General features: G+C 66.0%; 47 protein-coding genes (2 of these 47 cut by a window edge). 21 read left to right on the top strand and 26 right to left on the bottom strand.

From position 1 onward, the window contains the following. The 3 genes from ileS to ERC79_RS01900 all read left to right on the top strand — a co-directional run. Window positions 1–2996 carry the 3' portion of an isoleucine--tRNA ligase gene (gene ileS, locus ERC79_RS01910; protein WP_131575253.1) on the top strand. It extends 286 nt beyond the left edge of the window, so 2996 of the gene's 3282 nt are visible here — the last part of the coding sequence; its start codon lies beyond the left edge, outside the window; its stop codon occupies window positions 2994–2996. Window positions 2997–3065: 69 nt separating this feature from the next. After that, on the top strand, window positions 3066–4418 hold the full coding sequence (locus ERC79_RS01905; protein ID WP_131575251.1) for a DNA polymerase IV: 1353 nt from the start codon (window positions 3066–3068) through the stop codon (window positions 4416–4418). Between the two features lie 129 nt (window positions 4419–4547). Continuing rightward, complete coding sequence (locus ERC79_RS01900; RefSeq protein ID WP_242676720.1) at window positions 4548–5024, top strand: hypothetical protein; 477 nt, start codon at window positions 4548–4550, stop codon at window positions 5022–5024. A gap of 85 nt (window positions 5025–5109) precedes the next feature. Here the strand turns inward: ERC79_RS01900 and ERC79_RS01895 are convergent, their stop codons facing one another. Both ERC79_RS01895 and ERC79_RS01890 read right to left on the bottom strand, forming a co-directional pair. Continuing rightward, window positions 5110–5865 carry a hypothetical protein gene (locus ERC79_RS01895; protein ID WP_131575247.1) on the bottom strand — a complete coding sequence of 252 codons (756 nt, stop codon included), beginning with the start codon at window positions 5863–5865 and terminating at the stop codon, window positions 5110–5112. Next, window positions 5853–6806, bottom strand: coding sequence for a hypothetical protein (locus tag ERC79_RS01890; protein WP_131575245.1), 954 nt, complete (start codon window positions 6804–6806; stop codon window positions 5853–5855). The genes ERC79_RS01895 and ERC79_RS01890 overlap by 13 nt, the downstream gene beginning before the upstream one ends. Window positions 6807–6985: 179 nt before the next feature. Here ERC79_RS01890 and lspA point away from each other — a divergent pair, with 179 nt between their 5' ends. The 4 genes from lspA to ERC79_RS01870 are packed head-to-tail and all read left to right on the top strand — an operon-like array spanning window position 6986 to window position 9668. Next, entirely contained in the window at window positions 6986–7474 is a 489-nt protein-coding gene (gene lspA, locus ERC79_RS01885; protein WP_242676830.1) for a signal peptidase II, read from the top strand. Continuing rightward, entirely contained in the window at window positions 7471–8397 is a 927-nt protein-coding gene (locus ERC79_RS01880; protein ID WP_131575241.1) for an RluA family pseudouridine synthase, read from the top strand. The genes lspA and ERC79_RS01880 overlap by 4 nt, the downstream gene beginning before the upstream one ends. Window position 8398: 1 nt before the next feature. Next, entirely contained in the window at window positions 8399–9073 is a 675-nt protein-coding gene (locus ERC79_RS01875; protein WP_131575240.1) for a hypothetical protein, read from the top strand. A 13-nt stretch (window positions 9074–9086) separates the two neighbouring features. Further along, on the top strand, window positions 9087–9668 hold the full coding sequence (locus tag ERC79_RS01870) for a chorismate mutase (protein ID WP_131575238.1): 582 nt from the start codon (window positions 9087–9089) through the stop codon (window positions 9666–9668). Here the strand turns inward: ERC79_RS01870 and ERC79_RS01865 are convergent. Continuing rightward, window positions 9657–10961 carry a glycosyltransferase 87 family protein gene (locus tag ERC79_RS01865; RefSeq protein ID WP_131575236.1) on the bottom strand — a complete coding sequence of 435 codons (1305 nt, stop codon included), beginning with the start codon at window positions 10959–10961 and terminating at the stop codon, window positions 9657–9659. The genes ERC79_RS01870 and ERC79_RS01865 overlap by 12 nt on opposite strands. Window positions 10962–11133: 172 nt before the next feature. Here ERC79_RS01865 and ERC79_RS01860 point away from each other — a divergent pair, with 172 nt between their 5' ends. Beyond that, the gene (locus ERC79_RS01860) at window positions 11134–11649 is read left to right on the top strand and encodes a GtrA family protein (protein WP_131575234.1); all 516 of its coding nucleotides are present in this window, start codon (window positions 11134–11136) and stop codon (window positions 11647–11649) included. A 54-nt stretch (window positions 11650–11703) separates the two neighbouring features. Here the strand turns inward: ERC79_RS01860 and ERC79_RS01855 are convergent, their stop codons facing one another. After that, a complete protein-coding gene (locus ERC79_RS01855; RefSeq protein WP_207390407.1) occupies window positions 11704–12063 on the bottom strand; it encodes a VOC family protein in 360 nt (119 codons plus the stop codon). A gap of 652 nt (window positions 12064–12715) precedes the next feature. On the opposite strand from ERC79_RS01855, the gene ERC79_RS01845 reads away from it, so the two are divergent. Beyond that, a complete protein-coding gene (locus ERC79_RS01845; protein WP_242676719.1) occupies window positions 12716–13249 on the top strand; it encodes a hypothetical protein in 534 nt (177 codons plus the stop codon). A gap of 315 nt (window positions 13250–13564) precedes the next feature. Here ERC79_RS01845 and ERC79_RS01835 read toward each other — a convergent pair whose 3' ends face one another. The 5 genes from ERC79_RS01835 to ERC79_RS01820 all read right to left on the bottom strand — a co-directional run bounded on the left by ERC79_RS01835 (window position 13565) and on the right by ERC79_RS01820 (window position 16267). Then, the gene (locus tag ERC79_RS01835) at window positions 13565–13843 is read right to left on the bottom strand and encodes a hypothetical protein (RefSeq protein WP_131575230.1); all 279 of its coding nucleotides are present in this window, start codon (window positions 13841–13843) and stop codon (window positions 13565–13567) included. A gap of 12 nt (window positions 13844–13855) precedes the next feature. Continuing rightward, complete coding sequence (locus tag ERC79_RS01830; protein WP_165497030.1) at window positions 13856–14425, bottom strand: 2OG-Fe(II) oxygenase; 570 nt, start codon at window positions 14423–14425, stop codon at window positions 13856–13858. Window positions 14426–14469: 44 nt separating this feature from the next. Further along, window positions 14470–15354 (bottom strand): GlcNAc-transferase family protein, encoded by an 885-nt coding sequence (locus ERC79_RS01825; protein WP_165497029.1) that lies wholly within the window; start codon window positions 15352–15354, stop codon window positions 14470–14472. Further along, entirely contained in the window at window positions 15348–15563 is a 216-nt protein-coding gene (locus ERC79_RS22900; RefSeq protein ID WP_165497028.1) for a hypothetical protein, read from the bottom strand. The genes ERC79_RS01825 and ERC79_RS22900 overlap by 7 nt, the downstream gene beginning before the upstream one ends. Window positions 15564–15868: 305 nt before the next feature. After that, window positions 15869–16267, bottom strand: a complete 399-nt coding sequence (locus ERC79_RS01820; protein WP_131575224.1) for an SdpI family protein — start codon at window positions 16265–16267, stop codon at window positions 15869–15871. 212 nt (window positions 16268–16479) lie between these two features. Between ERC79_RS01820 and ftsW the strand changes: the two genes are divergently transcribed. Both ftsW and ERC79_RS01810 read left to right on the top strand, forming a co-directional pair. Then, window positions 16480–17874, top strand: a complete 1395-nt coding sequence (gene ftsW / locus ERC79_RS01815) for a putative lipid II flippase FtsW (protein WP_242676718.1) — start codon at window positions 16480–16482, stop codon at window positions 17872–17874. A gap of 265 nt (window positions 17875–18139) precedes the next feature. Next, complete coding sequence (locus tag ERC79_RS01810) at window positions 18140–18670, top strand: GNAT family protein (RefSeq protein WP_165497027.1); 531 nt, start codon at window positions 18140–18142, stop codon at window positions 18668–18670. 121 nt (window positions 18671–18791) lie between these two features. Here ERC79_RS01810 and ERC79_RS01805 read toward each other — a convergent pair whose 3' ends face one another. From ERC79_RS01805 to ERC79_RS01790, 4 genes are all read right to left on the bottom strand, one after another. After that, window positions 18792–20516, bottom strand: a complete 1725-nt coding sequence (locus ERC79_RS01805) for an adenosylcobalamin-dependent ribonucleoside-diphosphate reductase (protein WP_242676717.1) — start codon at window positions 20514–20516, stop codon at window positions 18792–18794. Window positions 20517–20524: 8 nt separating this feature from the next. Further along, on the bottom strand, window positions 20525–20863 hold the full coding sequence (locus tag ERC79_RS01800; protein ID WP_131575216.1) for a hypothetical protein: 339 nt from the start codon (window positions 20861–20863) through the stop codon (window positions 20525–20527). A gap of 53 nt (window positions 20864–20916) precedes the next feature. After that, window positions 20917–22968 carry an erythromycin esterase family protein gene (locus ERC79_RS01795; RefSeq protein ID WP_131575214.1) on the bottom strand — a complete coding sequence of 684 codons (2052 nt, stop codon included), beginning with the start codon at window positions 22966–22968 and terminating at the stop codon, window positions 20917–20919. A gap of 287 nt (window positions 22969–23255) precedes the next feature. Beyond that, window positions 23256–24437, bottom strand: a complete 1182-nt coding sequence (locus tag ERC79_RS01790; RefSeq protein ID WP_131575212.1) for a Cmx/CmrA family chloramphenicol efflux MFS transporter — start codon at window positions 24435–24437, stop codon at window positions 23256–23258. A 442-nt stretch (window positions 24438–24879) separates the two neighbouring features. Between ERC79_RS01790 and rarD the strand changes: the two genes are divergently transcribed. Continuing rightward, window positions 24880–25806, top strand: a complete 927-nt coding sequence (gene rarD / locus ERC79_RS01785; protein ID WP_131575210.1) for an EamA family transporter RarD — start codon at window positions 24880–24882, stop codon at window positions 25804–25806. A gap of 111 nt (window positions 25807–25917) precedes the next feature. Further along, window positions 25918–29454: a DNA polymerase III subunit alpha gene (dnaE, locus tag ERC79_RS01780; RefSeq protein WP_131575208.1), complete on the top strand. Its 3537-nt coding sequence runs from the start codon at window positions 25918–25920 to the stop codon at window positions 29452–29454. Window positions 29455–29528: 74 nt separating this feature from the next. Here dnaE and ERC79_RS01775 read toward each other — a convergent pair whose 3' ends face one another. From ERC79_RS01775 to ERC79_RS01765, 3 genes are all read right to left on the bottom strand, one after another. Further along, on the bottom strand, window positions 29529–30569 hold the full coding sequence (locus ERC79_RS01775; RefSeq protein ID WP_131575206.1) for a hypothetical protein: 1041 nt from the start codon (window positions 30567–30569) through the stop codon (window positions 29529–29531). Between the two features lie 14 nt (window positions 30570–30583). Further along, window positions 30584–31519, bottom strand: coding sequence for an ABC transporter ATP-binding protein (locus ERC79_RS01770; protein ID WP_131575204.1), 936 nt, complete (start codon window positions 31517–31519; stop codon window positions 30584–30586). Between the two features lie 64 nt (window positions 31520–31583). Next, window positions 31584–31817, bottom strand: coding sequence for a hypothetical protein (locus tag ERC79_RS01765; protein ID WP_131575202.1), 234 nt, complete (start codon window positions 31815–31817; stop codon window positions 31584–31586). Window positions 31818–31973: 156 nt separating this feature from the next. Between ERC79_RS01765 and ERC79_RS01760 the strand changes: the two genes are divergently transcribed. Both ERC79_RS01760 and ilvA read left to right on the top strand, forming a co-directional pair. Further along, window positions 31974–32408, top strand: a complete 435-nt coding sequence (locus tag ERC79_RS01760) for a nitroreductase family deazaflavin-dependent oxidoreductase (RefSeq protein WP_131575200.1) — start codon at window positions 31974–31976, stop codon at window positions 32406–32408. 135 nt (window positions 32409–32543) lie between these two features. Further along, the gene (gene ilvA, locus ERC79_RS01755; RefSeq protein ID WP_131575198.1) at window positions 32544–33896 is read left to right on the top strand and encodes a threonine ammonia-lyase IlvA; all 1353 of its coding nucleotides are present in this window, start codon (window positions 32544–32546) and stop codon (window positions 33894–33896) included. Here the strand turns inward: ilvA and ERC79_RS01750 are convergent. After that, a complete protein-coding gene (locus ERC79_RS01750) occupies window positions 33889–34440 on the bottom strand; it encodes a TetR/AcrR family transcriptional regulator (protein ID WP_131575196.1) in 552 nt (183 codons plus the stop codon). The genes ilvA and ERC79_RS01750 overlap by 8 nt on opposite strands. A 125-nt stretch (window positions 34441–34565) precedes the next feature. On the opposite strand from ERC79_RS01750, the gene ERC79_RS01745 reads away from it, so the two are divergent. The 5 genes from ERC79_RS01745 to ERC79_RS22890 all read left to right on the top strand — a co-directional run bounded on the left by ERC79_RS01745 (window position 34566) and on the right by ERC79_RS22890 (window position 43422). After that, window positions 34566–36080 (top strand): MFS transporter, encoded by a 1515-nt coding sequence (locus ERC79_RS01745; RefSeq protein ID WP_131575194.1) that lies wholly within the window; start codon window positions 34566–34568, stop codon window positions 36078–36080. A gap of 1640 nt (window positions 36081–37720) precedes the next feature. Beyond that, window positions 37721–42127, top strand: a complete 4407-nt coding sequence (locus ERC79_RS01740) for a DUF5979 domain-containing protein (RefSeq protein WP_242676716.1) — start codon at window positions 37721–37723, stop codon at window positions 42125–42127. Between the two features lie 160 nt (window positions 42128–42287). After that, entirely contained in the window at window positions 42288–42431 is a 144-nt protein-coding gene (locus ERC79_RS22895) for a hypothetical protein (RefSeq protein WP_165497026.1), read from the top strand. Window positions 42432–42462: 31 nt separating this feature from the next. Then, the gene (locus ERC79_RS01735; protein WP_131575192.1) at window positions 42463–43266 is read left to right on the top strand and encodes a class E sortase; all 804 of its coding nucleotides are present in this window, start codon (window positions 42463–42465) and stop codon (window positions 43264–43266) included. A gap of 3 nt (window positions 43267–43269) precedes the next feature. Continuing rightward, complete coding sequence (locus tag ERC79_RS22890) at window positions 43270–43422, top strand: hypothetical protein (RefSeq protein ID WP_165497025.1); 153 nt, start codon at window positions 43270–43272, stop codon at window positions 43420–43422. Window positions 43423–43595: 173 nt separating this feature from the next. Here ERC79_RS22890 and treZ read toward each other — a convergent pair whose 3' ends face one another. The 8 genes from treZ to ERC79_RS01700 all read right to left on the bottom strand — a co-directional run bounded on the left by treZ (window position 43596) and on the right by ERC79_RS01700 (window position 54234). After that, entirely contained in the window at window positions 43596–45326 is a 1731-nt protein-coding gene (gene treZ, locus ERC79_RS01730) for a malto-oligosyltrehalose trehalohydrolase (protein ID WP_131575190.1), read from the bottom strand. Between the two features lie 110 nt (window positions 45327–45436). Further along, a complete protein-coding gene (locus ERC79_RS22885) occupies window positions 45437–45589 on the bottom strand; it encodes a hypothetical protein (RefSeq protein WP_165497024.1) in 153 nt (50 codons plus the stop codon). Between the two features lie 248 nt (window positions 45590–45837). Further along, window positions 45838–47208, bottom strand: a complete 1371-nt coding sequence (locus tag ERC79_RS01725) for an NAD(P)/FAD-dependent oxidoreductase (RefSeq protein ID WP_131575188.1) — start codon at window positions 47206–47208, stop codon at window positions 45838–45840. Window positions 47209–47338: 130 nt separating this feature from the next. Next, window positions 47339–48907, bottom strand: coding sequence for an APC family permease (locus tag ERC79_RS01720; RefSeq protein ID WP_131575186.1), 1569 nt, complete (start codon window positions 48905–48907; stop codon window positions 47339–47341). 54 nt (window positions 48908–48961) lie between these two features. Next, complete coding sequence (locus ERC79_RS01715) at window positions 48962–49843, bottom strand: universal stress protein (protein ID WP_131575184.1); 882 nt, start codon at window positions 49841–49843, stop codon at window positions 48962–48964. A 59-nt stretch (window positions 49844–49902) separates the two neighbouring features. Beyond that, window positions 49903–51360, bottom strand: a complete 1458-nt coding sequence (locus tag ERC79_RS01710) for an NAD-dependent succinate-semialdehyde dehydrogenase (protein WP_131575182.1) — start codon at window positions 51358–51360, stop codon at window positions 49903–49905. Window positions 51361–51405: 45 nt separating this feature from the next. Then, window positions 51406–52752: a 4-aminobutyrate--2-oxoglutarate transaminase gene (gene gabT, locus ERC79_RS01705; RefSeq protein WP_131575180.1), complete on the bottom strand. Its 1347-nt coding sequence runs from the start codon at window positions 52750–52752 to the stop codon at window positions 51406–51408. A 51-nt stretch (window positions 52753–52803) separates the two neighbouring features. Next, complete coding sequence (locus ERC79_RS01700) at window positions 52804–54234, bottom strand: aminobutyraldehyde dehydrogenase (RefSeq protein ID WP_131575178.1); 1431 nt, start codon at window positions 54232–54234, stop codon at window positions 52804–52806. Window positions 54235–54422: 188 nt separating this feature from the next. Here ERC79_RS01700 and ERC79_RS01695 point away from each other — a divergent pair, with 188 nt between their 5' ends. Beyond that, entirely contained in the window at window positions 54423–55949 is a 1527-nt protein-coding gene (locus ERC79_RS01695) for a PucR family transcriptional regulator (RefSeq protein ID WP_131575176.1), read from the top strand. Here ERC79_RS01695 and ERC79_RS01690 read toward each other — a convergent pair. After that, a protein-coding gene (locus ERC79_RS01690; RefSeq protein WP_242676715.1) for an NAD-glutamate dehydrogenase domain-containing protein crosses the window boundary here: on the bottom strand, window positions 55930–57671 show its 3' portion. It continues 1468 nt past the right edge of the window; only the last 1742 of its 3210 coding nucleotides appear in the window; its start codon lies off the right edge, out of view; the stop codon is at window positions 55930–55932. The two genes, ERC79_RS01695 and ERC79_RS01690, sit on opposite strands and share 20 nt — an antisense overlap.

The raw sequence follows: 57671 nt of genomic DNA, 5'->3' as shown, positions 1-57671 counted from the left end.
GCAAGAAGGTGGACCGCAGGTTCGGCTGGGACTGCCACGGCCTGCCCGCGGAGCTCGAGGCGGAGAAGCAGCTCGGCATCAAGGACAAGTCGCAGATCGACGCGATGGGCCTCGCCGAGTTCAACGCCTACTGCAAGCAGTCGGTTCTCCGGTACACCGACGAGTGGCGCGACTACGTGACTCGACAGGCTCGGTGGGTCGACTTCGACAACGATTACAAGACGCTGGATCTGGACTTCATGGAGTCCGTGATGTGGGCGTTCAAGGAGCTCCACGACAAGGGCCTGATCTATCAGGGCTTCCGGGTGCTCCCGTACAGCTGGTACGAGCAGACACCGCTGTCGAACCAGGAGACCCGCCTCGACGACGCCTACAAGATGCGTCAGGACCCGGCGGTCACGGTCGATATGGTCCTGACGGCAGAGGGGTCCCCGCTGGACGGCGCGAACGCGCTGATCTGGACCACGACGCCGTGGACGCTGCCGTCGAACCTCGCGATTGCGGTGCACCCCGACGTCGATTACGTGCAGGTGCGGGCGGCGAGCGGAGCGACGGGAGATGGATCCGGCGCGGACGGTAAGCGCTATGTCCTCGCCGCGGCACGCGTCGGCCACTATGCCCGCGAGCTCGGCGAATCACCCGAGGTTCTCGGCGAGTACAAGGGCGCCGAGCTGATCGGACTCACCTACACGCCGCCCTTCGACTTCTTCCACGGTCCCGGCAAGGGGCACGAGAACGCGCACCGCGTGCTGTCGGCCGACTACGTCACCACCGACTCCGGTACCGGAATCGTCCACCTCGCACCGGCTTTCGGTGAGGAGGACATGGACTGTGCGACTGCGAACGGCATCGAGATCGTGCAGCCGCTGGACGCGGGCGGCAAGTTCACGTCGATGGTGCCGCCGTACGAAGGCCTACAAGTTTTCGATGCAAACCCGGTCATCATCAAGGATCTCAAGGCCGCCGGAAAGCTGCTGCGGCACGAGACGATCGAGCACTCCTACCCGCACAGTTGGCGATCGGGCCAGCCGCTGATCTACATGGCGGTGCCCTCGTGGTTCGTCGCGGTCACCAAGTTCCGCGACCGCATGGTCGAGCTCAACCAGGAGATCACCTGGGTGCCCGAGCACATCAAGGACGGCCAGTTCGGCAAGTGGCTCGAGGGTGCCCGCGACTGGAACATCAGCCGAAACCGCTACTGGGGCAGCCCGATCCCGGTGTGGATCTCGGACGACCCGTCCTACCCGCGGGTGGACGTCTACGGTTCCCTCGATCAGCTCGAGGCGGACTTCGGTGTGCGCCCGACGGATCTGCACCGGCCGATGATCGACGAGCTGGTCCGGCCGAACCCGGACGACCCGACCGGCAAGTCGATGATGCGCCGCGTTCCCGAGGTGCTCGACTGCTGGTTCGAGTCGGGCTCGATGCCGTATGCACAGGTGCACTACCCGTTCGAGAACCGGGATTGGTTCATCGGGAAGAGTGGTGCGACGGCGGATGACGCCGCGCACTTCCCGGGCGACTTCATCGTCGAGTACAACGGGCAGACCCGCGGCTGGTTCTACACGCTGCATGTGCTGGCGACGGCGCTGTTCGACCGTCCGGCGTTCAAGACCGTTGCGGCGCACGGCATCGTCCTCGGTGACGACGGCCAGAAGATGAGCAAGTCGAAGGGCAACTACCCGGACGTCAAGGAGGTGTTCGACCGCGACGGCTCGGACGCCATGCGCTGGTTCCTGATGTCGTCGCCGATCCTGCGCGGCGGCAACCTGATCGTCACCGAGCAGGGCATCCGGGAAGGCGTGCGTCAGGCGCTGCTGCCGTTGTGGAACGCATGGAGTTTCCTGCAGCTGTACGCGTCCAAGCCCGGCCAGTGGCGGACCGACTCGCCGAACGTGCTCGACAAGTACATCCTGGCGAAGCTCGCGGCGACGCGGGACGCGATCACCGAGGACCTCGAAGTCACCGATATCGCGGGTGCCTGCGACGAATTGCGCACCTTCTGCGACGCACTCACCAACTGGTATGTGCGTCGTTCGCGCAGCCGCTTCTGGGACGAGGACCGGGACGCGATCGACACGCTGCACACCGTGCTCGAGGTCGTCACCCGCCTGGCGGCGCCGCTGCTGCCGATGGCGACCGAGGTGATCTGGCGCGGTCTCACCGGTGGTCGTTCGGTACACCTGACGGACTGGCCGTCGGCGTCCGAGCTGCCGGCCGACGCCGACCTGGTCGAGGCGATGGACGACGTCCGTGGTGTCTGCTCGACGGTGCTGGGTCTGCGCAAGGCGCAGAACCTCCGGGTGCGGCTGCCGTTGCCCGAGGTCACCGTCGCGGCGCCCGACGCCGAGCGGTTGCGCCCGTATCTGGGTCTGATCGCGGACGAGGTGAACGTCAAGAAGGTCGACATCACGGCGGACATCGACGTACACGGACGCTTCGAATTGGTCGTCAACGCGCGTGCCGCCGGTCCGCGCCTGGGCAAGGATGTTCAGACGGTCATCAAGGCGGTGAAGGCGGGCGACTGGACAGAGAAGGACGGCGTGGTCACAGTGTGGCCGGGTCGCTCCGCAGGCTCCGCTCCCGCCGAACCTTCGGGTCGCTCCGCAGGCTCCGCTCCCGCCGGCATCGAGCTGCTGCCGTCCGAGTACACCCAGCGACTGGTCGCTGCCGAGCCCGAGTCGACAGCCGCCCTGCCGGGCGGTGCGGGACTCGTCGTCCTCGACTCGCAGGTGACCGAGGAGCTCGAGGCCGAGGGATGGGCCAAGGACCGCATCCGCGAGCTGCAGGACGCGCGCCGTGCCGCAGGTCTCGATGTCTCCGATCGGATTTCGGTGAAGCTGCAGGTTCCGGCCGAGCAGTTGGACTGGGCGATACGGCACCGGGACCTGATCGCGGGCGAGATCCTCGCGACCACGCTCGAGCTCGGCGAAGTCGGCGGCGACGCGGTCGTCGATCTGGGCGAGGGTGTGCGTGCCACGGTCTCGAAGGCCTGAGCCGGCAGGAGAATCTGCCCCGGGGGGACGACGGCGCCCGCTGTCGTCCCCCCGGCGTAGTTTGCAGCCATGGACTCCACCGTCCCCGATCCCACGCGTAGCCGCCGGTGGGTCCTGCACCTCGACATGGACGCGTTCTTCGCGTCTGTCGAGCAGCTGACCCGCCCGACGCTACGCGGCCGCCCGGTGCTGGTCGGAGGGCTCGGGGGCAGGGGAGTGGTCGCCGGGGCGAGCTACGAGGCGCGGGTGTTCGGCGCCCGATCGGCGATGCCGATGCATCAGGCGCGTCGCCTGGTGGGCGCGTCGGCCGTCGTGCTGCCGCCCCGCGGTGCGCTGTACGACCAGGTCAGCCGCCATGTCTTCGAGGCTGTGCGGTCGCGGGTTCCGGTTCTCGAACAGCTCTCGCTCGACGAGGCGTTCGGCGAGCCGGCCGAACTCGTGGGGGCGGGCGCGGCGGAGGTCGAGCGCTACTGCGAGGGCCTGCGCGCACTCGTGCTCGCCGAGACCGGTCTGGTCGCGTCGATCGGCGCCGGTGCCGGCAAACAGGTCGCCAAGATCGCCTCGGGTCTGGCGAAGCCCGACGGGATCACCGTCGTCTCGCCCGACGTCCAGCAGGAACTGATGGAGTCGTTGCCGGTGCGGAAACTGTGGGGTATCGGTCCGGTCGCGGAGGAGAAGCTCAAGCGGCTCGGTATCGACACTGTCGGTGCACTGGCTGCGCTGCCCGAGGCGGAGGTGGCCTCGGTGCTGGGCAGCACGATCGGTCCGGGTCTCCAACGTCAGGCCCGTGGCATCGACGATCGGCCCGTCGCCGAGCGCGCCGATGCGAAGCAGGTGAGCGCGGAGACGACCTTCGCGGCGGACATCGTGACGCTCGCCGGTCTGCGGAGGGCAGTCGAGGCGAGCGCCGCCGCCGCGCACAGGCGACTCGACCAGGACGGTCGCGCAGCCCGAACGGTGGTGCTCAAACTACGTAAATCAGACATGAGCATCGTCACTCGTTCACTCACCCTGCCCTATGCGACGACCGATCGGCAGACGCTGACCGCGACGGCTCAACGGCAGGTCATCGATCCCCTCGAACTCGGGCCGATCCGCTTGGTCGGTGTCGGCTACGGCGGTCTGTCCAGGGTGCGTCAGGGCTCGTTGTTTCCCGAGCTCGATCAGGGTGAGAACTTGTCGGAAGGTGTGGGGGAACAGCCGGATTCGAATCCGCCGGAGCCGTTGGACGACAGTCCGCGGTGGCGTCCGGGGCTCGACGTCGCCCACGCCGAGTATGGTCATGGATGGGTCCAGGGAGCGGGCCACGGGGTGGTGACGGTGCGGTTCGAGACGCGAAGCAGTGGGCCGGGGTTTTCGCGCACGTTCGCGGACAGCGAATCGGGCCTGGTCGTTGCGGATCCGATCGAGAGTCTCAAATGAGGTCGACTCCGCCACCGGTAGGCTTGCTGTGAACCGGCGTCATAGCTGGGATAGTCGACGACATCCTGACTGAACCATGAATGATGTTCGACCGAGAATGAAAAGGACAAGCACTTGAAGCTTCGGAAGATGACAATCGCCGGCGTGGCGATCGCCGCCGCACTGACCATGTCTGCTTGCTCGGACAACGGCTCCGACGAGCCCAAGACCACCACTGCCAAGGCCACCACCAGCACCACGGTGACTGCCCCCGAGGCCGCGGCGCCCACGGTGGCTGAGCTCAACGCGATGCTGGCGAAGGCGTTCGACGAGAGCATCCCGCTCGACCAGAAGGTGCAGCTGGTGCAGGGCTCCGAGGCCGATCCGGAGCTGATCAATCAGGTCGCGGCAGCCGCCAAGGCGAACAACGCCGGTATCGAGGTTCTCGATATCACCCCGACCGGCGACGGCATTGTCACTGCGGGTGTCAATCTGACCGTCAACGGTCAGACCCAGCCGGCCACCGTGAACTTCGTCGAGGAGAGCGGCGTCTGGAAGATGTCGAAGGAAAACGCCTGCATGATCGTCTCGATGGCTCAGCTCACCTCGCCTGCCTGCCCCGCGTAACGCGTTCCGACACAATGATGCCGGCGTCACCCGTAGTGGTGGCGCCGGCATCGTCGTGTCGTCAGGCTCTGGCCCGCAGTTGCCGTCAGGTGCCGGCCGCGCTGCGGATTCGCTCGGTTGCCGTACGGGCCAGCCCATTCAGCACCACGCTGTCGGCTGGATCCGGACCCGTCGTGACCACCTGCACCACGGTCGACCCGACCACCGCGAGCACCGCGTCGGACACCAGGGTGAAGCCCTCGCTGGTAGTGGTCACCCGGACCGAGGCCGACGCGTCGCCCACCGGGGGCTGCTGCAGGGGCTCGAGCCGATACTGCACCGGCGTTCCGTCGGCGTCGGCCCCGCGGTAGGCCCTGCACTCGCGGAACGTGGCCTGCACGACTGCGAACGCATCGGCGGCTCCGGTTCCGGGGTAACTGGCGGCGTCGACGTCGATGCTGGTGAAACCAGGTCCGGCGAAGTTGCCCTCGGCATCGGTCACGGCGCTGGGGAACTGCCGGGCCACGATGTCGAGGACGTTCGCGCATCGGGCCGGGTCGGTGCCGGGTCGATCGGCGGCGCCGTCGTCCGGTGCCGGGTCGAGCCCCAGATCCGCCACCGGGTCCGGCAGTGGTGCGAAGCCTGGCGGTAGATCAGCTGCGGTGAGCAGCGCGGCCCGCAGCGCGTCGGGGTCGGTGATCGGGCCGGCCGTCGGTGGATTCGGCGCGGTCGCTGCCGCTCCCAGATCGGCCGACGTGGTCGGGGCCGGCTCATCGCCTGATCCGCCGCACGCGGTGAGCGTGACCCCGCCGGCGACGATTGCGGCGGCAATCGCGGACCGGCGTCGTGTCAATTCGCCCACTCGACTCGTTCCCCGGTGGTCTGACGCAGCCGCATGGTGCTTGCCGGATCGCTGAACAACTGTGTGCCGTCGACCGTGATCGACCCGCCGACGGGCAGCGGCAAGGACGGGTCGATGATCACGCTTCCCGCGCCCTGCAGTGTGTAGGACTCGACGTCGAGGGTTCCCGCGCCGTTCGGCAACTCGAATACCGGCGATTTGGGGGTTTGCTCGATGCGGACGTCGATGGTCAGCCGGTCGCCGTCGCGCGCTGTCAGGGTGGCGGTGGTCACCTGATCCAGCGCGACTGCGCTCATCACCTGCTGGCGTATCTTCCACACTGCGCCGACCCCGATCGGCTGATCGGGAAACGCGACGGTGCGGTATACGGCCTGGTAGAAGGCCTGCTCGATCATCGAGCGAGCCTTGTTCTGGGCGTCTGGGTCCGGGCGCAGTCGCAGCGCCGTCACGGCTCCGGAGGTGCTGATGGTGAAACCGGCGTGCGATCCAGTGGCGGGCTCGAGTAGGCCGGTGATTGCGTCGTCCGGGGTGGTGAGGTCGCCGAGCGTGAGGTCGATCGTCGTACTCGGGACGGTGTTCGATACGGCCTGGGTGACGAGCACGGTCAGTGGCATCGTCATCGTCGGCGTCGAGAAGTCCTGTGCTGGTTGGTCGTCGATCTGTTGCAGGACTGTGGCGGTGGTCACCAGCTGGGCCTGTTGTCGGGTGCCCTGTGCCGGGCGCGACTCGATCAGGGCGCGTGGTTCGGCGCCCGCCTCGACGATCTCGGTGGTCGCGGCGGTGACCGGGACAGTCACCTCGTCGGACGCGGCACCGACCGCGTCCGGACTCGCCGGGGCGGCATCGCCGCCGCTGCTGCACCCGGTGACTAGGGCGCTGAGGGTGAGGGTCGCCGCGAAGAGCGCGGTTCCCGGACGGATGAACTTCGACGGCAGTGGCACACCACCAGGTTAGTGTGCGCGGGTGGGATGACCGGTCCGTCTCCCGAGTAAGGGATGATGGCGGAGTGAGCGACGACCGCACCGACAGCGACGACTGCACTGTGGAAGGTAAGCCGATCCCCGATCCACCCATTCCGGAACCCGACACCCCCGTCGGGTCGCCGTCGGGTCCACGGCGCATGCGCATGCTGGTCACGATCGCGGCGGTGGTCCTCGCCCTGGACCTGCTGACCAAGGTCCTCGCGGTGGCATTCATCGATCCGAGGGACCCGATTCGGATCGTCGGTGACACGGTGACGCTGACGCTGATCCGCAATCCGGGTGCCGCCTTCTCCATGGCGACCGGGATGACGTGGCTGCTGACGTTGGTCGCGGTCGGTGTCGTCATCGGTGTGGTCAGGATCGGTCGAACTCTCAGTTCGCCGTGGTGGGCGCTGGGCCTCGGCCTGGTACTCGGTGGTGCGCTCGGTAACCTGATCGATCGGATCTTCCGTTCGCCCGGTCCGCTCCAGGGCCACGTGGTGGACTTCGTCTCGGTCGGATGGTGGCCGGTGTTCAACGTCGCCGACTCGTCGATCGTGTGTGGTGCGGTGCTTCTCGTCGCGCTGACGCTGTTCGGTGTCGAGCCGAGTGGTGTCCGGGCTTCGCGAAAGGGGGACGCGGCATGAGGGAGACGCGTTCGATGCCGGTTCCCGACGGGCTCGACGGGATGCGGGTGGACGCCGGGCTGGCGCGCCTGCTGGGGCTTTCGCGGACCGCGGTAGCCGCGCTCACCGAGGAGGGCGCCGTTCAGCTCGACGGCAGCGCCGTAGGCAAGTCCGACCGGCTTTCGGCGGGCTCCTGGCTCGAGGTGGAACTGCCCGAGCCTGCGCGGGAGCTGACGATCGAGGCCGAGCCGGTCGAGGGGTTGGAGATCCTGTACGCCGACGACGACATCGTCGCGGTCGACAAGCCGGTCGGCGTTGCGGCCCACGCGAGTGTCGGCTGGACCGGTCCGACGGTGATCGGTGGTCTCGCGGCGGCCGGATTCCGGATCTCGACTTCCGGCGCTCACGAGCGGCAGGGCATCGTGCACCGGCTGGACGTCGGGACCTCCGGCGTCATGGTGGTCGCGACGTCCGAGCGGGCCTACACGGTGCTCAAGCGGGCGTTCAAAGAGCGCACCATCGACAAGCGCTACCACGCGCTGGTGCAGGGGCATCCAGATCCGAGCAGCGGCACCATCGATGCGCCGATCGGCCGGCATCGCAGCAACGACTGGAAGTTCGCGGTCACGGCGGACGGTAAGCCGAGCATCACCCATTACGACACGGTCGAGGCGTTCCAGGCGGCGAGCCTGCTCGACGTCCACCTCGAGACGGGCCGCACTCATCAGATCCGGGTGCACTTCTCGGCGCTGCGCCACCCGTGCTGCGGTGATCTCACCTATGGCGCGGATCCGCGTCTGGCCGAGCGGCTGGGCCTCGAGCGTCAGTGGTTGCATGCGCGCTCGCTGGGCTTCGCACACCCCGCCGACGGGCATTGGGTCGAGATCGCCAGTGAGTACCCGAAGGACCTGCAACACGCGCTCGGAGTCCTGCGGGGAACCTGAGATGAGTTCGCGTGCGTGGCCCGTGGTCGTGGCGGGCGCGGTTCTGGCCGTGGTCGTCGTCGGGCTGGGCGTGCTCAATCCGGTGCGGCCGGCCCGGATCTCGACCGACCGGCTCGGACCGGACTCGGGTGAACAGGTCGCCGACTATCTCGGCCGCGCCCGGGCCTCGCTCGACGACATCTCGCTCGAGGAGCCGGACCGTGGGGAGCAACACTGGGCCTTGGTATCGCTGGACGCCCCGATGACGGCGTCCGGCCTGCTCGAGACGGTCGGTGAACTTCGGATCTCGCAGGTGTTGTTCCAGGTTCCGATCGATCGAGTGCAGACGCCGATCGCGGCCGTTCCCGTCGCGGCGAATCCGGCGGCGGTTCTGCGTGCCCCGGCGGTGGCATCGGCCCGGCTGGCGACGAGCGGTGGCATCGGTAACCGACAGTTGCAGATCGCGGCGTATTCGGCGGCGCGCCTGTCCGAGGGCTGTGCTTGTGTGGTCGGGGCAGCGGTGCGCGGGACCCTCGAGCAGCTGACCGGACTGACCGCCCAGCCGACGGTTCGGGCCGTCGAAGCTCTGCCGGCGGACGCGGTGTCGGGCGCTTTCGCCGTCAGCCCGTTGCTGCCGGAGCACACGACAGTTGTCGCGCCCGGTCCCGATGACGGCCCGGTGCCGCCGCTGCGGTGACACAATCGCCGTCATGTCCACGAAACTCGTTGTTGCGGTGACGGTGATAGCGCTCGCCTCCGTGGCGCCGGCGGCGGCCGACGCCGAAACGGCGCGTGCAGCGGGCGGGCTCGAGCCTCTCGTGTCGGCGATCTCGCTGCGGCTGTCCACCGCCGATCAGGTGGCGTCCGCCAAGTGGGGGACCGGCAAGCCGATCGACGACCCGGACCGTGAGGGGCAGGTCTACCGCGCCGCGCTGTCGGCGGCCCGGGACGAACAGCTCGATCCTGCACGCGTCGAGCAGATCTTCCGTACACAGATCGATGCGAACAAGGCCGTTCAGCGCGGCCTTTTCCTCTTCTGGCAGACCGTGCCTCCGGCGGCGCCCGTGCAGCGGCCGGATCTGGCGGCGGTCCGGCCGCTGCTCGACTCGCTCAACGTCGAGATCGTTTCTCAGATCGGGGAACAGCGGGTAACGCTGGCCGCCGCCGACTGCGTGCCCGCGCTGGCGTCGGCCGCGGTGAGGGCTGCTACGGCGCAACGCCTCGACGGCCTGCATTCGGTGGCACTCGTGCACGCGGTGAGTGCGCTGTGCGGCCCGGTGTCAGCCCGCTGATCGGCAGTCGTCGGCTCTCTCACGGAGGGCGACGTCGAGCCGCTGATCTCGGGCCGTTCGATGGGCGATGACGGCGGCGCCCCCGAGGACCACCGCATAGGTCAGGAGATAGAGGTTGACGAGCACATCCCACGGCATCCAGATGGGCGGGAAGAGGTACAGCCCGACTACCGCCACGTCGGGGAAATGGTACGTCCATGACCCCGCAACCAGGAAGAGCGCGGCGGCACCGAGCCACCACCAGGGGTTCGTCAGTGCCCGGTGGACGAGGAAGACCAGTAGCGGCACGAACCACACCCAGTGGTGGCTCCACGTGAACGGCGAGATCACTGCCGCACTCATGCCGGCGACCGTGACCGCGAGGAGGACCTCGCCGACGCGGTGGAGCCGGACCACCACCCACATACTCGCGGCGGCGACGATCGCGGCAGTCAGTAGCCACAGCCAGGTCGGCGCAGGCTCGCCGATGAGGCGGGCGATCACGCCTCGCAACGACTGGTTCGCGGGATGCAGATCGTCCGCGATCCGACTGGAGTTGAAGAATGTCTCGGTCCAGTACTGCCGAGAATCGTCGGGCAGCACAAGCCAGCTCACGCCGACCGTCGCCGCAATCGTTCCGGCCGCGACCGCCGCTGCCCGCCACTGACGCAACGCGAGATAGAACAAGACGAAGTACCCCGGCGTCAGCTTGATGCCTGCTGCGATACCGACTCCGACTCCCTTCAGGCGACTTCCCTCGCCGCGTGAGGTATCCCACAGGATCAATGCCATCAGCACCAGATTGATCTGACCGTAGAACAGCGTCGTGCGAACCGGCTCGAGGAAGATGCACACGATGGTCAGCAGGGACGAGACGCTCAGCACGTATGGGGTGATCCGGTAGCCGAGCATCCGCCAGCAGAAGGCGATGATCGCCGCCAGCAGAACGATGTTGACGGCCAACCAGATGTACTTGTCAGTCCCGCCCGGCAGCAGTCCGAAGGGCAGGAAGGTCAGCGTCGAGAACGGGGTGTACGTGTAGAGCAGACCATGGACGAACGGTTCGGTGTAGAGCGGTAACTCCTCCATCACGTGCCGGGCGCCATCGCGATAGACGTCGAGGTCGGCGCCGCCTTCCAACAGCCCGAGCCTGGGCGTCCGCAGGCCCACGATCGTCACGAACAGCGCTGCAGACGCCGCTGCCCACGACACGAAGAGCACGAAGCTCGGCCATCGGAATGGGAGCTCCCGGGTCTTCTTTCCGTCGTAGCCACCGGAAACCCGCGGCACCTCATCTGCGGCAGTGTCACGCATATCTGGACAGGCCCTCCCCGGACGTCGCCCTGCCCCAATGCAAGAACGATGCAGGACAAAAGTAGCCGACCGTTCGATTCTCAGAAACCCGGGCAGTCGATACCCGGTCGGCGTGGTGGTTGGGTGTCTTCATATGCGGTCTGGGTAACCTGTCTCGGTGTTCCTTACTCGGATGGTTGCAGCGAGAGTGCCGCGTCGGATGCTGTCGGTCTTCGTGCGCAACGCGGAACTGCTGAAGTTCCTGACCGTTGGAGCGATTGCATTCGTCACCACATCGGTGCTGTTCTTCGGTTTGAAGTGGACGGTACTGGATGGCAAGCCGGTGACCGCGAATGTTGTGGCAGTGTTGGTGGCAACCGTGCTCTCGTACGTGCTCAACCGCGAGTGGGCGTTCACCGCGCGAGGCGGTCGCGAGCGCCGACACGAGGCGGCCCTGTTCTTCTTGGTTGCCGGTGTGGGCATGGCGATCAACCAGCTGCCGTTGGCGGTATCGCGGTATGTGCTCGATCTGCAGACCCCGCATGTGTCCCCGCTCGTTGAGAACGTTGCCGACTTCATCAGTGCGATGATCATCGGCACCCTGATCGCGACCGTGTTCCGCTGGTGGGCGATGCGCAAGTTCGTCTTCCCGCAGCTGGTGGTGCCGGAGATCGAGAACGACATACGCGTGCAGGAGAACCAGCGGTAACGACAACGCCGGACACAGTGGGACAGGGCGTCGATGCTGGGCCGGATGCAGGTATCAGCCCTCGGTGAGGTCTTGGGCGAAGGTCACCTTGTTGCCGTCGGGGTCCGCAATGACAAGGGTCTTCACGACGTCCGGGTACTCCTCGACCGCGCCGATGTCTACCCCGGCGCTCGTGCACAGGTCAATCTGCGCGTCCAGATCATCGACGCCGACAACCACATTGGTGCGCCCGGCGGTGTCCGGATCGACGGTGACCTGGATCCATGCGTTCTCTGCAATCTGCCATTCGGCTATGCCGTCCATCGGTTCGACATCGGCAGGTCGGCCGAGCCACGTGGCGTACCACGCCGTCGCGGTCGAGAAGTCCTTGACGGGGAGTACGGCGATGACGCTGTTCATCGTCGAGCTGGCCATTGTCTCTCACCTTGTCCTTCGTGCTGTTCGGGTGCTGGCTACCTGGCTGGTTCGGGGTTGGGCTGGTAGTCGGGAGTGTAGGCGTGGGCAACGACAGCACCGGCCTCGGCGACTCGTGACGAGGCCGAACGCACCCGCGAGCGATTCGAAATCCGCAACGGCCACCGCGCTGCCGTGCCCTCGCACCGCGCTGGCCAACACGCCTAGGGCGTGTCTCCTGTTTCGTGAGGGATCTCAGCCAGATGGGGACCGCTGAGAGAACTACGCCCGCGCGGTAAGTCAGGGCGAGCTCGTCGCAGCGTGTGGCGATGCAGCTCACCTTGTCGCGGTGGTCGCTGAACCAGCCCTCCTCGCCGAACCTGAGCCCCTGGTCAGGTACTGGATCACACCGAGGAGAATGCCGATCACGACCACGAAACACTGTCCGGAGACGGTTCCGTCTTTCGGCTTCCTGGCAATCGGAGCACGCTCCCGCTACGGCGTGAGGTTCGTCCGACCAGTGGCGACGAGAATCGGCCAGGTCAACCTGGGAAACCGTATGGGGCATCGGGGTGTTCACGATGCCGACCTGCCGTCGATCGGAGGTGCGCCGCTGCATCCACGCTGTGCGCATCCGCCGCGATGAGCACGCATATCGTGCGATGCTGCGGTAATGAGAACTTCGCAGCGAATTGCTTCCGCCGCGGCGGCCGGGCTCATGGGCGCCGCCATGGCAGTTGCGGCGCCGGGCGTGGCCAGTGCCGCCGATCCTTGCCAGCTCGGGTGGTCGAACGTAGGTCCGCGAACGTGCGCGATGACAGATGTCGGAATGGCGCCGGTGTGGACCCTTGGAAACGGCGTCTGTGCCGGCATGCTGAGTGTCTCCGGGAATGCGTTCGACGGCCCACTGTGGGAGTACTCTTCCGCTCCGGGAGCTGTCCACTCCGTCGAGCTGCGTATCTCGCAGGGCTTCTCACCGCTGGGGGAGTGGGCGTCGACGACCCTGGCTTGCGACGTGACTGCGATCATCGACTGGCAGAACCTCGACACCGGTCGGAGCGGCACAATCAGCCGCTACGTTCCCGCGGCCAATACGAGTACGCACCCGATGCTCGTGAATGTCGAAACTGGCCCGGGACGAGTTCGGCTCACCATGCGCACCGACCACCCGAGCATTCCGGTCACGACAGACGTGATCGTCCCCTGACGTAGCCGGCACGCGGCGAGGGTCTTCCTGCATCACTTGTGACGGGGCAGGCTTCCGAGAGATGCTCAGGACTCGGGATCAGTTCGAGCTGCACTGTCACTCCGGCGTTGCAGTAGCGGCGCATCGTGTTGGTGATCGCGGCGACCGAGATCGGCACGTCAGCGGGGGAAGGCGGCTCGTAGAATCTTTTCGGTGCAGGCGTTCGCGATCTGGTCGCGCAGTTGCCCCCCGGATCGCGTTGATGCCACGGGTGCTGGATCGACGAGCTCCATCGTCCGTACGAGTCAGTCGGGCGTCTCGCGTGTGGGCAGGCAGTCAGTCCTCGAGCTGGCGGCTGATCTTGTCGACCTGTCGTTGGAGCGAGATGACCGCCTTCAGGATGTCCTCGAGTTCCGGTCCGGCCTCCAAGCTCGTCGGCCCTACCGGACCAACGCCGCCGGGCTTCACACCAGCGTCGCCATCCCCGACCAGATCGAACGCCCATTTCCGGACGATCTCGACGAGCACCTCTGGGTGGGCTTCGAGGTCAAGGGTCGGTCCATGGGCCTTGATGACTTGTTGGATCACTCGGTCCTCTATCTTCGACATCGCCACGTAATCCGCCTTTCATTCGTTGAGGGTTGTTCTCGTCGGCGCTTCACGCACCCACGTCGCCAGGATCGTTTTGACCTGTCGGGCGGGGCACGCGATGTGTCGCATCTTTGGATCGATCGAGCCGTCGGGCAAGAGATTTGGCCAGGCCAGCAGCCGGCCTGTGACCGGTTGGAACCGCTGCCGGAGGGCGGGGAAGTAGGTACTTCCCCCTGACGGCGAGTCGCTGAGATAGATGAGGACCGAGATTGCGCGCTCACCCCACTGGTCACTTTCGAAGAAGCCGCTGTCGTGGTGTTCGTCGAACCGCTCACCGGCTCGATACCGCGACATCTGCCAGGGTTCGAAGTGGTCGACGCGCACGTCGAGGTCGGCCGCCAGCTGTCGCTCGACAGCGCGCAGAAACTTGCGTGAGTTCTCGCTCAGCCAGGTCTCGTCTGTGGTAGAGCTGGTGCGGCTGATCGAGTGCCCAGAAACCAGACGGCTCTGCTGGTCGAGGCGGATGACTGGGCTATCCCACCAGTACGTGTACCGGAGTTCGTTGCTGATGTCGGCACACTCTTCCGTGCTGAGGAAATCGTCCACGCAGGTGACGGTGCTGCTACGGAGGGTGACTGTGGTCCCCATCATCAAACCACCAGACATAGATTGACGTGGGCCTCGAACGCCGACACTTCAGCCGAGGAGATGTCGCGTTCCCCTCTGAACCAATGACGAAGTGCGGTAAGGGAACGGGCATGACGCTCGGCGTGCCCCGTGTGGTCTGCCCAGTGCGTCACGCGGCTGTTTCTGTCATAGGCGTGCCAGCCAATCACCCTGTACGGGTGGAACAGCCGATACATGGCGGCGAACGCCCGTACGGTGGTCAGCACCTCATCGCCGAAGAAGTACACCGTGGGGTCGAACTGCACCTCGTCGTTGAAGCATCCGTCGGCGAGGAGGAAGTGCAGGGACGCGAAGTCGGCGGGTACAGGCTCGGTGAGCATCTCAGAATCGCGGATCACCGCGCCCTTCAACCGGGTAAGGACCCCCTCGTCACGCGCGAAAGGGTAGAGCCGTTGTGGCCGGGTGGATCGGAACAGGTCGCTGCGCGGACTGTAAGCCGGCAGGTAGCCGGTGAGCATTGGCTTCAGTGTCCCGGCTGCCCGCAGTTGTTCCAGCATTCTCAGCGCCAGGTCGTCCCAGCCGGCGACGAACCGGTGGTGGGAGTCGAGCAAGAGAGTGTAACGCTCGCCCTCCCACGCCTTCTGCAATCTCTGGCGTGCCCAGTTGCAGCCCTCGCTGGTCGCTGCGGGAACTCTGTCGACCTCGAGCCGCGGCAGGCTGAGGACGTCGTCCGGCAGAACCTCGTCCTCTGCCCGCTGCCACATGACGCGGACCCTGAGTCGGGAGGGCTGGGCCGCCTGCGCGTACAGGTCCCGCAGGGTCGGGACCAGCTCGAGATCACGGTACGCAGGGACCTGAACGTAGAGGTCCGGCTTGTCGGACCCCGAGGTACGGTCGACGGTCAGCACGATGTCGTCGGGTCGGTATCGAAGGTCGCGCCAATTGGGCCGAAGCCGTTGTCCTCCGTCTGGAGGTTCCAGCCGCCGACGCCGGTGCCGTTGGGCGTCATCACCGGTGCGTTGAAGGTGCTGCCCGACATGAGCAAACCTACGCCCCACGGGCTGGACACCAGCAGCTCGGCCCGCCTGTCACCGTCGAAATCATCGGTGTGATTCATGGGAACCCCTACTCCCTGCCGGCGCCTTCTCGGCAGCCGCATGTCACATCCACAGATACGCGACGATCGAGTGGGCCGCTGGTCAAGACTGGTCTGTCCATCATCCGCCCAGACCTATCCAGAGTCACTGTTCGTTAGATATGGGAAGGAGCTGCACCTCGAATCCGCCGTCTCGACCGGCTGAACTGCGCCGATACCCCGCCCCGCGTGAGGCGGCTGGGGCTGTCTGCCCTGTTGGCGCCAGGCCGTTCGCGTACCAGCGTCAGTGAGGCTGGGGTGACGGCCTAGTCGACGTCGACCAGGGATCAGGATCCGAAGGAGTTGCCGGGGTAACGCTCCAAGGCCTTCGCTGCGGCGTTGCCCTTGAACCCCGCATAGATCAGGACAATGAACGCCGTCGCACATACGACCACTGCAGCAACAGCCGACACCACAGACCCGAAACCTGTCACGACGCCGAGGCCGATCTGAAGGCACAGCCCTGCAACGGCTGTCCACACAGTACGGTGCAGGATCGGCTGCGCAACCCGATGAGCCAGCTGCCACCCTTCGGGGCTCGACTGCGTTGCTTTCGTCCGAATACCCACAACGGGATTCGGTTCGTCTCCGACGAGGTGCGGCATGAGCCCAGCAACACCCGCGGCAATGAGCGTCGTCGATGTCATCGTGATCGTCAGCTCCAGCAATTCGGATGCGCCCGCCAACCCAGCCCCCCTGTCGGAAACTTCGACACACCAGACATTACCGACACCCGCGGGGAGTCGAGGGGGCGCCTGGCTGCCGGTGAACCGAGGGGGAAAGCGGTGGAGAGATGAGAGTATGAGCAGTTATGGGGGTAGACGCTGATTTTCGTAGTGATGGCCGGCAATCGAGACCGCGATCACGAGGCACCGGGGAGGGGACCCGGGGCGAGTCTGTGCCGATTTCGACCGGCGCCGTTCGGACGGTCCCGGCCGCGCCGGGCATGCGGCTCGAGGTGTGGATGTCGAGGCCTCTGTTCGACTTCCATCTGATACTCGGCGTGACCGCCTTGCTGGTTGCGATCGGCCTGACAATGGTGTTGTCATCGTCCAGCGTTGTGTCCTTCGTGTCGTCCGGGTCTCCCTACGCGCGCTTCATCCCTCAGTGCATCTATGCGGCGCTGGGAGTGATCGTATTCATCGCTATCGTGCGCGTCCGGACATCGACCATCCGCGCCGCCGCCCCCTGGCTACTCGGATTGTCGCTGGCGATGCTGGTTCTGGTCCTCATACCGGGTATCGGCGTCGAGCAGATGGGTGCGCGCAGCTGGTTCGTGATCGGACCGCTCTCGTTCCAGCCGTCAGAGCTGGCCAAAGTGGCGTTGGTTGTCTGGTGCGCGCATCTCATTGCAGCACACGCCTCTTCGAGGGGAGGGGTAGGCACTGCGCTCAAACCGTTGGCCGTGATCGGGGTGTTGGTTCTCGCGCTCGTGGTCCTCCAGCGTGATCTCGGCACCATGATCACGATCGGCACCATCTTGATGGCGGTGCTCTGGTTCGGGAAGTTCCAGGCGCCATATGTCGCGGCAATTACCCTGACCGGCATAGTAGTTTCGGTGATCCTCGGTCTCACCGCAGGCTATCGCTCGGACCGCATCAAAGCGTTCATGAACCCCGACCTCGACCCACTCGGCCTGAACTACCAGAGTACGCAGGCGAAGTACGCGCTCGCGAACGGCGGACTCTTCGGGAAAGGGCTCGGTCAGTCCGATGCGAAGTGGAGCTATCTTCCTCAGTCGCATAACGACTTCATCTTCGCGGTCATCGGAGAAGAACTCGGCTTGATCGGCGCGGGGATGATCCTCGCCCTGTTCGGCATTGTGCTTCTGGTCGGGCTTCGGATCGCGGACCGATCGGCGGATCCATTCCTACGCATGCTGTCCGCGACAGCAACGACATGGATTGTGCTGCAGGCCTTCATCAACGTGGCCTACGTCGTCGGCCTCATTCCGGTGACCGGGCTGCAACTGCCGCTCATATCCGCAGGCGGCACATCCATGCTCACGACGATGATGATGTTCGGCGTCATCGCCCACGTTGCCCTCCGTGAGCCCGAGGCGCTGTCTTCCCTGAGTTCCGGTGGCAGTAGCTGGCTCACAAGGGTATTCGGAAGCCCAGCAGTGGAGTCGCCACCGACGGCCCGGAGCCGAGATCGCACAGTTCCAACCAGGAGGCAGAAGTCTGCGCAGGCGCAAGACCGTGAGCCCCGGCGCCGAGAACCGTCGGATCCCGGGCGGCCGGCCTACGACCCGGGAGTGGCAGCGCGCCGGCAGCGCAGAAGCCAACGATGACGATGGCACACGGGGAATCGGCGGGAAGGCAGTCTGCGAACTCGACACCACCTTGGAATTCTCTACTGGGATACGCCAGTCGAGCGCCTCACCAGACTCATCAGCACGGCCGCATGAACTCCAGTGCTGGTGGTCGTTGGAACAGTCCGCCATCCGAAGCGGCGCGATGGATGGCCAAACTCGATCTCCGTTGCGGCGCACAGGGCAGCGGCCGGGGGTCGTCATATACGCTGAGCGTCGTGTCATTCGAACTTGTGATCACGTGATGTCGGCGCAGGTCGATTCTTTGATCGGTCATCGCGTGGCTCTTCGGCGCGCCACAGCTGAAGATGCGCCACGGTTCCGCGAGATCATGGCGACCCCTGAAGTTGACCGCTGGTGGGCGGGAGGGTGGCCCTCTCTGGAGGATGACCTCGCCGGCGCTGAGCACACGAGCTTCGCGATCGAAGCCGATGGAACCGTCGTCGGAATGATCCAATGGTACGAAGAAACCTCACCGACGGTGAGGTACGCAGGACTCGACATGTTCCTGCATCCCGACCATCACCGCCGGGGGTACGGGAGCGATGCCATCCGAACCCTGATCGTCTGGCTGTTCGACGACGTCGGCCACCATCGCATCATCATCGATCCCGCGCTCGAGAACCGTGCCGCGATTGCCTGTTATGAATCAGTCGGATTTCGCGCCGTCGGCACCATGCGACAGTACGAGACCATCTCAGGCGGCGGTCGCCGAGATGCACTGTTCATGGAACTTGTAGCTCCGGATTTTGTTCGTGGGCCCTCACTGACCTAGACGAGAGGTGTGGTTGGACGGCTGCAGTGCTTCGGTCCGGGGCTGGACTACTCCGCTAGCTGGGGGTAGAACTTCCGGCGCCCGACCAAGCGCGGCCGACTACTCTGGACGGCTCGGTCCACTAGGAGCAGGACGCACAGGCCACGTGATCGTCCCGCGGTCGCCCAGTTGCATCGCCGACGCTCCCGGTCCGGAACACCGTGATGCCCTTGGCGCCCGCCCGCCACGCGTCGAGGAACACCTCCCGCACCACCGCGACGGAGGCCGTCTCCGGCAGAAGCACTGTCTTCGACACCGCGGCGTCCACATGCCGTTGGACCGCGGTCTGCATGCGGACGTGCCACTCCGGGGCGACCTCGACAGCCGTGGGGAAGATGGCCCGAATATCGGCCGGCACCTGGGGATTCGACCGCACGGAACCGGTCTCGAGGACCGCGGCGACGACGTCGTCACGGTAGCATCCGCGGTCGCGGGCGGCGGAGGTGAACGCGCGCTCGATCTCGACCACCTCGCGCCCGAGGATCCGTCGTCGCCCGCCGATCGTCGTGAACGGTTCGAGGCCGGCGCTCGTTCCCGCGAGCAGTGAGATGCTTCCGGTGGGAGCGACCGAGGTGACCTGGAGGTTCCGCCGGTTCCGGGTGGCGGAGTCGGACACCTGCGTCGCCGCCGGGTAGGTGCCGCGCGTGGTGGCCAGTTCGGCGGAGGCGTCGTGCGCGGTCCGGCCGATGTGTCGGGCGATATCCTCCGTCAGGCGCACCGCCCGAGTGCTGTCGTACGGGATTCCCAGCACGGCAAGCACTTCGGCCAGACCCATGAACCCGAGGCCGATCTTCCGGGTGCGTCTGGCAGCGCGGTCCAGTTCGTCGAACGGATAACGGCTCATGTCGATGACGTCGTCGAGGAACCGGACACCGACCCGAACGGTATCGGTGATGCGCTGCCAGTCGATTCGGTGCCCGCGCACGCACGCGGCGAGATTCACCGACCCCAAATTGCAGGACTCGTACGGTAGCAACGGCACTTCGCCGCACGGGTTGGTCGCCTCGATCCGATCAGAGAGCGGGTGCGCCCGATTGATGGTGTCGAGGAACAGCATCCCGGGGTCGCCGCAGTGGTGCGCGGCCTCGCAGATTGCGTCGAAAATCTCGGACGCCGGGATCCGGTCGACGATGGCACCGGTCCGCGGATTGATCAGGGTTTGGGACCCACCGGCCTCGACGGATCGCAGGAATGCGTCGGTGACGCCCACCGACAATGCGAAGTGCGGCAGGGCTCCGGGCGTCGAGGCTTTGGATGCGATGAACTCGAGGATATCCGGATGGGACACGTCGAGCGCGCCCATACACGCTCCCCGGCGCCGGCCGCTTCGTTCGACGACGTCGACCGCGGTGTCGAACAGCCTCAGGAACGACACGGGGCCGCTGGCCGTGCCGTCGGTGCTGTCCACGCGGTCGCCTGCCGGTCTCAAGTGCCCGAAGGTGAATCCGGTACCGGCGCCGGCCTGGTGCAGCAGCGCGGTCTGCGTCAGCGTTGTGAAGATCGACGACAACGAATCCTCTACCGGCAGAACGAAACAACCGGAAAGAACGCCGACGCGTGTGCCGGCGTTCATCAGTGTCGGTGAGTTCGGTAGGAAGGCCAGTTGTCGCATGACCGTCGAGAACTGTCGTGCCCAGTACTTCGACGAGCCCGGGCGATACCGATCTTCGGCCCGCGCTACGAATGCCCCGACCTCGTCGAACAAGTCCGTGACTGTTCCGGTGACTCCACCGTCGGAGTCGCGGCGCAGGTATCGACCCTCGAGCATTGCACACGCTGACGCGGTCAACTCTGGGACGTCGCTCATGGAAGCGCTCATCGGGCGCCGGCCTGCGGTCGACCGATCGGCCGAGCGAGTCGATCGACCGTGCTACGTGGCGGCCACCACCACGGCGTGATCCGGCGGACCTGCACGCCGTTGTGAACCGCAACCACCGAGTGCGTCACCTCCGGCACTGCCGATGACGCCACGAACACCACGGGCGCCAACCCGCCGACCGCACGGTAGAGGGCTGTCGACAGTCCGCCGTAGTCGGCCCGTAGGACCGAACCGTCCAGTAGGGCGCTGGTCAACCCCAGCGTCACCAGTAGCGACCGATTGAGGTACAGCCGTTCCCCGAATGCCCGGCCGATCGGTAACGGCCACTTCGACATTGGTCTCCTCATTCGGCGTCGGCTCTGTGGCGCCCACGTTCCTGAACTGTGCTTCACAGTGCTGTGGGATAGGTTTCCGGTCGTTCGCCGTCAACCCACACGCTCGAGTATTCGAGAGGTTCGAGCGCGCGTGTGTCGTCGATGTGAATGACGGCGTCGAACTGGTCGGCCAGTCGTGTGTGAAAGTAGTGGCTGCGCCGTTCGGTTTCAGGAAGATAGATGACACCGATCGCTCGCTCCAACCGTGCGATCCGAAGGGCGTCGGCCACAGCGTCGTCATCCGTGGTGCGAATGAGGAACGATTCCTTTCCGACCTCGTGGAAGAGTTCCTCGACGCTGCCGGAAAGCGCGGGGCGAACGACCTTGCGTTCGGCGATGCCTCCCCATTTACTTGCGGCAGTGACCGTTCCGTGATGCGTGGTGAGGCCGATGAGTCGGCACCGCTCTGGATGTCGTTCACGGACCAGGTACCCGAGGGTGAGTTCTCCGTGGGCACCCGCTTCGGTGGCGTGCGCGTCACCGACGTGGGAATTGTGGGCCCACACCACCACTCGGGACGAGTTGTCGCCGTGGCGGTCGAGATGGGCGATCAGAGCGTCGAGGGTATCGGCCATATGCAGGTCGCGGAGGTTCCACGACGATACGTGCCCACGGAACATCGCTCGGTAGTACTCCTCAGCATTGCGGACACTCCAGGCATTGCGTTCGGCATAGAACTGTTCATCCTCGACGGTCATCCCGTCTTCTCTTATGTAGTCGATGGAATGACGCTGCAACTCCATCAACTGGTCGACGACCTCCGTCTCACAGGATTCCCCTGCCCCGAAGGCGGCTGCGAACCCGTATGCCTGACCGTCAGTTCTCGGGACCCGATCGAAGCATGCGTATCGTCTACGCGCCCTATCGGCCGCCTGTGGGTCCACCCGATCCAGGTACTCGATGACTTCATGCATCGACCGGTGCAGGCTGTACAGGTCGAGTCCGTAGAATCCGGCGGTGGAACCCGCCGCGGTGCAGCGGGCGTTGTGTTCCCTGAGCCAGGACACGAAGTCGAGCATGACCGTGTTCCGCCACATCCAGGCCGGGAAACGCTCGAAACCACGTAGCGACTCCTCTGCGGAGGTGTCCGTCCCCTGATGCTGGACGTACCGGTTGACACGGTAGGCATCAGGCCAATCAGCCTCTGCCGCTACCGCAGTGAAGCCCATCTCCTCGACCAGAGTGCGAGTGATTTCCGCACGCGCAGCGTAGAACTCGTGCGTTCCATGTGAGCTTTCCCCGATCAAGACGATCCGCGCATCGCCCACGAGGTCGCGGAGATCGTCGCGGTGAGGTATTCCAGCGGCGGTGTTTCTGCTGGCGCGGCTGACCGTCTCTGTCGTGTGGACAAACTGCTGTGCCCTGGTGGTAGTTGCACTGTGCCCGGCGGGCGATGTGCGCAGCAGGGTCCGCACTTCGTCGTCCGTAACCTGCCGGAAGTCCCAGAACGACTCCCCGACCGCGCGGAACGGGAAGGGCATGGTCGCACAGACGACATCGTCGACCATCGTTTGCAGTTCGCGGCAGGTCGATTCGGGCGCTGCCGGAACGGCGACGACGATCTGCGCAGGATCCTGTTGTTGAAGGGCATCGATGACGGCGAACATACTGGCCCCGGTGGCAAGGCCGTCATCGACAACTATCGTGGTCTTCCCGGTGACGTCGATTGGCTCTCTGCCGCCCCGATAGGCCGACTCCCGGCGCTCGAGTTCTCGTGCTTCGCGTTCGACGACGTTTTGCAATTCCTCCGGACTGATGTCGAGCTCACGCAGAATGTCGTCGTTGAGAACGATCGACCCGCCGCTGGCGAGAGCGCCCATGGCGAACTCCTCGCGGCCGGGGACTCCGAGCTTACGAACAATGAAGGTGTCCAAGGGCACACCGAGGGCGGCAGCGACTTCCCATGCGACAGGCACACCTCCGCGTGCGAGACCGAGTACAACCACATCGTCCTTGTCACGGTAGGCAGACAGGAGTTCGCCGAGCACTTGGCCGGCTTCCCTGCGGTTCTGGAAAACTCGTCCTGATTCGTTCTTCAGGACATGTGTCGCACCAGTTGTGATCATGGACCGTATCCCTGTCTGCTCGTGCGGGCGTTGTGGAAGGCAAGCGGCCCGGAGACCCGAGAGCCCACAAACCAGCCGCAACGACAGCCAACCGTCATCGCGATCTCCCGGAACGGGCCGACACAAACCCAGTATCTTGCGGATCGACCAGGCGAAGTAGGGGCATAGGTCCCGGACCGTCGCCTTCACGTCATCCAATCGGGCAGAGGCGCAGACGACGGAATGAGCTCGCGGTGGAAGTGGAAGCCGAACTGCATGCGCGATGTTCACCGGAGCGTTGGCGGGGGTCATCGGATCGCCTGGCCGACACGGGGCGCGATGACCCGCAACCGCGGCAGGGCGATGACCAGCGCGATCGCGACGAGAAGGCTGCTCGCCCACGCGGGCCCGAGGTCGCCAGCCTGGGAACTGAGGGTTGCTGCGGCGATAGCGGGTCCGCCAGCTGCGCCGATGTTGAGCGCTGCAGTCGCATACGCCCCACCCATGGTAGGTGCGCCCTCGGACTCATAGAGCACCCTGGCGATCAGGGTGCTGCCCAGCGCGAAGGCCAGTGCACCCTGTGTGAACACCAGGAACAGCAGCGCCACAGTGTGCCCGGCCTGGGTCGCCAACGCGATCCAACCCAGCAACAGCAGCGGGCCGCAGACCGCGATGACACTTCCGGGACGCCGATCCGAGAACCGTCCTGCGACGGTGACACCGACGAAGGAACCAGCACCGAAGAGCGCCAGTACCACCGGTACCCAGAGCTCCTCCAGGCCGGCTGTGCCGGTCACGATCGGCGCCAGGAAGGTGAAGGTGGCGAAAGTGGCAGCATTGACCAGGGCGGCGAGCAGGATCACCACCATCAGGCGTGGCTTCATGATTTGGGCGATCTCGATCTGAAGAGTCACCGGGACAGGAGTGTCCTGCGTGGATTCTCCCGCATCGGCCGGTATGCCCTTGGCGATACCGATCGCAGCGGGAAGGCACAGCAGTGCGATCGTCCAGAACGTTGCCCGATAGCCGAGCAGGGTGCCGATCAGCGCGCCGCTTGGAGCTCCCGCGATGGTGGCAATGGTTGTGCCCGAAAGGAGTACGGCCAGCGCGCGCCCCTTGCGAGCGGGTGCGACGAGTGTGGCTGCGGTACTCAACGCGACAGCGAGGAATCCCGCGTTGGCCAGTGCGGCGATCACCCGAGTGAACAGCAGCAATGTGAAACTCGTCGTGACGGCTCCCGCAATATGCACGATTGCGAACCCCAGCACGAATAACCGGAGAGTTGTCCGGGCAGGCCACCGTCGTGCCAGCGCCGCCATCAGTGGCGCCCCGACAATCATTCCGATGGCGAAGGCCGAGGTGAGTAGGCCCGCTGAGCCGATTGAAACATCGAAACTCGCGGCAATGTCCGGCACCAGACCGGCGAGCATGAACTCCGAGGTGCCCATAGCGAAAACCGCTACAGCAAGCACATAGAGAGAGAATGGCATTGAGACTCCGAGGTGAGAGAACGAACAGGAGACGTCTCGTCACCGCGGCCAGCACCCCTGGAGGGTGCACGCAATTGCCCCACGCAGCAACGCTGCTGGGGTGCGTGAATTATGAAATCAGGGGTTCAGGGGGCTGACGGCGTGACCGAAAGCCCCCACCTTGGTTGTCTCAGGATTCACCATGGCGCCAACACTAGCTCCCCTCTACCAGTGGCGACGAACTACCTCAATCGCGACGGGACGGCGCGTCATCAACCTCCCGCCCGCACCAGCTATGGCGCGAGGGGGCCTACCCGAGCGAATTGGCGGGAACGTGAACTCGCGTGAAATGGCCTAGGGCTCAGTTCGACTCGTTGATCGCTCCGCTGCGACGAATTCTGCCGGGGCCCTCGACGTCGACGTGCGGCGAGTCACATCGGCGACGGGGCTATCGTCGGAGGGCGTGAAACCGCCGCGTCGCTCCGACGATTCCACCGGATTGATCTCCGGAGTGGGCGCCTATCTGATTTGGGGCTTGTTCCCGATCTTCTTCGGCCTCCTCGCTCCCGCTGGCCCGCTCGAGGTGCTAGCACACCGGATGGTGTGGACAGTGCTGTTGATGCTCGGCGTCCTTCTGATTCTGGGCCGGCTGGGATCGCTGCGGGGGATGGGTGTTCGGTCGTGGGGGCTGGTGTCCGCTGCGACCGTCGCGATCGGGATCAACTGGGCCACCTACATCTATGCGGTGACGTCCGGCCAGGTGGTGGAGGCCGCGTTGGGTTACTTCGTCAATCCGTTGGTGAGCGTGCTCCTGGGCGTCGTGATCTTCCGGGAGAAGCTGCGGCCGGCGCAGATCGGGGCGCTGTTGCTGGCGGCGGTGGCGGTGGTGATCATCACTGTCGACTACGGCCGGCCGCCGCTGATCGCACTCACTCTGGCGCTCTCGTTCGCGCTGTACGGGTTGATCAAGAAGGTGGTACCACTCGATCCGCGCACGAGCTTGACGGCGGAGGGAGTCGTCGCCGCGCCGTTCGCGATCGCGTACCTCGTGGTGCTTGCGGTCGCCGGGACGGGATCGTTCTTCGGTAATGGCGTCGGGCACAGTCTGCTGCTGATGGCGGCGGGACCGGTCACCGCCCTCCCTCTTCTGCTGTTCGGTGTCGCCGCGCAGCGGGTCCCGCTGACCACGCTCGGTATCTTGCAGTACCTGACGCCGGCGTTGCAGATGGCGTGGGGTGTCCTGGTGATGCACGAGATGATGCCGCCGTCCCGGTGGATCGGTTTCGTGTTGATCTGGGCTGCGCTGGTGGTGTTCACCACTGACGCGCTGGTGCGCGCGCGGAACGCCCGCATGTCGTCGAAGGACGCACCGGAATCGGCACCGGCCTGATGGGAATCGCGCAGTCACGGGCTTCCGGTACCTGTCAGTGCCAGGGCATAGACTCAGTGACCGCTGGGACCCGCCGGTGCTCGCGCACGGGCCGTAGACAGAGAGGCGCGCGTGGCTGACTCGTTCGTTCACCTGCACAATCACACCGAGTATTCGATGCTTGATGGTGCGGCAAAGGTTGGTCCGTTGTTTCGGGAGGCGGAGCGTCTGGGGATGACGGCGGTGGGGATGACCGACCACGGCAACATGTATGGGGCGAGTGAGTTCTACAACGTTGCGAAGAAGCATGGCATCAAGCCGATCATCGGTATCGAGGCGTATGTTGCGCCGGAGTCGCGGTTCAACACCAAGCGGGTGTTGTGGGGTGATCGGAGTCAGAAGTCTGATGATGTGTCCGGTTCGGGTGCGTACACGCATATGACGATGGTCGCGGAGAATGCGACGGGGTTGCGGAATCTGTTCAAGTTGTCGTCGTTGGCGTCGATCGAGGGTCAGCTCGGTAAGTGGCCGCGGATGGATGAGGATCTGATTGCCCAGCATGCGGAGGGGATCATCGCGACGACGGGTTGTCCGTCGGGGGAGATTCAGACGCGGTTGCGTCTGGGTCATGATCGGGAGGCGCTCGAGGCGGCGGCGAAGTGGCAGGAGATCTGGGGGAAGGACAATTTCTTTCTCGAGTTGATGGATCATGGGCTGTCGATCGAGCGTCGGGTGCGGGAGGGGTTGCTCGATATCGGTCGGCGGTTGGGTATTGCGCCGTTGGCGACGAATGACTGTCATTACGTGACGAAGGATGCGGCGGAGAATCACGAGGCGTTGTTGTGTATTCAGACGGGTAAGACGCTGTCGGATCCGACGCGGTTCAAGTTCGACGGTGACGGTTATTATCTCAAGTCCGCGGAGGAGATGCGGGCGATCTGGGATGCGGAGGTGCCGGGGGCGTGTGACAACTCGCTGGTGATCGGTGAGCGGGTGCAGTCGTATGACGAGGTGTGGGCGCATCACGATCGGATGCCGGTTTTTCCGGTGCCGGAGGGGCATACGCAGCAGACGTTTCTGCGGCACGAGGTGTTGCGTGGGCTGGATCGTCGGTTCCCGGGTGGGCCGCCGCAGGAGTATCTCGAGCGTGCCGATTACGAGATCGGTGTGATCAATGAGATGGGGTTTCCGGCGTATTTCCTTGTTGTCGGTGATCTGATCAATTATGCGCGTGAGGTGGGTATCCGGGTCGGTCCGGGTCGGGGTTCCGCGGCGGGTTCGTTGGTGGCGTATGCGATGGGTATCACCAATATCGATCCGATTCCGCATGGTTTGTTGTTCGAGCGGTTCCTCAATCCTGAGCGTGTGTCGATGCCTGATATCGATATCGATTTCGATGATCGTCGTCGTGGTGAGATGGTGCGGTATGCCACCGAGAAGTGGGGTAGTGACAAGGTCGCGCAGGTCATCACGTTCGGCACGATCAAGACGAAGGCTGCGATCAAGGATTCGGCGCGGGTGCAGTTCGGGCAGCCGGGGTTCGCGATTGCTGATCAGATCACCAAGGCGCTGCCGCCGCCGATCATGGCGAAGGATATTTCGGTGGCGGGGATCACCGATCCGGAGCATGAGCGGTACAAGGAGGCTGTGGAGGTTCGGGCGCTGATCGATTCGAATCCGGATGTCGCGAAGATTTATCAGACCGCGAAGGGTCTCGAGGGTCTGATTCGTAATGCGGGTGTGCATGCGTGTGCGGTGATCATGTCGTCGGAGCCGCTCACGGATGCGATTCCGGTGTGGAAGCGTGCGCAGGACGGTGCGATCATCACCGGTTGGGATTATCCGTCGTGTGAGGCTATCGGCCTGTTGAAGATGGATTTTCTGGGTTTGCGTAACCTCACGGTGATCGGTGACGCGATCGAGAACATCAAGGCCAATCGTGGCATCGACATCGACCTCGACACGCTGCCGATCGAGGACCCTGCCACGTACGAGTTGCTCGCGCGCGGTGACACTCTCGGCGTCTTCCAGCTCGACGGCAGCGCGATGCGGGACCTGCTTCGGCGCATGCAGCCCACCGGATTCGAGGACATCGTCGCCGTGCTGGCGCTGTATCGCCCGGGTCCGATGGGCATGAACGCCCACAACGACTACGCCGACCGCAAGAACGGGCGGCAGGAAGTCAAGCCGATCCACCCGGAGCTCGAGGAGCCGCTCAAGGAGATCCTCAAGGACACCTTCGGCCTGATCGTCTACCAGGAGCAGATCATGCAGATCGCTCAGAAGGTGGCCGGCTACTCACTGGGACAGGCCGACATCCTCCGTCGAGCCATGGGTAAGAAGAAACTCTCGGTGCTGGAGGAGGCCTACGCGGGCTTCCGCGACGGCATGCTGAAGAACGAGTTCTCCGAACCTGCCATCAAGGCGCTGTGGGACACCATCCTCCCGTTCGCCGGCTACGCGTTCAACAAGTCGCACGCCGCCGGCTACGGCCTGGTCTCGTTCTGGACCGCGTATCTCAAGGCGAACTATCCGGCCGAGTACATGGCCGGCCTGCTCACCTCGGTCGGTGACGACAAGGACAAGGCTGCCGTGTACTTGGCGGACTGCCGCAAGATGGGCATCACCGTGCTCCCGCCGGACGTCAACGAATCCGAGGTCAACTTCGCCTCCGTCGGCGAGGACATCCGGTTCGGCCTCGGCGCGGTCCGCAACGTCGGCGCCAACGTCGTCGCGTCGATCATCAGGGCACGCACCGAGAAATCGAAGTTCACCGACTTCTCCGACTATCTCGGCAAGATCGACGCTCTCGCCTGTTCCAAGAAGGTCACCGAATCACTCATCAAGGCAGGCGGATTCGACTCGCTCGGTCACCCGCGCAAGGGCCTGATGCTGGTACACGCCGATGCGATCGACGCGGTCATGGGCACCAAGAAGGCCGAGGCGATCGGCCAGTTCGACCTGTTCGGCGGCGAGGACGCGGACGAGTCTGTCGCGTCGGTGTTCAACGTCAAGATTCCCGACGAGGAATGGGAGACCAAGCATCGCCTCGCCCTCGAACGCGAGATGCTGGGCCTCTACGTGTCCGGGCACCCCCTCAACGGGGTCGAGCACGTGCTTTCCTCACAATCGGACACGGCGATCCCGACGATCCTCGAGGGTGATGTCAAGGACGGCACCCAGGTGACCGTCGGCGGCATCCTCGCATCGGTGAACCGCCGGATCAACAAGAACGGGCTGACGTGGGCGTCGGCGCAGCTCGAGGATCTTTCCGGTGGCATCGAGGTGTTGTTCTTCCCGCAGGCCTACTCGGTGTACGGGATGGACGTCGTCGAAGACTCGGTGGTGCTGGTCAAGGCGCGGGTCTCGATCCGCGACGACCGGATCTCGCTGATTGCCAACGACCTTGCAGTGCCTGATCTTTCGGCAGTCGGTGTTGCGAAGCCGGTAGCGGTGAGCCTTCCGGTGCGGCAGTGCACCAAGGAGAAGCTGGGCGCGCTCAGGCAGGTGCTGACGCGTCACCCCGGTACCTCTGACGTTCATGTGCGGCTCATCGGCAGCCGGGGTACGTCGCTGTGGAAGGTCGACGACGTTCTGCGGGTGGAGCCATCGTCGGCACTCATGGGTGACCTGAAGGCTCTACTCGGACCGAGCTGCCTGACGGTCTGACGGAACGTGCGACCATCCGGCCCGAGACGGCCCGGGGGAGCGGACCACGGTCGACGCAGGCGCGTCGGCCGTGCCTAGGCCACGCGCATGCCCATCGGCAGTCGGCCCATCGGGGTCCGCAGGCGTCGGCCGCCGGCCGCTAGCGCTGCCGCGGCGACGACACCTTGGATGCCCACACCCAGCGGCCAGATCGGGCCCGGTTCGGCGGGATCGATGGCTTGATCCAGGCATGGGGTGGTCTCGATCGCGCCGCGCTGTGCCTCCCGCACGCTCGAACTGATAGCGGCCATCACCCCGGAGTCCTCCGAATCCGGAGGCTGCGGCACGGCGTCGGCGACTACCACGAACGGGTTCGCCGAGAGCATCCAAGCGGTCCGTTCGGTGTGAAAGACGGTGCGGGTGCTGAATTCGGTGTCGCTGCACAGGTATCGGCCCCCGTCCGGACCCGGCTCCCAGGACTGCACCTGTGCCACCCGCACGTCCTCGGAGGTCAGTGCCGAACTCAATCCGAACGCGATCAGCGTGCCCACCGCGAACGACGCGACCAGGAGATAGGTCGCCGTCACCGCGAAGAGCGGCCGGTGTGACCGCGCCGACACGCCGACTCCGATCGCGCACATCAGGCCGAGCTCGATAGCCACCATCAGCAAGAACACCGGGAGGCTGGCGAGGTGGATGCCGCCGCGTACCACCGCCCACACGAGCGCGGGCAGCGCTGCTGCGAGAAACGCCAGCGAGGCTACCCAGGCCGCTAACCATTTGCCCCACAACAGCTGACCGGGCCGCAGCAGCGTGTTCTGCAGAATCGCGAGAGTGCCGGCGGCGCGGTCACCGCTGATTGCGTTTGCCGACACGGCCGGAACCACGAGCAGCGCGAACAACAGCACAAACCCGACGACGAGTTCGAACAGGAATTGTCCCGCCATGTCGGTGGAGTCGACGGACGCCTCACCGAGCGCAGCAACCGCAGAGATCAGCACGAACCACACTATGAGCAGCACGTACCAACCGCGGGTGCGGAGTCGTTGCCGAATCTCGAGTCCGAACACGGTCGTGACGCCGTCCAGGTAGCCGAGATTCGGTCGTACGTCGGTCTCGGCGACTCGTGCGGGCACAGCCGCTCCTTCCCTCACTGCGCTTCCTGCATGCTCAGGTACGTCTGTTCCCAGGTGCCGGTAGCGGGTCCGAATTCGGTGACGGCGACCCCGTCCGCGACGAGGGCACGCAGTACGTGCGCGGCGTCGGAGTCGTTCTCCACGATGATCACCCGGTCGCCGGGTCTATGGTCGGCCGGAGCGTGCAGCGGCCGACCGGCCCGGGCCAGCGCTACGTCGAGCGTCGTGGGGTCCAGCGCCCGTACGACGAACGTCCGCGCTTGGGCGCCGGCCTCGGCGAGCGTCTGCATCCGCACCGTGCGCCCGTCGGCGACGAACACGGCCCGATCGGCCATCTCGTCGAGGTCTGCCAGGACATGGGAGCTGACGACGACGGTCCGGCCCTCGGTCGCGAGCCGGCGAAGGAGTACCCGCAGCTCGATTCGTGCGCCAGGATCCAGCCCCGACGCCGGTTCGTCCAACAGCAGAACCAGCGGATCGTTGACGAGTGCGCGGGCCAGCGAAAGTCGTTGCTGCTGTCCACGTGAGAATGCTCGGGCCGGGGTGTCCGCGAGATCGCCGAGTTTGACCGTATCGAGTAGATCGGCTGTCCGCTGCCGCGCCGCGGCCGGTCCGATTCCATAGAGGCGGGCGACCGTCAGGAGAATCTCGCGGGCCGTCAGCGACTCCCACATGCCGAGGGTATCCGGCATCCAGCCGAGCAGGGCCCGCACCTGCGCGGTGTCGGTGGTCGGGTCGTGCCCGCAGATGTCGATCGTGCCCGCGTCGGGCCGCAGGAGCGAAGCCAGCATGAGTAGCAGCGTGGTCTTGCCTGAACCGTTCGGCCCGATCAGCGCGGTCACCTCACCCGGTTCCGCCACGAAATCCATTGCGCGCACTGCGTGCACCGCGCCGAATGCTCGGGCCAGGCCGTGGGCACGGATACCGGTAGCGAGGGTGGACGAGGTCATAGTCGGGACGCTACGGGATTCTCCGACAAATACGACAGGAATCAGAATCTGCCGGGTGTGCCGTTCAGTCCTTGCGGCGCAGGATCAGTGCGCGCCGGACCCACCACACGACGACGGCGACGACCGCCGCGGTGAGGACCGCGATCTGCAATACCTGCGTGACGGTCAGCACCAGGAGGAAGGTGCCTAGCCACGCGGCGACGGCCTCGAGCTTGTGGAGCGGCCAAGCGGTACCGGCGATGTCGACAGTGGCTGCGTGACTGCCGGCGGTGCGCCGGTGGGCTGCGGTGGTGGTCATGGCGGTCACCTCGATTCGCGCTCGGTTCGGTCTGGCGTGGTCTGTATGTTCAGAGTACGCATACTCTGAATTTCGGTCCAGCGAACTTTCGGCGTGTGTCTCGCGTGGCGGCGCAGTCGAGTGGTCGATGTCGTGGTGAGGGTGTTCACTGGACCCATGCCTCTCATTGGTGAATACGAACCCAGCCCCAGCAAGTGGGCAGCAGACCAGGTCGACCTCTACGAGCGCTCCGGCGGTTCCGAGGGAACAACGCTCGAGGGCAAGCCTGTCGTCGTGTTGACCACCAAGGGTGCCAAGTCAGGCAAGCTCCGCAAGACGCCGCTGATGCGCGTCGAGCACGGCGGTGAGTACGCCGTCGTCGCGTCGCGCGGTGGGGCTCCGACGCATCCCGTCTGGTACCACAACGTCATTGCCGACCCGCGCGTCGAACTGCAGGACGGGCCCGTCAAGCAGGACATGGTCGCCCGCGAGGTCACAGGCGACGAGAAGGCCGTCTGGTGGGAGCGCGCTGTCGAGGTGTGGCCCGATTACGCGACCTACCAGGCAGGCACCGAGCGGCAGATCCCGGTCTTCGTCCTCACACCGCAGTAGTCGCCCGCTCGGATCCGGAAAGTCGGATCTGTGCAATGTGCCGCGACCGTCGCAGTTCGGACGAATCGGCGGCCCCCGGTGCCGGGTCAGTGGGTCGGGTGAGCGCCGCGGGGCGCGCAGTGGCAGCATAGATGGGTGTCTAGTTCGCCGAAACTCGCAGATCTGAAGGTAACCTCGCCCGCGCTCACCGCGGATGAGATCGATGCTGCAGCGGAGCGAATTGCGCACGTCATCGATGCGACACCCCTTCAGATCAGTGAACGGCTCTCCGCCCTGACCGGCGCCCGCGTCTACCTCAAGCGCGAGGATCTGCAGGTGGTCCGCTCGTATAAGTTGCGCGGCGCCTACAACCTCATAGTTCAGTTGAACGACACCGAGCGTGCCGCGGGAGTGGTTGCCGCGAGTGCGGGCAATCACGCGCAGGGTGTTGCGTTCGCGTGCCGGGCGATGGAGATCACCGGGCGGATCTACGTTCCGGCCAATACCCCCAAGCAGAAGCGCGACCGCATCAAGGTGCACGGCGGGCGGTTCGTCGAACTGATCCCGATCGGGGAGAGCTACGACGCCGCGGCCGCCGCGGCCGCCGCAGATGTCGAGCGCACCGGCGCAACCATGGTGCCTCCCTTCGACGACGTCCGCACCGCCGCAGGACAGGGCACGATCGCTGCGGAGATCCTCGAGCAGCTCGAGGTCGCGCCGGACAGTGTCGTCGTCCCGGTCGGCGGTGGCGGCTGCATCGCCGGCATCGCGACCTATCTGCACGAGCGCGCCCCCCGGACTTCCATCGTCGGTGTCGAACCGGTCGGTGCCGCGTCGATGACCGCCGCGCTGGTGGCCGGTGGGCCAGTGACATTGCCGGAGGTCGATCCGTTCGTCGACGGTGCCGCGGTCAAGCGGATCGGCGACCTGCCGTACGCGGTGGTGTCCCGGCTCGGCGCAAACGTCGTTTCGCACGCGTCCCTCCCGTTGATGGCGGCGCCACGGCCGGGTCACGGGCCCGAGACGTTCGCGATGACGCAGGTCGACGAGGGCGCGGTCTGCACGTCGATGCTCGAGCTGTATCAGAATGAGGGCATCATCGCCGAGCCGGCAGGCGCGTTGTCGGTCGCGGCGCTCGGCCAGCTCGACATCGAGCCGGGAAGTACCGTCGTGTGCCTGATCTCCGGTGGTAACAACGACGTGTCCCGTTACGGCGAGATCCTCGAGCGCTCGCTCGTGCACCTCGGGCTCAAGCACTACTTCCTGGTCGACTTTCCGCAGGAGCCGGGCGCCCTGCGACGTTTCCTCGATGAGGTTCTCGGACCCGACGACGACATCACGCTGTTCGAGTACGTCAAGCGCAACAACCGCGAGACGGGTGCCGCGTTGGTCGGTGTCGAGCTCGGATCGGCGGACGGTCTCGGCGATCTGCTGGACCGGATGCGCAGCTCGCACATCCAGGTCGAACAGCTCGAGCCTGGGTCTCCGGCGTACCGCTACCTCACGTAGCGTCTGCGTCCGGCGCCGACTCGGTGCCGAGCAGTCGGTCGACGACGCGGCGGTGCAAGTTCGGGTCGGCTCGCGGCAGGCCGAGCAGGGCGGCCAGGTAGATGCCGTCGCCGACGAGGCGCACGATCTCGGCCTGCACCGGGTCGTCGATCTCGCTGAGTAGTCCGTCGTCCCATGACCGCATGACGTCGCCGACGGCCTGCTGCACCTCGTCGTGCTGTCCGTCGGCGCTGCGCATCGCGGCAAGCATCGACCGGTAGAGGGCTATCTCGTCGGCGGAGTTCGCGTCCGGGTACTGAAGGTAGATCTCGGATACCGAGCTACCGCGGGCGACGGCGTCGGCGAGTTGTCGGTCCGAGCGGTCGCCGAGGCGCCGCACCATGGACGCGAACAGCGCCTCTTTGCTCGGGAAGTGGTACAGCAGCCCGCCCTTGGAGACGCCCGCTGCCGCCGCCACAGCTTCGAGCGTGACCTGAGCGAGCCCCACATCCAGGAGCAGGCGTTCGAGTGCGTCGAGAATGCGATCGCGCGTGTCCGATGCCATGAAAGCTACTTTACCGGCTGGACGGTCGGCTGCTACGCTGATGAGGCTACTGTACCGGCCAGACGGTTAACCTCCTGGTTGGTTGCCATTCACGAAATTGAGCGTTTGCTTGTGGGAGTTGAAGCATGTCTTTGGGTACGGCGCGGGATCTGAACGATGTCAGGGCCGGCCGGAAGGACTGGCTCGGGCTGGTAGTGCTTGCCTTTGCAGTGCTGCTGATCTCGGTGGACGCGACGGTCCTCGATCTGGCGCTGCCGTTCATCAGTGAGGACCTGGCGCCGAGTAGCACCCAGCTCCTGTGGATCATCGACATCTACTCGTTCGTCCTCGCCGGTTTGCTGGTCACGATGGGTACCCTCGGCGACCGGATCGGGCGTCGTCGACTTCTGCTGATCGGTGCCGCTGGTTTCGGTCTCGCGTCGCTGATCGCCGCGTGGTCTGCAAGTCCCGAGATGTTGATCGTTGCGCGCGTCTTGCAGGGCGTGTCAGGTGCGACGCTGATGCCCGCGACCCTGGGCTTGATCCGCACGATGTTCGTCAACCCGAACCAGCGCATCACCGCGATAGGTGTGTGGGGCGCAATGGCAGGTGGCGGAGCCGCGGCGGGTCCACTGATCGGCGGCTGGCTCCTCGAGCACTATTGGTGGGGTTCGGTGTTCCTCATCAACATCCCGGTGATGATTGCGCTGATTGCGCTCGGCCCGTTGGTGATCCCGGAGTCGAAGAACCCGGAGCCGGGACGGTTCGACATTGTCAGCGCCGGGTTGTCGATGCTGGCAATGGTCCTGATGGTGTACGCGGTCAAGGAGACCGTGGTGCACGGTCCGTCGTGGCTCCTCACGGGAGTCGGCCTCGTCGGTGCATTCGCAGGCTGGGCGTTCATTCGCAGGCAGCGGTCTCTGACCGACCCGATGATCGACCTGTCGCTGTTCGCCCGGCCCGCGTTCTCCACCGCGGTTCTGACCAACCTGCTGTCGATCTTCGCACTCGCCGGCGTGCTGTTCTTCGGATCGCAGTATCTACAGCTGGTACTGGGATATCGGCCGCTCGAGGCAGGACTGCTGATGCTGCCGGGCACCTTGGTGAGCGCGGTGGCCTCACTGGCGGCGGCGTGGCTGGTGCGCTGGTGGGAGCCGAGTCGGGTGCTCAGCGTGGGCCTGGTGATCGCGGCGATCGGCGCCGCCACCTTGATCGCATTGCGGGTGGACAGTGGCCCGCAGGCGTTCGTGGTGGGATTCATCCTCGCCGGGGCGGGAATCGGCGTGGCGTTGACGTTGACATCGGACCTGGTTGTCAGCGCGGTGGAGCCCGAGCGTGCGGGCGCCGCATCCGCGGTATCGGAGACCGCGTACGAACTCGGTGTCGCACTTGGTGTCGCCGTGCTGGGTAGCGTGGTGCTGGCGATCTTCCGCCGCGGGCTGGACGTCTCTGCGTTGGACGACGATCAGGCGCATGTGGCTCAGGGCACCCTCGGTGGCGCGGTGGAGGTATCGAAGTCGCTGCCGAGTGGGGAGGCGGCGGTGTTCCTGGAATCCGCGCAGAATGCGTTCGTCGACGGCATGCACATCGCTGCCGGAGCGACGGCGGTGGTGCTGCTCGCCTCGGCCGTGCTGGTCGCGCGGATGCTCCGCAGCCGCTAGTTCTCAGAGGCGATGCGGGCTGCCCCGGTCGACGATCGGGGTAGCCCTGATCGTCGCTGATCAAGTGCAAATTGTGGTACCGGTCTCATTCTCCGCGTGTACATTTCGGCAGCGAACCCGTTGCGGGGGTGAAACGCCGGGTGACTTTGAGAGTGAGACGGGGAGCGCGGTAGCCGGCCGGTGCTGGACTGCTCTTGGTGCGCGGAAGGACTCCGTAACCGTGTTCTATTCTGCTGCAGAAGATTTGGGCAGGATCGGCGGCAGTCGCCACCGGCGACATCGCTTCGATCGGCGGTTGATACGCACGTTCTACTCGCACTGCATCTTTCGCACCGGCCTTTCGCGTCAATCGTTCTATGGTGCGGCGGATGACCGACATTTCCTGGCGTAGCAGTTGGGCGTGGATCCCGCGGACCCGAAGGTGCCGTGGTTCTTTCGGCGGACGGTGGTGATCTGCTCGGTCAGCGCACGATTGCGTTCTGTGCGGGCGGACTCGGGACGGGTCTTGGCGGCGTAGTGTGTGGGCGGCGAGATCGCGGCACCGGTCGTGGTCGGCGTGTCGCAGGTCGGCTGGACGTCGCGTCAAGATTCTTTCCGCCCGCCACATCTCACGAACTTTGCGGGGGAGTTCAGCGATCCCGCCCGCGTCGTAGGTTGTCGTCGTGCCGCGGGTCACAGCCCTTCATCGGTTTCGGCGCGTTCGACTCAGCTGCGTAGCGCTTCGGAAATGGGCGCCGATTTGGTCGCCGATGTGAACAATCGCCTTGTTCCGAGCCTCGGCATCCGTCCGGATGTTCGTTGTCTCCGTCAAACCCGGGGCTTGGCAAGATATCTCATCGAACCGGCTGTTGATGAATTGTTGACAGGCCGCCCGCCATGCCTGCAAGCGTCATATCCTCTCCGGACCAGATGTCCTCTCGCGCAGTGTCGTACGTCACATGCGACGTGATTCCGCTGCCTGAAGGTAAGGCAAGCGGAACGCTGCATTCGTGTGCCGTGGATCACTTGTGCCCCATAGGCGGACGATCTCCAGGGTGGTGCCGCGGTCGGCTACGGGGTGATTTCGAGGGTGAAGTTGCGGTCGGCCCGCGGGTGCTACTCGCCGCATGTCGAGCATCGACGCGGTTCCGAATTGTCCAGTGCTCAGCGTGTTTTCCGTCGATTCGGTAGCGCTGTTTCGCACCCGTGGTGGGACTTCGTGTATCACCGTGCATTCTGCTGTCTCGTGTATACCAAATAGCTGTCCGATTTTTCCGTAGTCCGTCGCCGACCTCTGGTTGGGCGTGCGAGCAATCATGTGTGTTGAACGGAAGGTGTACCTGATGCGTAACCGTGTCCTCCTGCGTCGTGCCGGAGAGGGGGTGGTGTCTCGGTGGGCGGCGCTGGGGATGATCCTTGCGGTCCTGGCGCTGGTCGTGTCTTCGTTCTCATTCGCCCCGGTTGCCTCGGCGCAAGAAGTCGGGACCTCGACCACCTCCACTCCGACGCCAACAGTGAAGAGTCCATCCTCTTCGGCGGAACGGAGTTCGACTCCGGCCGCGCCCACGTCAGAATCGCCCGCGACCACGTCAGACGCGCCCGCGACCACGACGAAGGCGCCGGCTGCGTCCACGTCAGGGTCGCCCGCGACCACGACGAGCGTGGCACCCACGACGGCGAAGCGAGGCGCGGCGGTCACGCCGCTCGGACTCAATCCCGACATCAAGGTCGAGATAACCGAGATCAAGGTCGAGGGAAATCCCGGCGAGCAGATCACGGTCGGGGACTCCGTCGAGGTGCACGGCACGTGGGATGCGAGCAAGGCCACTCCGAAGCCGGGTGACCAGTTCACGATCAAGTTCCCTGACGTATTGAAGCTCGGCTCCAACCAGACGATCCAGCTCAAGGGCGAAGACGCGGTCTGGGGCACCTGCGAGCTGGTGGCTGCCACCAATGTCATGACCTGTGTGCTCTCCGAGGCGGTGACGGAACGCCCCGAAGATGTGAAGGGCGATTTCTTCGTCTACACGAAGGCGGTCAAGTACACCACCTCCAAGACGGTTGACTTCACGATCAACGGCACGTACGAGGTGACGCACGAGCTGCCCGGCGGTGGTGGAATCGGCGACGGCAGCGTCATCGGCGCGGCAAAGAAGTCCGGCCAGCTCCAGGGCAACAAGCAAGCGGTGCGTTGGACCATCGACATCCCTGGCGCAGACCTGGCTGCTCTGGATTCGAGCAACACCGGTTCGGTGACCCTGAGCGATGCGCTCTCGGCAAACATGAAGCTGTGCGACGGCAAGGTCGACGCGAAGCTGCTGTCCGGCCGACCGAACGATCTCAAGCCCGTCGCCAACGGCGTCAGCGTCACCCAGTCTGCCGCCGGTGCTCCGGTCAGCATCGCGATCAATAACGGTGGTCCCTTCGAGAGGGACAAGCTCTACCGCGTCGAGTACACCTCCTGTACAGCGAGCGGCGAAGTGGACCCTAAGGGCACTCTCTACAACAACTCTGTGACCATTGGCGGGAACACCGTGGGCTCGGTAGGCGTCGGCCAGGACTGGGAACCGCAGACGGGGCCATCGAAGTCCGGCGATTGGGCGTGGGGCACGCGGTACAACGAGATCGACTGGAGCATCACGGTCCCGGGTACCTTCATCGCTAGCCTGCCCGACCAGAAGGTCACAATCGCGGAGACTTTCAGTGCCAACCATGAGGTCTGCGTGGGCGGCCTCAATCCGACGATCTGGCGCGCGAACCGTCTGCCCGGGCTGAACGGTGAAACAACCAACCACGTCAACGTCACCTCCGAGTTCGACATCGACGCTTCCGCCGCCACGGCGGGTGCCAAGTCCTTCACTATGACCATCACGCCGAAGGACAAGATCGAGCAGGACTCGAAGCAGTACTACTTCGTGAAGTTCCGGACCTGCCTCGGCGACAAGAAGGTGCCGGACACCACGAACGAGTTCACGAACACGGCGGTCGTCAACGGAAAGTCGACACCCGCAAAGGTGACGGGGCCCAAGTTCGAGGGCGGCAAGGCCGGCACGCTCAACACTGTGCCGAAGGACGTCGCCGGTGAGATGCAGCCGGCCGGCACGACGATCGACTGGAAGGTGCAGGTCTCCGGACACACTCTCGAGGGCCTCGACGCACCGGCGGTCATCACCGACACGTTCTCCAAGTCCTTGGCGGTGTGCGAGGTCAGCGGCGATCTGAAGAAGGACCTCAATTTCAAGGTTGTCGCGAAGGACTTCCTTGGCGACGGCAAGGTTCATCCGGAGCGTGACCTGACCAAGGACACCACAGTCACGCGCAATGGCGACGACACCGGGATCGCAATTACCCTGCCGAAGGGGGCGGACGACTACAACCGTGAGACGCGCTACTTCATCGAGTACACCCTCTGCACCAGCAGTGGCGGACTGGATGAGCGCGGCACGGTGTACGGCAACTCGGTCTTCTACAACGGCAAGACGCAGTCGGTGCAGAGCGTGAAGCAGGAGTGGGGCGGTGGCGGCACCGGTCAGGGTGTGTCGCGCGGTTCGTTCTCGCTGCTGAAGCAGATCGATTCCTCCTCCGAGCAGTTCCCGGAGGGCACGGAGTTCACGGTGAAGGTCGAGGAGTTCGCCCCCGGGAAGAATCCGGCGACCGACGCCCCGTACAGCACCTACAACATCAAGGTGAAGGCGGACGGAACGCCGGTCAGCGGAGTCAACGCCCGCGGCACCGGCTGGCAGATCCGCCTGTCCGAGATCGACCTGCCCAAGGTGGACGGCGTCCACTTCGAGCAGGGGAAGTTCCGCGAAGCACCGGGCGTGGTCCTCAACGCGGATCGCACCCAGGCGGTGGTGAGCATCGCGCCGAAGAGCAACGTCGAGGTCAAGCTGGTCAACAAGGCGGTCCTGGGTTCGGCGAAGATCGTCAAGACCGTCATCGGTGACGGAATGGGTGGGCTCGCGGGCGACGAGTCCTTCGTCATCAAGGCGCAGATCGCCAACGGTGACAGCAACGCGGGCAGCGAGTCGCGCGAGTTCACGCTGAAGAACGGTCAGCACTATGACCTGAGCGACTTGCCCATCGGAGCGAAGGTCACCTTCACCGAGGTCAAGCCGCTGAACACTGACCGCGTGACGTGGTCGGAGCCGGTGATCAATCCGAAGACACTCACCATCGGCACCAATGCCGCGGCGAACACGGTCTCCGTCACCAACGAGGCCAAGATCACCATGGGCACCTTCGAGTTGAGCAAGAAGCTCACGGGGCCCAAGGCATTCGACAAGGCCGTGCCGAAGACGTTCGACGTGACCGCAAGCTGGAACGCGGACGGAAAGCCGCAGTCCAAGACGCTGAAGCTCCCGGCCGACGGCACCGCGGTTCCGTTCGGCGTGAACCTGCCCGGCGGAACCAAGGTCACGCTGACCGAGACGGTTCCGGCGAACGGTAACGGTCTCGCCTGGGGCGTGCCCGTATTCTCCGGGAACGTGACGATCGGTGACGCCGGCAAGGCCGTGGTGACCATCGGCAAGGACCCGGGCAAGGTCGAGCTGACGAACTTCGTCGACACCAACGACGGCACTCTGCGCATCCTCAAGCAGGTCGGCGGCGAGGCCGCCGAGGCCGTCGGTGACGACGTGGAGTTCACGGTCCAGGCCCGTTGGAAGGACGGCGTCAACTTCGTCACCAAGGACTTGACCGTCAAGAACGGCGTGGCCACGCCGCTCGGCGTCGACCTTCCCGTCGGCACCGAGGTGACCTTCACCGAAACCGGGCGTCCCGACGTCGCCGGAGTCGAGTGGGGCACGATCTCGTGGGCCACCGATCCGAGCGGGGAATCCTGGCTCGTCACGAATTCCGAGGGCGCCGCGACGGGCATCGTCTCCGACGACCCGACCGAGGGTCGTCTCGTCACCCTGACGAACGAGGCCTTGTGGAAGAACGGCTCGGTCGAGTTCACGAAGTTCATCTTCGACGGCGCGGATCCCATTCCCGCCACCGATGCTGACCTGCCCGAGGGTGCCGAGTTCGACGTCCGGATCAAGGGAATCGATCCTGCGCTCCCAGCAGGAACCGATTTCCCGGCGGTGGGTGAGACGATCACCCTCAACGCCGGAAACGGCTGGAGCTGGAAGTCCGGCGACGTTCTGCCGCGGAACACTGTGATCACTTTCGCCGAGGTCGACCCCGATGCCCTGCCCGGTATGGACTGGGCGCGGCCGTTCTACTACGTGGCCGCGGATGCCGGTGAGCCTGGCGACCGTGACACCGTCCAGGTTGTTGCAGGCGACGAGGCTCTGGTGGAGATCCGTAACCGCCCGATTCCGACCACTGACGTGGACATCGACAAGATCGTGACCGGGCCGAAGGGCAACCAGGTTTCCGGGCACGAGTCCACGACCTTCCAGGTCACGGCCACGTGGACGGATGTCGATGACGAGGCGCGTTCCTGCGTTCTCGATGTCAAGCCGGGCGTTTCGGCCACACCGACCACCAAGTGCGACGCCGCAGTCGTCGACGGCCGGGTTCAGTTCCCACTCGACACTGAGATCACCTTTGTCGAGACCGGCGCCCGCACTGACGTGAGCAACGTCAAGTGGGGTGACGTGGTGTGGAGCGTCAAGGAAGGAAGCGCGGACGTCGTCAAGATCGAGGGCGAGCCGACCGGAGTTTCTGTCATCCTGACCGGTACCGCGAACGAATCAGTGGTGCTGGGACTCGAGAACAAGACCAGCAGCAACGGGCTGATCATCATCCCGATCCCGATTCCGCTCCTGCCGTGGGACGGATCGTCGATCCCGACGGGATCGGGCTCCGGGGGACCAGCTCCTGTTGGTCCCAGTGTGCCGGGCGTGCCTGGTTCGCCGGAACAGCCGTCCAAGCCGGGCGACTCGGGTCACAACGGTGCTCCTGGCAAGCCGGCTCCCGGCAAGTCGGCTGCGGCCGAGCCGGACCAGTCTCGTTCCTTGCCGGTGACAGGTGCGAACGTCATCTGGCTGGCCGGTGCAGCGCTAGCGCTGATCGCCGGTGGCACATGGCTCACAGTGCGTAGCCGCAGGAAGGCGTAGGCGAGGGGTAATCCCCCAGCCGGCACACTGTGCCGGGGCGGGTGCGACGTTGCTGGTCGCGCCCGCCCCGGGCTCATGCCAACTCGATTGAATCCCGCTCACCAGCGGACCACCCATTCTGCGGCCGATCGCTCGGCCGCCCCTCGAAGGAGAGCTTTCCGTGTTCAGCATCCCGATTTCGCTTGTGATCGAGAACATCCAGACCACCGGTTCTGCCGCGATCGACGGGCTCGGTCGACTGTCCGTCCTCCTCTACGATCTGCTCGGTGGCACAGGAAGCGCCACGATCAACCTGGGCAACTAGTTCGACGCGTCCGTGGAAGGGGCCCCGGTCTGTGAGCGATACCAAGGTTCCGGTACCAGATCGGACCCGGCCGAGTGTTGGCCAGGTCATCGGGGAGCTGCTCCTCACGGCAGGGACCGTCATCCTGTTGTTCGTTGTCTACGAGGCGTTCTGGACCAGTATCGTCTCTGGGCGGCTGCAGGATGAGGTCAACAGCGGCCTGGAGGAATCCTGGGGCGACGGGGGGGCCGGTGACAAGCCGGTCGTCCCGTCGGCCCCGGTACTCGGCGAAGGGTTCGCACGGGTACATTTTCCCACCCTCGACGTCGCGTACGCCGTCGTCGAGGGCATCCGCAACGAGGACCTGCGGGCCGGCCCCGGCCACTACCCCGACACTCAGATGCCCGGCGAAGCGGGAAACTTCGCGCTCGCCGGGCATCGCATCGGTACCGGTGCGGTGTTCCAGCACCTCGATCAACTCGATGCGTGCGATGCCGTCGTCGTGGAAACCGAGTTCGAGTGGATGACATACCGACTGCTACCACTCGACTCCGCCTCGCCCGATCGGCGTGCGGCTGCAGAAGCCTGCCTGAGTCCAGAGCAGGCCGCTCGCGTCTCCGACGGCGACTACTCTCACCTCATGGGTCGACTCGTGACAGTGCCCACCGACATCGATGTCGTCAACCCGCTGCCCGGCACTCCTTGGGCCGAGGCTGACGCCGGTCTGGAGAGCATGCTGACACTGACCACATGCCATCCGCTGTTCTCGAACACCGAACGCCTGATCGTGCATGCTGTTCTTGTCGAAACAACCCCGAAGTCCTCGGGCAACATTCCCGCGGCATTGCAGGAGTAATCAATGTACGGCTACCTCTGGCGCGCTCTGCCCGGCCCCCGGCCGGTGAAGGCTGTGCTGGTAATCGTTCTCGTTGTCGCGTTCGTGCTGTTGCTCATGGAGGTCGTCTTTCCCTGGGTGTCCGAGCACATGCCATACTCGGACGTCACCGTGTAGAGCACCTTTGCCCGGCCGAGACCTCCCCTTCTTGCCACCGGGTGAGCCCCAATTCGGCGGCGCAATCCATGAGTTCGCTGCCGCCCTCGGTCCGGTGGTCCATCAGCGCTCCCGTGCCTATCGGCCGCAGTCCGAACGTAGTCGTCACTGCGGTGCCGTTCTGACCGCCCGGCTCATCCGGCGTCGAGTACCGCGAAGGAGTGACCCGGCACCACGGTCGCCGAACCGGTCTCGTCCTGCGTTGGCCGGTCCCACCACAGCAGGGGCGTGCCTCCGATCGGGACGCGCACCGCGTCCGTGCCCAGATTGCAGACGATGCGTAAGTTGTGTCGGCGCAACACGATCCAGCGTTCGCCCTCGTCGTACTCGACAGTGAGATGCTCGAGCCACGGATCGGTGAGCTCGGGTCGACTGTGCCGCAGTGCGATGAGCGCGCGGTAGCAGTCCAACAGTCGGGCGTGCGCGGCAATTTCGGTCTCGGACCAGTCGAGTTTCGAGGCCTGGAATGTCCCCGGGGCCTGCGGATCCGGAACGTCGTCGGTATCCCAACCGTGTTCGGCGAACTCGCGGCGGCGCCCTTCCGCGGTTGCCTTCCCGAGTTCCGGCTCGGGGTGGGAGGTGAAGTACTGGAACGGGGTTCGCGCACCCCACTCTTCACCCATGAACAGCATCGGCGTATATGGCGAGCACAGCACCAGTGCCGCTTTCACGGCCAGCTGGCCATCGGACAGATACGCGCCGGGACGATCCCCGGTAGCCCGGTTGCCGATCTGGTCGTGCGTACAGGTGTACGCGAGCAGCGCGTCGGCGGGGATTCTGCGGACGTCGATCGGGCGGCCGTGATTGCGGCCCCGGAACGTCGAGTACCCGCCCGCGTGGAAGTAGCCGTGGGTGAGGGTGTGGGCGATCGCTCGAAGTGAGCCGAAATCGCCGTAGTAACCCTGCCGTTCCCCGGAAACGGCCGCGTGGATCGCATGGTGGACATCGTCGTCCCATTGCGCATCCAGGCCGTACCCGCCCGCGGCGCGCGAGGAGATGAGCCGCGGATCGTTCTGGTCGCTCTCGGCGATCAGGGTGAGCGGTCGTCGTAGATGCGCCGAGAGCCGGTGCGTCTCGACGGACAGCTCCTCGAGCAGATGCGTTGCGGTGTTGTCGACCAGCGCGTGCACCGCGTCCAGGCGCAACGCATCGATGTGGAACTCATGGAACCAGCGCAGGGCGTTCTCGACGATGTACCGGCGCACCTCGTGCGACTGCGGCCCGCACAGGTTGACGGTGCGGCCCCAGTTGTTGCCGCCCTCGGCGAGGTATGGCCCGTATCGGTCCAGGTAGTTGCCCGAGGGTCCGAGATGGTTGTAGACGACGTCGAGTACGACGGCGAGACCCCGCCGATGGCACCCGTCGACGAAGCGCTGCAACCCGTCCGGGCCACCGTACGTTTCGTGGACGGCGTACCAGAGCACTCCGTCGTAGCCCCAGTTGTGGGTGCCGTTGAATGCGGCAACCGGCATCAGCTCGACGAACCCGACACCGAGGTCGACGAGGTGGTCGAGCCGCTCGATCGCCGCGTCGAATGTGCCTTCCGGGGTGAAGGTGCCGATATGCAGTTCGTAGACGACGCTGCCCGCGAGCTGACGCCCGGTCCAGGCGGTATCGGTCCAGCCGGCGGGGTCCAGCTCGTGTAGCTGTGACGACGCGTGGACGCCGTCGGGCTGACGCGGTGACCGCGGGTCGGGCAGCACGACGGGGGAGTCGTCGAGCACGTACCCGTACCGTGCGCCGCGCCTGACCTCGATGTCGGCGCGCCACCAGCCGTCAGGGGAGCGTGTCATGGCGTGCTCGTCGCCGTCGACGTGGACGTGAACCGAACGTGGCAATGGGGCCCAGACCTCGAAGGTGTGCACGTGATCAGGATGCACCGATCGCGCGCCCACCGCAGCAGTCCGGGGTCTTCGTCGCCGAACAGCGTGTCGAGGTGCTCCCGTCCGGGCGAACGGGAGCACCCGAACGGACTTCAGGATCCGAAGTTGAAACCACCCGCGGCGCCGCCCGCACCGCCGCCGCCCGCTTCGGCATTCGAGCCAGCGGAACCGCCGTCCGATCCGAATCCGACGTTGGCTCCGAACATTGCGGTCATCAGGGCTGAGAAGATCGCGGAGATGGACATGTGCGCTCCTGTGGGTCATTCGATCCAGGTCGACACCGGTCGGTGTCGGGAGTCATTGGACCGTGCTCCGGGCAGCCGAGGTGAGGGATCGGCGGCAGGTTAGGGGACGATTGGGGGATCTATAGGGGGACTTGGTTTCCCCCCCACCTCCCTCACGAATCCCCTACGTGTGCAGCTGGTTCGGGCTCGTCCTCACTACGGCAACCCTCGGGATCCAGGGGACGCCGGGCGGTCACCTCGGCTGCGTGTCATCGGGTCGGCTGGACCGACGTCTCGATGATCGCGCGTGCGGTGTCGCGGCCCATCCGGATGGCACCGTCCACGTGCTGGTAGCCCGCGCCCGCGAGGTCCGAGCACGAGAAGTGGATCGGTCCGACGGGGGTGCGCTGGTCGCGCCCGTACCGATGCAACCCGCCCAGATCGAAGCTGGCTGCGTACGCTCCGCGAGTCCACTCCTCCGAGCCCCAGTCGGATTCGTAGTACACGACGGGTTCGGTGGCCTGCGGGCCGAGGAAGCGGGCGACGGATTCGAGGATTCGGCGCTTGCGTTCATCGGCGGACAGTTCGAACATTGCGTCGGCCTTCTCGTCGGAGACGAAGCCCACCAGCGTGCCGCGGGTGTCGCCGTGGTTGGTGTTGTCGTAGACCTCCTGTACCAGCTCCGAGGCGCTGAAACCGGTGCCGGACAACCCCTCTGCGCGCCAGAACGGTGTCTCGTACACCGCGTGTACCTTGATCACGAGTCCGAGTGACTGGTGCTGGTGCATCTGGTGCTGGCGGCGCGGCAGCGGCGGGTCGAACGAGATCCGGGTGTACAGGTTCGGCGGTACCGCAAGTACGACGCGACGGGCGCGGACCTCGAGGTCGCCGTCGGCGAGGACGGTTACGCCGGCGTCATCCCAGCGGACCGTACGGACGGGGGAGTTCAGGAGGACGTCGTCGCCGAGTCGTTGAGCGAGTCCGATCGACACCTGCTGCATGCCGCCGACAACCCGCCGGTCCAGGATGAAGTCCTCGTCGACGAGGTTGCTGAACGAGCCGGCGGAGGCTGCCATCAGTACTGCCTGCAGAGCCGAGAACGAGTGCGCGGGCTTGGTGAGCATGCCGCCGGCGACGAAGAGGCCGATGTTGTCGCGGGCCTCCTGATCGTCGCTGAGGTCTGCGAGCCAGCGGCTGAACGAGACGGTGTCGAGCTCCCGGGCGCGGGGGTGGGCCCACGGCTCGTCGGCGCCGATCTCTGCGGCAAGTTCGTCGAGGATCCCGATGAGCCGATCCATCTCGGTGCGGGTGTGGTCCGATACGGGAAAGCTGTCGCCCGAGTACACGGTTCGTGTTCCGTCGGGGGCGATGTAGATCGAATCACCGTCGCGGTACCGCTCGTAGGTGTCGAGGCCCAGCGTCTCGAGGGTCTCGTACAGTGCGGTCTGGTCGGGGGAGACCCACTGGCCGCCGATCTCGAGCACGGCGCCGTCGATGGTGTCGGTCCAGGTCCGTCCGCCGACGCGATCGCGCGCCTCGAGTACCGCTACGGAGAGTCCGGCTTTCGTCAGCTCGGTGGCGGCGGTCAAGCCGGACGGGCCGGCGCCGACGACCACGACATCGCGGGTGATTGAGGGCATGGGAACTCCTTCGTCGGGGTGATGGCTTCGGATCTCGAAGGTAATGACGTCAATTCTGTGGCCTCGGGCACACCTGCGGGGGTGCCTATGCGTCGAATCTGCGATTCAGGGGTGCGCCACTATGGCGCGTTCAGCCCACCTGCTGTGGCGGCGTCACGTTGGAGGAGGCATCGTCGGTGAGGGCAGGTGTCGATCGGGTGAGTATCTCGCCCCGGAAGAACGCGGGCTGGCGCGCCCGCATCACCAGCATCAGCACGACGCCGAGTGCCAGCAGCCCGAATCCCATGAAGAAGACCAGGCCGACACCGCCGATCGCGGCGCCGCTGCCGTTCTCCGGGTTGATGCTCTCGCCGACGGAGATGACGAACACGACGATCAGCATGATTCCGCCGAGCAGGGGGAACAGGAACTTGAAGACGATGTTGCGGGCACTGCTGAACAGTTCGTGCCGGAAGTACCAGACGCAGGCGAAGGCAGTGATCCCGTAGTACCAGCAGATCATGATGCCGAGCGCTGCGATGGTGTCGAGCAGGGTCCGCTCCGAGAGGACCGTGACCACGGTGTAGAACACCGCAGTCAGGGCGCCCGCTACGGCGGTCGCGAAGGAGGGCACCAGGAATCGCGGATTGATCACCGACAGCTTCTTGGGGAAGGCGCCGTAGGCGCCCATCGCCAGCATGGTCCGAGCGGCGGGCAGGAACGTCGTCTGCAGGCTCGCGGCGGAGGATGCCAGCACAGCCAGGAACAGCACCAGTCCACCCCAGCGGCCGAGGATCGGCTCGGCAAGTGCACCGAAGACGTTCTCCGAGTTGTCCGGGTTGCCCAGTCCGACACCGGTGTCCCCGACGCCGGCGTACATCATCGACGCGACGGCGATCATCAAGTAGGTCACGAGGATCGAGAGCACGCACACCAGTCCGGCTCGGCCGGGAGTGCGCTGGGGATCCTTGCACTCCTCGCCGAGGGTCAAGCATGTGTCCCATCCCCAGAACGCGAAGATGGATCCGGTCAGGCCGACGGCGAACGCGGCGATCGTCAGTCCCGTGAACGGATTGAACCAGTCCAGGCTGAACGAGAGGTTCGCGGGCGCATCCCCGGCCGCTACGTGGTAGAACGCGACAGCCGCGAACACCACCAGGACGATCATCTGGAAGCCGACGAGCACGAACTGGACGCGCTCGCTGGTGGTGATGCCGCGGCTCGAGATCCACGTCGCGATCGCCAGGAACGCCAGCGTCGTCGCGATATTGACGAACTTGTTGCCGGCGAGGTCCGCAATTGCGGGGGCGTCGAGCAGCCGCGCTATGAACAGATAGAAGAACTGCACCGCGATCGCAGCCAGGTTCGACAGCACGATGATGGTCGCGACCACCATGCCCCAACCGCACATCCATCCGACGTACGGACCGAACGACTTCGTCGACCACGTGAACGATGCCCCGCAGTCCGGGGATTCGCGGTTGAGTTCGCGGTAGGCGTACGCGGTCAGGAACATCGGTATGAAGCCGGCGATGAAGATGGCCGGCATCTTGAGGCCGACCGCAGCGACGATCAACCCGATACTTGCGGTGAGCGTGTAGCCGGGGGCGACGCAGGAGATGCCCAGGATCGCTCCGGAGAGCGTCCCGACCTTGTTGGTGGCCAGGCCCTTGTCGACATGGCCACCGGATCGTGGCGGTGACGGTAATTCAGCTGCCATGGTGTGCTCCAGGTTCAGGGCCCATCGCGTGATGCGGCCGAGCGTGGGACAGGTCTAACGGTCGAGATGGCTCTCCGAGTTCGGAACAACCACCATGGGGACGGGGATCACGCGCAACATCTTCGCGGCGGTCGACCCGAGGAACAGTCGCTGGTTCTGGGCGAGCCGGCTCGAACCGACGAGGACGATGTCGCCCTCGTGCCACTCGAGCTTGCTCACGGCAGACTCCACGGAATCGCCCTCGGCGACCTGCGCGGTGACTCGCATGTCGTGATCGAGCAGCGCCCGCGACCGGTCCAGTACGCTCTGCGCGTGCTCGAGAGCGCGCTCGCGGACAGCCGCTCGGTCGCCCCGCAGGTCGTCGTGTTTCTCGATCGATACCAGCGAGACCAGCCGCAGGGACGCGTCGATCCGCTCGCACGCGCGTACTGCGGTGCGCAGCAACACATCCGCGCCGGCGCGGGTGCCGAGCGCGCACGTGACTTCCCGGATGCGCGTGGCGGCGTGGTACCTCATGCCGCGCGGCGCGAGCGCCACCGGCACGTGGGAGGAGTGCAGCAGTTCGCTCGATACGGTGCCGATGCCGTGTCGCCCCAGCATGCTGTCACTCGCGGCGCCGACGACGATGGCCTGCGCCCCGAGTCGGGTCGCCTCGTTCAGCAGACCCTGTGCGAAGGAGTCGTCGAAGCTCAGATGGGCTTCGGCCGTCACGTCGTCGGGGACCTGAGCCAGCGCCTCCTCCAGCCACTGATCGGCCTGGTGGACCAGCAGGTCCTCGTAGCCGGGGTCGGCCGGAACCCGGGCCGGAAGGGCCCGGTCCGGCGGTATGACCATGCAGATGTCGAGGCTCGCATCCAGGCTGCGGGCGAGTCGGATGCCGAGCGCGAGACCGTCCGCGCCGCTGGGGGTGGCGAGGTAGCCGACGACCAGACGCATGGTGACCCTCCGATCAGTAGTGCGGTTCAGTAGTGGGGTTCAGTAGTGGGGCGAACGACTCAGGCGGGCAAGGCGATGTACTTGGTCGTGAGGTATTCCTCGATGCCTTCGGTGCCGCCCTCGCTGCCGAGACCGGACTGCTTGACGCCACCGAAAGGCGCCGCCGGATCGGAGATTACGCCGCGGTTGACGCCCACCATGCCGGATTCGAGAGCCCCGGCCACCCGCATCGCACGGTCCAGATCGCGGGTGTAGAAGTATGCGGCCAGACCGTATTCGGTGTCGTTCGCGGCGGCTACGGCCTCGTCCTCGGTGTCGAATCCCGTGATGGCCGCGACGGGGCCGAAGATCTCCTCACGGAGGATGCGGGCACCGGCTGGGATCTCGTCGAGCACGGTCGGTTCGAAGAAGAAGCCGGGTCCGTCGATCACATGCCCGCCGGTCCGCAGGCGCGCTCCGGCGGAGACGGCGTCGTCGACGAGCGCTGCGACGGCGGTTCGCTGCCTTTCGTTGATCAGCGGGCCCAGCTGGGATCCGTCCTCGTACCCTGCGCCGACGCGGGTAGCTGCGATCCGAGCGGTGAGCGCCGCGGTGAACTCCTCGCGCACGGCGTTGTGCACGAGGATCCGGTTCGCCGCGGTGCACGCCTCGCCGCCGTTGCGCATCTTCGCCGCCATCGCACCCTCCACCGCGGCGTCGAGGTCGGCGTCGTCGAACACGATGAACGGGGCGTTGCCGCCGAGCTCCATCGAGGTGCGCAGCACCTGCGGGGCGGACTGCTCGATGAGCAGCTTCCCGACCCGAGTCGAACCGGTGAAGGTGACCTTACGCAGCCGCGGATCGGTCAGCAGCGGGGCCGTGACCGCGGCCGCGTCCGACGCCGGGAGCACCGACAACACACCTGCCGGCAGTCCGGCGTCGGCGAAGATCTCCGCGAGCAGCAGCATCGTCAGCGGCGTGTCCTCGGCAGGCTTGACGATGATCGTGCAACCGGCGGCGAGGGCGGGTCCGATCTTGCGGGTGCCCATCGCGAGCGGGAAGTTCCACGGCGTCACCGCCAGGCACGGCCCGACCGGCTCCTTGGTGACCAGGATCCGGCCGGTGCCGGCTGGGGCCTGCGTGTACCGGCCCTGGATCCGCACCGCTTCCTCGCTGAACCAGCGCAGGAACTCGCCGCCGTATGCCACCTCGGATCGGCTCTCCGCCAGGGTCTTGCCCATCTCCACGGTCATCAGCAGCGCGAGATCCTCCGTGCGCTCGACAACCAGTTCCCACGCCCGGCGCAGGATCGAGGACCGCTCTCGCGGCGAGGTCGCCGCCCACTCCGCCTGTACTCGGCAGGCGGCATCGAGGGCTGCCAGCGCGTCCTTGGCGGTCGCGTCGGCGACCTCGGCGACCACCTCTCCGGTCGCCGGATTCCGGACGGCGAAGCTGCCGCCTTCAGTGGGATCCGTGCCGGCGCCGTCGATCCAGAGGCGGGTGGGGACGGTGGCGAGGAGGCGGTCGATGCTGCTCATGTGCGGTCCTGTTCGAAGGTGGTGCGGACTGGAGGAGAGGTCGGGTCAGGCCGAGGTGGCGGCGCGGATTGCGCCCTCGAGTACGGTGAGCGCGTCGTCGAGCAGGTCGTCGCCGATCACGAGCGGCGGCAGCAGGCGGATGACGTTGCCGTAGGTGCCACAGGTCAGCACGATGACACCCTGCTCGAGAGCCCGGGCCGCGATGGCCTTGGTGACGTCGGCGTCGGGCTCTGTCGTGCCCGGCACGACGAGTTCGATCGCGATCATTGCGCCGCGGCCGCGGACGTCACCGATGGCGGGGACCTCCTCGGCGAGGGCACGCAGCCGTGCGGTCGCGGTTTCGCCGATGTGGCGCGCACGGGCCGGCAGGTCGAACTCGCGCATCGTCTCGAGTGCGGCCAGGGCGGCGACGCACGCGAGCGGGTTGCCGCCGTACGTGCCGCCGAGTCCACCGGCGTGCACCTTGTCGAGCAGGTCGGCGCGGCCCGTGATCGCGGACAGCGGCAGGCCACCCGCTATGCCCTTGGCCATCGTGATGATGTCGGGAACGATCTGCTCGTCCTCGCACGCGAACCACGATCCGGTGCGGGCGAAGCCGGTCTGCACCTCGTCGGCGATGAACACGACACCGTTCTCGCGTGCCCACGCGACCAGTGTCGGCAGGAATCCCGGCGCGGGAACGATGAATCCGCCCTCGCCCTGGATGGGCTCGAGGATGATCGCGGCCACCGAGTCGGCGCCGATCTGCTTCTCGATCTGCGTGATCGCGCGACGGGCGGCCTGCTCGCCGGTGAGCCCTGCCTCGTCCCGGAACGGGTACGACATCGGCATCCGGTAGACCTCGGGCGCGAACGGTCCGAAGTTCGTCTTGTACGGCATCGACTTGGCGGTCAGGGCCATCGTGAGATTGGTGCGGCCGTGGTAGGCGTGGTCGAACGCGACGACGGCGTCGCGGCCGGTGGCCAGGCGGGCGACCTTCACGGCGTTCTCCACGGCCTCGGCGCCGGAGTTGAACAGCACGGTGCGCTTGTCGTGGTCGCCGGGGGTCAGCGCGGCGAGTTCCTCGGCGACCTGCACGTAGCTCTCGTACGGGGTCACCATGAAGCATGTGTGGGTGAATCGGCCCACCTGCTCACTCACCGCCGCCGCGACCCGCGGATTCGACGCGCCGACGCTGGTCACTGCGATACCCGCGCCCAGGTCGATGAGCGAGTTGCCGTCCACGTCGACGATGACGCCACCGTCCGCGTCGGCCGCGTACACCGGGACGCTGGAACCGACACCGGCTGCCACCGCGGCGCGGCGCCGCGCGCCGAGGGCGGTCGACTTGGGGCCCGGCAGTTCGGTGACGAGCGCGCGCTTCTGGGGGAGGCGGTAGGACAGGGTGTTCATGGTGCGGAATCCTCCGAAGGTTGTTGTGAACAAAGAGTTCTCGGGTGCAAATCAGTCGTGCGAGCTCATGACGTGCTTGATCCGCGTGTAGTCCTCGACGCCGTATGCGGACAGGTCCTTGCCGTACCCGGACTGCTTGAATCCGCCGTGCGGCATCTCGGCGACCAGCGGGATGTGGCAGTTGACCCACACCGCGCCGGCGTCGAGAGCTGCGGACACCCGCTGCACCGTCCCGTGGTCGGTGGTCCAGATACTCGAGGCCAGGCCGTAGTCGACGTCGTTGGCGAGCGTGACGGCCTCCTCCTCGTCGGTGAACGGCTGTACGGTCAGGACCGGACCGAAGGTTTCCTGCTGGACGATGTCGTCCTGCTGCTCGACGCCGGTGATCACAGTGGGCGCGAAGAAGTACCCGGTGTCCCCGACGCGGGTGCCGCCGGTGCGGACCTTCGCGGACGCCGGCAGTGACGCGATCTTCTCCGTGACACGAGCGAAGTGGTCCGCGTTGTTGAGTGGGCCGTAGAACGAGTCCGGGTCGTCCGGCAGGCCGGGGGTGAGGGTCTCGGCCTTGGCAACGAGCGCATCGACGAAGGCGTCGTGGATCGACTCGTGCACCAGCACGCGGGTCGCGGCGGTGCAGTCCTGGCCGCCGTTGAAGAACGCGGCCTCGGCGATCCCGCTCGCGGCCTTGGTGATGTCGGCGTCGGCGAACACCACGGCCGGGGCCTTGCCGCCGAGTTCGAGGTGGGCCCGCTTGACCTGGCGGGCGGCGGAGACCGCGACCGCGATCCCGGCTCGGACCGAACCGGTGATCGACACGAGCCCCAGTGCCGGATGCTCCACCAGCGCCGCGCCGGTGTGGGCGTTGCCGAGGACGACGTTGAGAACGCCGTCGGGCAGGATGCCCTTGGACAGGCGCGCGAGAACCAGTGTGCTCTCCGGCGTGGTGTCGCTCGGCTTGAGGACGACGGTGTTGCCCGCTGCGAGCGCCGGCCCGATCTTCCAGATCGCCATCATGAACGGGTAGTTCCACGGAGTGACCTGGCCGACGACACCGATCGGTTCGCGGCGGACGTAGGAAGTGAAGCCCTCCATGTACTCCCCGGCGGACTTGCCCTCGAGCAGGCGCGCGGCACCCGCGAAGAACCGGAGTTGATCGGCCCCGACCTTGATCTCCTCGGCGGCGATGATCGCCTTGGGCTGCCCGGTGTTGCGGCACTGGGCCTCGACGAGTTCGTGGCTGTGTTCCTCGATCGCGTCGGCGAGCGCCAGCAGCGCGGCCTGGCGCCGGCCCGGGGTGGTCTTCCCCCAGGTGCGGAATGCGCGCTGCGCGGCCGCGACGGCGGCGGCCACATCGGCCTCGCTGGAGACGGGGGCGCGGCCGACGATCGTCTCGTCGACCGGGTTGATCAGGTCGATGGCCTCGTCGGACGTGGAGTCCACGAATGCGCCGTCGATGTAGTTCTTGAGTAGCTCGGTCGTCATCGTGTTCGGTCCTCTCGATCGGTCGGGCAGCACCGCTTGCGGGCATCAGTCGCGGGTGGCCCTATTAATGTGCGCTGACTCACAGGACGCGTCATCTGCCAGAATGGCAGGCGCAGGAGTCGCTCGCTCGCCAATTCGGCGGGTCGACGACTCATCCCCCCTGATCGCCGCAGGTACTGGAGTGGCAGATGAACCTTCCCGTCCGCTGGTTGTTGTCCCAGCCTGAACTCGCGCTCGAGCTGAAGGCCGGCGCCGCCGGCCTCGGTGCCGATGTGACATTCGTGGTGACGACCGAGCTGAGTGATCCGGCCCAGTGGCTGTCCGGTGGCGAACTGATCCTCACCACCGGGATCGGGCTGCCCTTGGCCGCCGCCGATCGCCGGACCTACATGCGCAATCTCAGTGAATGTGGTGTTGCAGCAATTGGATTCGGAACCGGGCTCTCCCATCCCGAGGTTCCCGGTGACCTCGTGACTGCAGCGGAGGAGCTCGGTCTTCCGCTGTTCGAGGTGCCGCTGCCTACCCCGTTCGTCGCGGTCGCGAAGAAGGTGATGGGACGGCTCGGCGAACAGCAGTACGAGGCGATGTTGCGCGCCTCACGGGCACAGCCTCGGATGACGCGCGCCGCGATCCAGGGTGGCGCGGGCGCGACGATCCGCGAGCTGTCTGTCGCGTGTTCGGCGACGGTGGTGCTGCTGGATCCGTCGGCGCAGGTGATCGATGCCTACCCGGCGCGAGTGGACACGACCGCGCTCGCCGAGATCGTGGCCCTGACAGCGAGCGGGACGGGTGTCGCATCGAGCAGCGTCGCGCTGGATCGGTCGGGGGCCACCGTGGCCGTGCAGTCGATCAGCGCGGGAAACGTGGTCCACGGCTACCTCGCGGCGGTGAGCGCCAGCGGCCTCGGCTACGTCGACCAGATCCTGCTCGGTCACGCGAACTCGTTGCTGGCCTTGGACTTCGAGAAGCCGCGCCGGCTACGAGCAGCGCAGAATCGGCTCAACAGCGAGGCGCTGGGTCTGCTGCTGTCCACCGACCTCGACCTCGGCCCGGCCCGAAAGCAGGTGGCCCAGGCCGCCGACGATCAGGGGCGAGTGCGCGCGATGACGGTGCTGTGTGACGACACCGCGGTCGCGACGCGGGTCGCGACCGCGGCAGACGAACAGATGACCGGCTCGGCCCGCCAACTGTTCGCGCGACGCGACGACACGAGCGTGACGGTGCTGCTGCGCGGCACCGACGGGCCCGACTTCGTGCGCCGACTGGTCCAGGGGCTGCGTATCCCGGACCGGAAGTCAGTGCGGGTCGGGCTGAGTACCCCGCACCCAATCGACAAGGTGGCCGAGTCGGTCGAGCAGTCCCGGCTCACTGCCTCGGCCGCCGAGTACGGTGGGCGTCCCGTCGAGTTCGCCACGCTCGCGGGAAGCGCCTTGCTGACGTTCCCGGAGTCGCGACGGGTCCTCGACGCGCTCGCGGACACCATGATCACCCCGCTGGTCGAGCACGATGCGCGTCAGGGCACAGAGCTGCTCGCCTCGCTGCGGGCGTACCTCGAGGCGAACGGGCACTGGGAGTCCGCGGCGGCCACGCTCGGCGTGCACCGGCACACCCTGCGCAGCCGGATCGCCCGGGTCGAGGCGATCCTGGGCTGCGACATGGGGGTGGCCCGGGTGCGCGCCGAGCTGCTTCTCGCGATCATCTCCCGCCAGTGCTGACCGACCCTCGGACCGCCAGCGCCAGCTCGGCATTGACGACGCAACCGCGGGCGGCATCGACCCGTCCGGAGCGACGCAGGTCAGCGATCAGATCGGCGAGGCGGGTGGCGCTGGTGGGGTTACCGGCCCGCCACCGGTCGATCGCGTCGGCAACGGGCTCGTCGGTGCCCAGATCTTGCAGTACGACGGCGACCAGCCCATGCCAGTGCTCCTGCAATTCGTCGGTGATCACGTCGGCCGCCATCGTGTCCCAGTAGCCGGTCGGTGCTCCGGCAGGGATGGCGTCGGCCAGCCAGTCGAGCCCGAACGTGACACCGATCTCGCGGTAGGCCTGGGCCACCCGGGTGACGTGGTGGCCGGTGCGATCCGCCGCGACCGCGAGGGCCGGTGCCGCTGCGAACACACGCAGTGTCTCGAGGTCGTGCTCGAGCCGGCCGGAGAGTCCGGGCAGTTGTTCGGCGAGGGTCGTGACGGTCGGCGTCAGGCGATCGATGTCCGCGGCGAGCCCCGCTCCGGCCCGGCGGACCTGCAGCAGCCACGACGTCGCCCGTTCGATGAGATCCTGCACCCCGAAAAGGAGGTCGAGCCGCGCCCGGCGGGTGACGTCCGGCAGCGCGAGGACGCCGCGCCACAGGCGGTCGACGTCGAACACGGTGCGGACCGCCGCGTAGGCGGTGACGATGTCGGGGGTCGTTGCCCCCGAACGTTCTTCGAGTCGGTGGATGAAGCCGGGTCCGACACGGTCGATGAGTTCGTTGGCGAGTACGACGGCCACGATCTCGCGCGCCACCCGGTGCTTGCGGAGCCCGTCGCCGACGTGAGCACGAATCAGCGGCGGGAAGTACTGTCTCAGCACGTCCTCGAACGCCGGATCGTCGAGGGCAGGGGAGTTCAGCAGTTCGCTGCGCACCAGGTTCTTGGACCGCGCCAACAGCACCGCTATCTCCGGCCGCACGAGGCCCGTGCCGGCGCGTCGGCGGGCCGCGAGCTCGCCCGTGGACGGCAACACGTCCGCCGCGCGGTTCATCCCACCCGTCTCCTCGAGGTTCTCGATCAGCCGCTCGTGGCGGCTGAGGAGGAACGACGCGTTGGCCTCGGCGAGGCTGATAGCGAGCGTCTGCCGGTCGCAGTCCTCGAGCACGGCTCGGGCAACGTCGTCCTCGACAGCGGCGAGCAGACCGTTGCGATCGGACGCGAGCAGCTCGCCGGCGCGGACCGCGGTATCGAGCGCGATCTTGAGGTTGACCTCCCGGTCGGAAGTCGCGACACCGGCCGCGTTGTCGATGAAGTCGGCGTTGATCCGGCCGCCCGCGAGAGCGAACTCCACGCGGGCGCGCTGAGTCAATCCGAGGTTGCCGCCCTCGCCGATCACCTTGCAGCGCAGCGTGTCCGCGTTCACCCGGACGACATCGTTGGCAGGATCGGCCGCATCGGTGTGGGTGTCGGTCGACGCCTTGACGTAGGTGCCGATGCCGCCGTTCCAGAGCAGATCCACCTGGGCCCGCAGCAGCGCCTTGATCACCTCGTGCGGCGGCAGTTCGGTGGCGTCGATGCCCAGGCGCCGACGAACCTGCGGGGACAGCGGCACGGTCTTCGCGGTCCGGGGCCACACACCGCCGCCCGGTGAGAGAACTGTCCGGTCATAGTCGTCCCAGCTGGATCGTCCTGCCGTGGAAAGACGTTCACGCTCACGATACGACAGCTCCGGGTCCGGGTCGGGGT

This window comes from Rhodococcus sp. ABRD24 (assembly GCF_004328705.1).
Taxonomy (GTDB): Bacteria; Actinomycetota; Actinomycetes; order Mycobacteriales; family Mycobacteriaceae; genus Prescottella.
The sequence above is the reverse complement of the archived record's forward strand: the minus strand, read 5'-3'. Positions and strand labels throughout refer to the sequence as shown.

Excerpts from the sequence above, each read along its gene's own strand:
- ERC79_RS01905 (WP_131575251.1), top strand. The coding sequence starts at position 3,066 with ATGGACTCCACCGTCCCCGATCCCACGCGTAGCCGCCGGTGGGTCCTG.
- ERC79_RS01900 (WP_242676720.1), top strand. The coding sequence starts at position 4,548 with ATGACAATCGCCGGCGTGGCGATCGCCGCCGCACTGACCATGTCTGCT.
- lspA (WP_242676830.1), top strand. The coding sequence starts at position 6,986 with ATGCGCATGCTGGTCACGATCGCGGCGGTGGTCCTCGCCCTGGACCTG.
- ERC79_RS01880 (WP_131575241.1), top strand. The coding sequence starts at position 7,471 with ATGAGGGAGACGCGTTCGATGCCGGTTCCCGACGGGCTCGACGGGATG.
- ERC79_RS01875 (WP_131575240.1), top strand. The coding sequence starts at position 8,399 with ATGAGTTCGCGTGCGTGGCCCGTGGTCGTGGCGGGCGCGGTTCTGGCC.
- ERC79_RS01870 (WP_131575238.1), top strand. The coding sequence starts at position 9,087 with ATGTCCACGAAACTCGTTGTTGCGGTGACGGTGATAGCGCTCGCCTCC.
- ERC79_RS01865 (WP_131575236.1), bottom strand. The coding sequence starts at position 10,961 with ATGCGTGACACTGCCGCAGATGAGGTGCCGCGGGTTTCCGGTGGCTAC.
- ERC79_RS01860 (WP_131575234.1), top strand. The coding sequence starts at position 11,134 with ATGGTTGCAGCGAGAGTGCCGCGTCGGATGCTGTCGGTCTTCGTGCGC.
- ERC79_RS01855 (WP_207390407.1), bottom strand. The coding sequence starts at position 12,063 with ATGGCCAGCTCGACGATGAACAGCGTCATCGCCGTACTCCCCGTCAAG.
- ERC79_RS01845 (WP_242676719.1), top strand. The coding sequence starts at position 12,716 with ATGAGAACTTCGCAGCGAATTGCTTCCGCCGCGGCGGCCGGGCTCATG.
- ERC79_RS22900 (WP_165497028.1), bottom strand. The coding sequence starts at position 15,563 with ATGAATCACACCGATGATTTCGACGGTGACAGGCGGGCCGAGCTGCTG.
- ERC79_RS01810 (WP_165497027.1), top strand. The coding sequence starts at position 18,140 with ATGTCGGCGCAGGTCGATTCTTTGATCGGTCATCGCGTGGCTCTTCGG.
- ERC79_RS01805 (WP_242676717.1), bottom strand. The coding sequence starts at position 20,516 with ATGAGCGACGTCCCAGAGTTGACCGCGTCAGCGTGTGCAATGCTCGAG.
- ERC79_RS01800 (WP_131575216.1), bottom strand. The coding sequence starts at position 20,863 with ATGTCGAAGTGGCCGTTACCGATCGGCCGGGCATTCGGGGAACGGCTG.
- ERC79_RS01795 (WP_131575214.1), bottom strand. The coding sequence starts at position 22,968 with ATGATCACAACTGGTGCGACACATGTCCTGAAGAACGAATCAGGACGA.
- ERC79_RS01790 (WP_131575212.1), bottom strand. The coding sequence starts at position 24,437 with ATGCCATTCTCTCTCTATGTGCTTGCTGTAGCGGTTTTCGCTATGGGC.
- ERC79_RS01770 (WP_131575204.1), bottom strand. The coding sequence starts at position 31,519 with ATGACCTCGTCCACCCTCGCTACCGGTATCCGTGCCCACGGCCTGGCC.
- ERC79_RS01765 (WP_131575202.1), bottom strand. The coding sequence starts at position 31,817 with ATGACCACCACCGCAGCCCACCGGCGCACCGCCGGCAGTCACGCAGCC.
- ERC79_RS01760 (WP_131575200.1), top strand. The coding sequence starts at position 31,974 with ATGCCTCTCATTGGTGAATACGAACCCAGCCCCAGCAAGTGGGCAGCA.
- ERC79_RS01750 (WP_131575196.1), bottom strand. The coding sequence starts at position 34,440 with ATGGCATCGGACACGCGCGATCGCATTCTCGACGCACTCGAACGCCTG.
- ERC79_RS01745 (WP_131575194.1), top strand. The coding sequence starts at position 34,566 with ATGTCTTTGGGTACGGCGCGGGATCTGAACGATGTCAGGGCCGGCCGG.
- ERC79_RS22890 (WP_165497025.1), top strand. The coding sequence starts at position 43,270 with ATGTACGGCTACCTCTGGCGCGCTCTGCCCGGCCCCCGGCCGGTGAAG.
- ERC79_RS22885 (WP_165497024.1), bottom strand. The coding sequence starts at position 45,589 with ATGTCCATCTCCGCGATCTTCTCAGCCCTGATGACCGCAATGTTCGGA.
- ERC79_RS01725 (WP_131575188.1), bottom strand. The coding sequence starts at position 47,208 with ATGCCCTCAATCACCCGCGATGTCGTGGTCGTCGGCGCCGGCCCGTCC.
- ERC79_RS01720 (WP_131575186.1), bottom strand. The coding sequence starts at position 48,907 with ATGGCAGCTGAATTACCGTCACCGCCACGATCCGGTGGCCATGTCGAC.
- ERC79_RS01715 (WP_131575184.1), bottom strand. The coding sequence starts at position 49,843 with ATGCGTCTGGTCGTCGGCTACCTCGCCACCCCCAGCGGCGCGGACGGT.
- ERC79_RS01710 (WP_131575182.1), bottom strand. The coding sequence starts at position 51,360 with ATGAGCAGCATCGACCGCCTCCTCGCCACCGTCCCCACCCGCCTCTGG.
- gabT (WP_131575180.1), bottom strand. The coding sequence starts at position 52,752 with ATGAACACCCTGTCCTACCGCCTCCCCCAGAAGCGCGCGCTCGTCACC.
- ERC79_RS01700 (WP_131575178.1), bottom strand. The coding sequence starts at position 54,234 with ATGACGACCGAGCTACTCAAGAACTACATCGACGGCGCATTCGTGGAC.
- ERC79_RS01695 (WP_131575176.1), top strand. The coding sequence starts at position 54,423 with ATGAACCTTCCCGTCCGCTGGTTGTTGTCCCAGCCTGAACTCGCGCTC.